The sequence below is a fragment of the Streptomyces sp. NPDC001922 genome, from assembly GCF_042891165.1.
Classification (GTDB): Bacteria; Actinomycetota; Actinomycetes; order Streptomycetales; family Streptomycetaceae; genus Streptomyces.
This window is the reverse complement of the sequence record NZ_JBIASV010000006.1, coordinates 170,812-220,548: the sequence shown is the minus strand read 5'-3', so window position 1 is coordinate 220,548 and position 49,737 is coordinate 170,812. Positions and strand designations below refer to the sequence as shown.

At 71.8% G+C, this 49,737-nt stretch carries 37 protein-coding genes; 26 read left to right on the top strand and 11 right to left on the bottom strand.

The genetic code is table 11. The features are described from left to right. Positions 1 to 370: 370 nt before the first annotated feature. The 9 genes from gatC to ACFYYR_RS12815 all read left to right on the top strand — a co-directional run bounded on the left by gatC (position 371) and on the right by ACFYYR_RS12815 (position 12,159). On the top strand, positions 371 to 667 hold the full coding sequence (gatC, locus tag ACFYYR_RS12855; protein WP_388850830.1) for an Asp-tRNA(Asn)/Glu-tRNA(Gln) amidotransferase subunit GatC: 297 nt from the start codon (positions 371 to 373) through the stop codon (positions 665 to 667). A 1-nt stretch (position 668) separates the two neighbouring features. Beyond that, a complete protein-coding gene (gene gatA / locus ACFYYR_RS12850) occupies positions 669 to 2,162 on the top strand; it encodes an Asp-tRNA(Asn)/Glu-tRNA(Gln) amidotransferase subunit GatA (protein ID WP_388850827.1) in 1,494 nt (497 codons plus the stop codon). Next, on the top strand, positions 2,159 to 2,401 hold the full coding sequence (locus ACFYYR_RS12845; protein WP_388850824.1) for a hypothetical protein: 243 nt from the start codon (positions 2,159 to 2,161) through the stop codon (positions 2,399 to 2,401). The genes gatA and ACFYYR_RS12845 overlap by 4 nt, the downstream gene beginning before the upstream one ends. 14 nt (positions 2,402 to 2,415) lie before the next feature. Continuing rightward, positions 2,416 to 3,921: an Asp-tRNA(Asn)/Glu-tRNA(Gln) amidotransferase subunit GatB gene (gene gatB, locus ACFYYR_RS12840; protein ID WP_388850821.1), complete on the top strand. Its 1,506-nt coding sequence runs from the start codon at positions 2,416 to 2,418 to the stop codon at positions 3,919 to 3,921. Positions 3,922 to 4,306: 385 nt separating this feature from the next. After that, positions 4,307 to 6,511, top strand: coding sequence for an MMPL family transporter (locus ACFYYR_RS12835; protein WP_388850818.1), 2,205 nt, complete (start codon positions 4,307 to 4,309; stop codon positions 6,509 to 6,511). 282 nt (positions 6,512 to 6,793) lie between these two features. Continuing rightward, positions 6,794 to 7,426 (top strand): GNAT family N-acetyltransferase, encoded by a 633-nt coding sequence (locus ACFYYR_RS12830; protein WP_388850816.1) that lies wholly within the window; start codon positions 6,794 to 6,796, stop codon positions 7,424 to 7,426. A 200-nt stretch (positions 7,427 to 7,626) separates the two neighbouring features. Beyond that, positions 7,627 to 8,214, top strand: coding sequence for a hypothetical protein (locus ACFYYR_RS12825; protein ID WP_388850814.1), 588 nt, complete (start codon positions 7,627 to 7,629; stop codon positions 8,212 to 8,214). A 182-nt stretch (positions 8,215 to 8,396) separates the two neighbouring features. Beyond that, entirely contained in the window at positions 8,397 to 8,630 is a 234-nt protein-coding gene (locus tag ACFYYR_RS12820; RefSeq protein WP_388850811.1) for a hypothetical protein, read from the top strand. Positions 8,631 to 8,937: 307 nt separating this feature from the next. Further along, entirely contained in the window at positions 8,938 to 12,159 is a 3,222-nt protein-coding gene (locus ACFYYR_RS12815; RefSeq protein WP_388850808.1) for an AAA family ATPase, read from the top strand. Positions 12,160 to 12,314: 155 nt separating this feature from the next. Here the strand turns inward: ACFYYR_RS12815 and ACFYYR_RS12810 are convergent, their stop codons facing one another. Then, a complete protein-coding gene (locus ACFYYR_RS12810) occupies positions 12,315 to 13,481 on the bottom strand; it encodes a PQQ-dependent sugar dehydrogenase (protein WP_388850805.1) in 1,167 nt (388 codons plus the stop codon). 383 nt (positions 13,482 to 13,864) lie between these two features. Next, positions 13,865 to 14,902: an aldo/keto reductase gene (locus ACFYYR_RS12805; RefSeq protein WP_388850802.1), complete on the bottom strand. Its 1,038-nt coding sequence runs from the start codon at positions 14,900 to 14,902 to the stop codon at positions 13,865 to 13,867. 174 nt (positions 14,903 to 15,076) lie between these two features. On the opposite strand from ACFYYR_RS12805, the gene ACFYYR_RS12800 reads away from it, so the two are divergent. From ACFYYR_RS12800 to serA, 6 genes are all read left to right on the top strand, one after another. Next, complete coding sequence (locus tag ACFYYR_RS12800) at positions 15,077 to 16,015, top strand: 2-hydroxyacid dehydrogenase (protein WP_388850799.1); 939 nt, start codon at positions 15,077 to 15,079, stop codon at positions 16,013 to 16,015. Positions 16,016 to 16,346: 331 nt separating this feature from the next. After that, the gene (locus tag ACFYYR_RS12795) at positions 16,347 to 19,313 is read left to right on the top strand and encodes a putative bifunctional diguanylate cyclase/phosphodiesterase (RefSeq protein WP_388850796.1); all 2,967 of its coding nucleotides are present in this window, start codon (positions 16,347 to 16,349) and stop codon (positions 19,311 to 19,313) included. A gap of 245 nt (positions 19,314 to 19,558) precedes the next feature. After that, positions 19,559 to 21,430: an acetolactate synthase large subunit gene (locus ACFYYR_RS12790; RefSeq protein ID WP_388850793.1), complete on the top strand. Its 1,872-nt coding sequence runs from the start codon at positions 19,559 to 19,561 to the stop codon at positions 21,428 to 21,430. 42 nt (positions 21,431 to 21,472) lie between these two features. Then, positions 21,473 to 21,997 carry an acetolactate synthase small subunit gene (gene ilvN, locus ACFYYR_RS12785; RefSeq protein ID WP_351512557.1) on the top strand — a complete coding sequence of 175 codons (525 nt, stop codon included), beginning with the start codon at positions 21,473 to 21,475 and terminating at the stop codon, positions 21,995 to 21,997. Positions 21,998 to 22,098: 101 nt separating this feature from the next. After that, a complete protein-coding gene (gene ilvC / locus ACFYYR_RS12780) occupies positions 22,099 to 23,097 on the top strand; it encodes a ketol-acid reductoisomerase (protein WP_388851368.1) in 999 nt (332 codons plus the stop codon). A gap of 445 nt (positions 23,098 to 23,542) precedes the next feature. Next, positions 23,543 to 25,135 carry a phosphoglycerate dehydrogenase gene (gene serA, locus ACFYYR_RS12775; RefSeq protein WP_388850789.1) on the top strand — a complete coding sequence of 531 codons (1,593 nt, stop codon included), beginning with the start codon at positions 23,543 to 23,545 and terminating at the stop codon, positions 25,133 to 25,135. A gap of 195 nt (positions 25,136 to 25,330) precedes the next feature. Here the strand turns inward: serA and ACFYYR_RS12770 are convergent, their stop codons facing one another. Continuing rightward, positions 25,331 to 26,563 carry a PucR family transcriptional regulator gene (locus ACFYYR_RS12770; protein WP_388850786.1) on the bottom strand — a complete coding sequence of 411 codons (1,233 nt, stop codon included), beginning with the start codon at positions 26,561 to 26,563 and terminating at the stop codon, positions 25,331 to 25,333. A 209-nt stretch (positions 26,564 to 26,772) separates the two neighbouring features. Between ACFYYR_RS12770 and ACFYYR_RS12765 the strand changes: the two genes are divergently transcribed. Further along, positions 26,773 to 27,699, top strand: a complete 927-nt coding sequence (locus ACFYYR_RS12765; RefSeq protein ID WP_388850783.1) for a proline dehydrogenase family protein — start codon at positions 26,773 to 26,775, stop codon at positions 27,697 to 27,699. Positions 27,700 to 27,750: 51 nt separating this feature from the next. Further along, entirely contained in the window at positions 27,751 to 29,382 is a 1,632-nt protein-coding gene (gene pruA, locus ACFYYR_RS12760; protein WP_388850780.1) for an L-glutamate gamma-semialdehyde dehydrogenase, read from the top strand. Between the two features lie 205 nt (positions 29,383 to 29,587). Here pruA and ACFYYR_RS12755 read toward each other — a convergent pair whose 3' ends face one another. The 3 genes from ACFYYR_RS12755 to tnpA all read right to left on the bottom strand — a co-directional run bounded on the left by ACFYYR_RS12755 (position 29,588) and on the right by tnpA (position 32,289). Continuing rightward, on the bottom strand, positions 29,588 to 30,625 hold the full coding sequence (locus ACFYYR_RS12755; RefSeq protein ID WP_388850777.1) for a hypothetical protein: 1,038 nt from the start codon (positions 30,623 to 30,625) through the stop codon (positions 29,588 to 29,590). Further along, positions 30,613 to 31,263 (bottom strand): hypothetical protein, encoded by a 651-nt coding sequence (locus tag ACFYYR_RS12750; RefSeq protein ID WP_388850775.1) that lies wholly within the window; start codon positions 31,261 to 31,263, stop codon positions 30,613 to 30,615. The genes ACFYYR_RS12755 and ACFYYR_RS12750 overlap by 13 nt, the downstream gene beginning before the upstream one ends. Before the next feature lie 609 nt (positions 31,264 to 31,872). Next, positions 31,873 to 32,289: an IS200/IS605 family transposase gene (gene tnpA, locus ACFYYR_RS12745; RefSeq protein ID WP_388850772.1), complete on the bottom strand. Its 417-nt coding sequence runs from the start codon at positions 32,287 to 32,289 to the stop codon at positions 31,873 to 31,875. Between the two features lie 27 nt (positions 32,290 to 32,316). On the opposite strand from tnpA, the gene ACFYYR_RS12740 reads away from it, so the two are divergent. Next, the gene (locus ACFYYR_RS12740; RefSeq protein WP_388850769.1) at positions 32,317 to 33,561 is read left to right on the top strand and encodes an RNA-guided endonuclease InsQ/TnpB family protein; all 1,245 of its coding nucleotides are present in this window, start codon (positions 32,317 to 32,319) and stop codon (positions 33,559 to 33,561) included. Here the strand turns inward: ACFYYR_RS12740 and ACFYYR_RS12735 are convergent. Beyond that, positions 33,558 to 34,046, bottom strand: a complete 489-nt coding sequence (locus tag ACFYYR_RS12735; RefSeq protein ID WP_388850766.1) for a hypothetical protein — start codon at positions 34,044 to 34,046, stop codon at positions 33,558 to 33,560. The genes ACFYYR_RS12740 and ACFYYR_RS12735 overlap by 4 nt on opposite strands. 363 nt (positions 34,047 to 34,409) lie before the next feature. Between ACFYYR_RS12735 and ACFYYR_RS12730 the strand changes: the two genes are divergently transcribed. Continuing rightward, complete coding sequence (locus ACFYYR_RS12730; RefSeq protein WP_388850763.1) at positions 34,410 to 34,541, top strand: hypothetical protein; 132 nt, start codon at positions 34,410 to 34,412, stop codon at positions 34,539 to 34,541. A gap of 377 nt (positions 34,542 to 34,918) precedes the next feature. Here ACFYYR_RS12730 and ACFYYR_RS12725 read toward each other — a convergent pair whose 3' ends face one another. Beyond that, on the bottom strand, positions 34,919 to 36,550 hold the full coding sequence (locus tag ACFYYR_RS12725; RefSeq protein ID WP_388850761.1) for a purple acid phosphatase family protein: 1,632 nt from the start codon (positions 36,548 to 36,550) through the stop codon (positions 34,919 to 34,921). A 154-nt stretch (positions 36,551 to 36,704) separates the two neighbouring features. Between ACFYYR_RS12725 and ACFYYR_RS12720 the strand changes: the two genes are divergently transcribed. The 4 genes from ACFYYR_RS12720 to cimA all read left to right on the top strand — a co-directional run bounded on the left by ACFYYR_RS12720 (position 36,705) and on the right by cimA (position 42,913). Continuing rightward, complete coding sequence (locus ACFYYR_RS12720) at positions 36,705 to 37,742, top strand: 3-isopropylmalate dehydrogenase (protein WP_388850758.1); 1,038 nt, start codon at positions 36,705 to 36,707, stop codon at positions 37,740 to 37,742. A gap of 347 nt (positions 37,743 to 38,089) precedes the next feature. After that, positions 38,090 to 39,193, top strand: a complete 1,104-nt coding sequence (locus ACFYYR_RS12715) for a branched-chain amino acid aminotransferase (RefSeq protein ID WP_388850755.1) — start codon at positions 38,090 to 38,092, stop codon at positions 39,191 to 39,193. Between the two features lie 285 nt (positions 39,194 to 39,478). Then, positions 39,479 to 40,813, top strand: coding sequence for an MFS transporter (locus ACFYYR_RS12710; RefSeq protein ID WP_388850752.1), 1,335 nt, complete (start codon positions 39,479 to 39,481; stop codon positions 40,811 to 40,813). A 486-nt stretch (positions 40,814 to 41,299) separates the two neighbouring features. After that, on the top strand, positions 41,300 to 42,913 hold the full coding sequence (gene cimA, locus ACFYYR_RS12705) for a citramalate synthase (RefSeq protein ID WP_388850749.1): 1,614 nt from the start codon (positions 41,300 to 41,302) through the stop codon (positions 42,911 to 42,913). 241 nt (positions 42,914 to 43,154) lie between these two features. On the opposite strand, the gene ACFYYR_RS12700 is transcribed toward cimA, so the two are convergent. Further along, positions 43,155 to 43,775: a YceI family protein gene (locus ACFYYR_RS12700; RefSeq protein WP_388850746.1), complete on the bottom strand. Its 621-nt coding sequence runs from the start codon at positions 43,773 to 43,775 to the stop codon at positions 43,155 to 43,157. Positions 43,776 to 44,072: 297 nt separating this feature from the next. Here ACFYYR_RS12700 and ACFYYR_RS12695 point away from each other — a divergent pair, with 297 nt between their 5' ends. The 3 genes from ACFYYR_RS12695 (at position 44,073) to ACFYYR_RS12685 (ending at position 48,451) form a co-directional block, all read left to right on the top strand. Continuing rightward, positions 44,073 to 46,475 (top strand): polysaccharide lyase 8 family protein, encoded by a 2,403-nt coding sequence (locus ACFYYR_RS12695; RefSeq protein WP_388850743.1) that lies wholly within the window; start codon positions 44,073 to 44,075, stop codon positions 46,473 to 46,475. A 174-nt stretch (positions 46,476 to 46,649) separates the two neighbouring features. Next, positions 46,650 to 48,233: an acyl-CoA carboxylase subunit beta gene (locus ACFYYR_RS12690; RefSeq protein ID WP_388850741.1), complete on the top strand. Its 1,584-nt coding sequence runs from the start codon at positions 46,650 to 46,652 to the stop codon at positions 48,231 to 48,233. A gap of 11 nt (positions 48,234 to 48,244) precedes the next feature. Continuing rightward, the gene (locus ACFYYR_RS12685; RefSeq protein WP_388850738.1) at positions 48,245 to 48,451 is read left to right on the top strand and encodes an acyl-CoA carboxylase epsilon subunit; all 207 of its coding nucleotides are present in this window, start codon (positions 48,245 to 48,247) and stop codon (positions 48,449 to 48,451) included. A gap of 100 nt (positions 48,452 to 48,551) precedes the next feature. Here the strand turns inward: ACFYYR_RS12685 and ACFYYR_RS12680 are convergent, their stop codons facing one another. Together ACFYYR_RS12680 and ACFYYR_RS12675 are read right to left on the bottom strand one after the other, a co-directional pair. Continuing rightward, the gene (locus tag ACFYYR_RS12680; protein WP_078650299.1) at positions 48,552 to 49,130 is read right to left on the bottom strand and encodes an ATP/GTP-binding protein; all 579 of its coding nucleotides are present in this window, start codon (positions 49,128 to 49,130) and stop codon (positions 48,552 to 48,554) included. Further along, positions 49,111 to 49,656: a DUF742 domain-containing protein gene (locus ACFYYR_RS12675; RefSeq protein ID WP_388850735.1), complete on the bottom strand. Its 546-nt coding sequence runs from the start codon at positions 49,654 to 49,656 to the stop codon at positions 49,111 to 49,113. The genes ACFYYR_RS12680 and ACFYYR_RS12675 overlap by 20 nt, the downstream gene beginning before the upstream one ends. Positions 49,657 to 49,737: the final 81 nt, after the last annotated feature.

Sequence of the window (49,737 nt, the reverse complement as noted above, 5' to 3'; positions counted from 1 at the left end):
GTGTGTTCCTGGGGGGGGGGGGGGTGGGGGGGGGGGGGTTTTGTTGTTTGTGGTTTTTTTTTGGGCCCCCCGGGGCCTTTTATTTTTCCCCCCCCCCCCCCCCCCCCCGGCCCCCCCCACCCCCGAAACCCACCACCCACCAGCACCCACACAACCAGCGCCCGCACACCCGCACCCGCACCCACACAACCAGCGCCCGCACACCCGCACCCGCACCCGCACAACCGACGCCCGCACAAGCGAGCCCGCAGGAATCCCGAGCGCGCGCCGCACGGCGACCCCGCATGGCGACAAAGCGTTTCGCGGCCACCACCCCCCGCGCCATAGGATTGGCCCCGAAACCTACACACTCACCCTTGAGGATCGCTGCATGCCTGGCATCACGCGCGAGGAGGTCGCCCACCTCGCCCGGCTGGCGCGTCTGGAGCTGACCGGCGAAGAGCTCGAGCACTTCGCCGGTCAGCTCGACGACATCATCGGCGCGGTCGCCCGCGTCTCCGAGGTCGCCGACCAAGACGTTCCGCCGACCTCTCACCCGCTGCCGCTGACCAACGTCATGCGTCCGGACGTCGTCCGTCCGTCGCTGACGCCCGAGCAGGCGCTCTCCGGCGCCCCGGCCCAGGAGCAGCAGCGTTTCAAGGTGCCGCAGATCCTGGGGGAGGACTGACATGACCGACCTCACCAGGCTCACCGCCGCCGAGACCGCGGCGAAGATCGCCGCGGGCGAGGTGACGGCCGTCGCCGTCACCGAGGCCCACCTCGCCCGGATCGAGGCCGTCGACGAGAAGGTGCACGCCTTCCTGCACGTCGACCGCGAGGGCGCGCTCGCCCAGGCGCGCGCCGTCGACGAGAAGCGGGCCCGGGGCGAGCAGCTCGGCCCGCTCGCCGGTGTCCCGCTCGCGCTGAAGGACATCTTCACCACCGAGGGCATCCCGACGACCGTCGGTTCCAAGATCCTCGAGGGCTGGATCCCGCCGTACGACGCGACGCTCACCCGCCGCCTCAAGGACGCGGACGTCGTCATCCTCGGCAAGACCAACATGGACGAGTTCGCCATGGGGTCCTCCACCGAGAACAGCGCCTACGGCCCGACCGGCAACCCCTGGGACCTGACCCGGATCCCCGGCGGCTCCGGCGGCGGCTCCTCCGCGGCCATCGCGTCGTACGAGGCCCCGCTCGCGATCGGCACCGACACCGGTGGTTCGATCCGCCAGCCCGCCGCCGTGACCGGCACGGTCGGCGTCAAGCCGACCTACGGCGCGGTGTCCCGCTACGGCATGGTCGCCTTCTCCTCGTCCCTGGACCAGGGCGGTCCGTGCGCCCGTACGGTCCTGGACGCGGCCCTCCTCCACGAGGTGATCGCCGGACACGACCCGCTGGACTCCACGTCCATCGACGCCCCCGTGCCCCCGGTCGTCGAGGCCGCGCGCAACGGCGACGTCACGGGCATGCGCATCGGCGTCGTCAAGGAGTTCGCCGGCGAGGGCTACCAGGCCGGCGTCATGCAGCGGTTCAACGAGTCCGTGGAGCTGCTGCGTGAGCTGGGCGCCGAGATCGTCGAGATCTCCTGCCCGTCGTTCGACAAGGCGCTCGCCGCGTACTACCTGATCGCGCCGTCCGAGTGCTCCTCGAACCTCGCCCGGTTCGACGCCATGCGCTACGGCCTGCGGGTCGGCGACGACGGCACCCGGTCCGCCGAGGAGGTCACCGCCCTCACCCGCGCCGCCGGCTTCGGCCCCGAGGTCAAGCGCCGCATCATGCTCGGCACCTACGCGCTCAGCTCCGGCTACTACGACGCGTACTACGGCTCGGCGCAGAAGGTCCGCACCCTCATCACGCAGGACTTCGAGACGGCCTTCGAGCAGGTCGACGTGCTGGTCTCGCCGACCACGCCGACGACCGCCTTCCCGATCGGGGAGCGGGCCGACGACCCGATGGCGATGTACCTGGCCGACCTGTGCACCATCCCGTCCAACCTGGCCGGCAACTCCGCCATGTCCCTGCCCTGCGGCCTCGCGCCGGAGGACGGGCTCCCGGTGGGTCTGCAGATCATCGCGCCCGCGCTGGCCGATGATCGGCTCTACCGGGTAGGCGCAGCTGTGGAAGCCGCGTTCACTGCCCGCTGGGGGCACCCGTTGCTGGAGGAGGCACCGTCGCTGTGAGTGGAAAGCTCGCCAAGGCCAAGGGCTTCAAGAAGTCGAAGCCCGGCACGTACCTGTCCATCGGCACCACGCTGTTCGGCGCCGTCAGCATCGTCAAGCAGGCCAAGAAGGCCCGCTTCGAGAACGACAAGCTGATGCTGGTCGACGCGGTCGTATCCGCCGCCGCTGTCGCCACCGGCGTCGCGCTCCTCGTCCGCGAGCTGCGCCGCATGGGCGACGACGACGTCCTCGCGGGCTGAAAGGTTAAGTTTCCGTGACCGTCACTGAACTGGTGTCGTACGAGGACGCTCTGGCGGCCTACGAGCCCGTGATGGGCCTCGAGGTCCACGTCGAACTCGGCACCGCGACCAAGATGTTCTGCGGCTGCTCGACCACCCTGGGTGCCGACGCCAACGCGCAGACCTGTCCCACCTGCCTCGGCCTGCCCGGCTCGCTCCCGGTCGTCAACGCGACCGGCGTCGAGTCGGCGATCCGCATCGGCCTCGCGCTGAACTGCGAGATCGCCGAGTGGTGCCGCTTCGCCCGGAAGAACTACTTCTATCCGGACATGCCGAAGAACTTCCAGACCTCGCAGTACGACGAGCCGATCGCCTTCAACGGCTATCTGGACGTCGACGTCGAGGGGGAGACCTTCCGGGTCGAGATCGAGCGCGCCCACATGGAGGAGGACACCGGCAAGTCGACCCACGTGGGCGGCGCGACGGGCCGTATCCACGGCGCCTCCCACTCGCTGCTCGACTACAACCGGGCCGGCATCCCGCTGATCGAGATCGTCACCAAGCCGATCGTCGGCGCGGGTGACAAGGCCCCCGAGGTCGCCAAGGCGTACGTCGCCGAGCTGCGCGAGCTCATCAAGGCCCTGGGCGTCTCCGAGGCCCGGATGGAGATGGGCCAGATGCGCTGCGACGTGAACCTGTCGCTGCGCCCGCACGGCCGGGAGAAGTTCGGCACCCGCTCCGAGACGAAGAACGTCAACTCGCTGCGCAGCGTCGAGCGGGCCGCCCGCTTCGAGATCATGCGGCATGCCGCGGTGCTGGGCGAGGGCGGGACGATCATCCAGGAGACCCGTCACTTCCACGAGGAGGACGGCTCCACCACCTCCGGCCGCGTGAAGGAGGAGGCCGAGGACTACCGGTACTTCCCGGAGCCGGACCTGGTGCCCGTCGCCCCGTCCCGTGACTGGGTGGAGCAGCTCCGCGCCGAGCTGCCCGAGCTGCCGCGCGTGCAGCGGCAGCGGCTCAAGGCGCAGTGGGGCCTGTCGGACCACGAGATGCAGTCGGTCCTCAACGCCGGAGCCATCCCGTCGATCCTCGCCACGATCGAGGCGGGCGCCCCGGCCGACCAGGCGCGCAAGTGGTGGATGGGCGAGCTGGCGCGGCGTTCCAACGAGGACGGCGTCGAGCTGTCCGCGCTGCCGATCACCCCGGAGCAGGTCGCCCGGGTCACGGCGCTGGTCGCCGAGGGCTCGCTCAACGACAAGCTGGCGCGCCAGGTCATCGAGGGCGTGCTCGCGGGCGAGGGCGACCCGGACACGGTCGTCGAGAAGCGCGGGCTGAAGGTCGTCTCGGACGAGGGGGCGCTGGGCACCGCCGTCGACGAGGCCATCGCCTCCAACGCGGCCATCGCGGACAAGATCCGCGGCGGCAAGGTCCAGGCGGCGGGTGCGCTGGTGGGCGCGGTCATGAAGGCCACCCGTGGCCAGGCGGACGCGGCACGGGTGCGCGAGCTGATCCTGGAGAAGCTGGGCGTCGAGGGCTGACGCGCCGGACCACCCCGGGGGCGGGGTGAGCCCGGGTACGTCCGCGGACCGGGCCCGCATCCGTCCGCGGTGACACAGCGGCCGAGGGGCGGTCCTCCCGACATCGGGAGGGCCGCCCCTCGGCCGTTCCGTGTGCCCGGTGGGTTCCGCTTTCGCCGGACCGGCCGCCGGGTGCGGGCCGTGGAGGCCGGAAACCGGCCGGTGGCGGGGCCGGCCGAGCCGTTCCGCTGCGGAGCGGGACGCGTGCTTCCCCCGGGTCGATGTGACTAAACCCACGAAACGCTCACTTGATCTTGCAGGCCTGTAACAGTGGCCCGGTACGCCTTATGTCCGTTGTGGGTCATTTCCCGGAAAGATCCACACAACGCTCAGGGAGAGTCTGCGCATGGCTGCACTTGCCGGATGGTGTCTCCAGCGTCGCTTCGTCGTCATCCTGCTGTGGCTCGCCGCTCTCGTGGGCGTGGGCGTCGCGGCAGCCCTCACGGGGTCCTCGTACTCCAACGACTACGACGTTCCGGGCACCGAATCGGGCAAGGCGAGCAAGCAGCTCGAAGAGGCCTTCCCGGGCCGGAGCGGCGACAACGACACGATCGTCTGGCACACCGACCAGGGATCCGTCCGGGCCCAGTCCGTCGAGCGCCACATGACTCAGACGCTGGACGAGGTCGAGGACCTGCCCGGCGTCGCCGCCATCACCGGTCCGTACGGCGCCGAGGGCGCCAACCAGATCAGCCGGGACGGCCACACCGCGTACGCCACCGTCGTCTACGAGAAGTCCCCGGACGACCTCGGCCGCGGTCAGGTGCAGAAGATCGTGGACACCGCGCTGGACGCGGAGAACGGCGCGCTCCAGGTCGACGTCGGGGGACCCGGAGTCTCCCTCACCGAGAAGTCGTCCGCGCACCTCAGTGAGATCGTCGGCGTCCTCGCCGCCGCGGCCGTCCTCTTCCTCGCCTTCGGGTCGCTCTCCGCCATGCTGCTGCCCATCGCCACCGCGCTGGTCAGCGTGGGCACGGCCTATCTGGGCATCTCGCTGCTCAGTCATGTCATGACCGTCGCCGACTTCGCGCCCATGCTCGGCATGCTCATCGGACTCGGCGTGGGCATCGACTACGCGCTGTTCATCGTCACCCGGCACCGCAGAGGCCTCCGGCAGGGGCTACCGGTGGCGGAGGCCGCCCGGCGCGCCGTCACCACCTCCGGGCGGGCGGTCGTCTTCGCGGGCGCGACCGTCTGCATAGCCCTGCTCGGCATGCTGGTGCTGCGGCTCACCTTCCTCAACGGCGTCGCGCTCGCCGCCTCGCTCACCGTCGTCCTGGCGGTCGCCGCCTCCGTGACCCTGCTGCCCGCCCTGCTCGGCCTCATGGGCATGAAGGTGCTCAGCCGCCGGGAGCGCCGCCGCCTCGTCGAGCACGGGCCGAAGCCCGAGCTGCCCACCGGCTTCTCCGCCCGCTGGTCCGCCTTCGTCGAACGGCACCCCAAGCTGCTCGGCGGGATCGCCGCCGCAGTCATGATCGTCCTGGCGGTGCCCACCACCTCGCTGCACCTCGGCACCTCCGACCAGGGCAACAACCCGGCGTCCAGCACCACCCGGCAGGCGTACGACCGGCTGGCCGACGGCTTCGGCCCCGGCTCCAACGGCCCGCTGACCCTGGTCTCCGAGATCGACGGAGCCGCCGACAAGCTGGCCTTCGACAAGCTGCCCGAGAAACTGCGGGCGACCGAGGGCGTCGCGCACGTGACCACCGCGACCGTCGACCGCAGCGGCGGCACCGGCGTGATCACCGTGGTCCCGGAGAGCGCTCCCCAGTCGGAGCGGACCTCCCAGCTCGTCGAGCGGCTGCGGCACGACGTGCTGCCCCCGGCGGAGCAGGGCACCTCCCTCAACACCCACGTCGGCGGGCTCACGGCCGCCTACGACGACTTCGCATCCGTGATCATCGGCAAGCTGCCCCTCTTCATCGGCGTGGTGGTGGCCCTCGGCTGCGCCCTGCTGCTGCTCGCCTTCCGCAGCATCGGCATCCCGCTCAAGGCCGCCGCGATGAACATCGCCGCCGTCGCCTCCTCCTTCGGCGTCGTCGTCGCGATCTTCCAGTGGGGCTGGGGCAGCGAACTGCTGGGCCTCGGCAGCGCCGGGCCGATCGAACCGTTCCTGCCCGTGATCATGGTCTCGGTGCTCTTCGGCCTCTCCATGGACTACCAGGTCTTCCTGGTCAGCCGGATGTACGAGGAGTGGCAGCAGACCCGGGACAACCGGCGGGCGGTACGCGTCGGCCTCGCCGAGACCAGCCGGGTGATCAACTCCGCGGCCGTCATCATGATCGCGGTCTTCTCCGCCTTCGTGCTCAGCGGTGACCGGATCATCGCGATGTTCGGCATCGGCCTGGCCGCGGCGGTGGCCCTGGACGCCTTCGTGCTGCGGACGCTCCTGGTCCCGGCGCTGATGCACATGCTGGGCGGCGCCAACTGGTGGCTGCCGAAGTGGCTCGACCGGCTGCTGCCCCGGTTCAGCATCGAGGCGCCGGAGACCGCCCATGCGACACTTCCTGCGCAGCGCACGAGCGAGGACGTCGACGCACTCGTCCGCTGAAACGGGCGGGCCCGGACACGTACCGGCCCGGACACGTACCGGCCCGTGGCGGACCGGCGTCCTGCGGACCGGCCCGTGGGGACCGGCCCGTGGGGACCGGCTCGTGCGGGCCGGCGTCCGTGCGGAGCTGTCGTCCGTACGGGGGCCGGAGCGGGCGGGGCCGGCCCGGGGCGGGAGCGGTGCGGGGGCAGGGGCGGGGGAGTCCGTCCCGTCGGCTCGCGTCGTCCGCCGACCGCGGCCCGGGGAGTTCCCGGGCCGGCGCAGGACGAGCGAAGGAGAGCGATGTTCGCAGTGCCCCTCGGAGACGCGGCCGAGCTGCGTCCGCTGGAGCCCTGGCAGGCCGAGGAGTTCCTGGCCCACATGGACCGGGCGCGGGCCGATGTCGACCCCTGGATTCCGTGGGCCTGCCGGAGCACCGACCTCGACTCCGCGCGGACGGTCCTCCGGGACTACGCGGACCGGCAGGCCGCCGACGCCGGGCGGATCTACGGCATCTGGCTGGACGGAACCCTGGTCGGCGGTGTCACGTTCGTGACGTTCGACGCCCGGACCGGCGTCTGCGAGATCGGCTGCTGGGCCGAGGCCGCGGGGCAGGGCCGCGGCCTGGTGACCCGGGCCGTGCGCCTGCTGATCGACTGGGCCGTACGGGAACGCGGCATCCACCGCGTGGAGTGGCACGCCGCCGCGCCGAACGTGCGCAGCATCGCGGTGGCCCGGCGGCTGGGGATGAGCCGGGACGGCGTGCTCCGGCAGAACTTCCCGTACGCGGGGACCCGGCAGGACACCGAGATCTGGTCCCTGCTGGCCGGGGAGTGGCTGCGGGCCGGGGAAACGGCGGAGCCCGGCGCGCACCGCGCTCCGGCGCCGCGGCGCGACCGAGGAGCCGCGGATGTGACGGAGAGCTCCCAGGTGTGACCGTGGAGTGGCGGACGGCTGAGGTGTCCGGTCCCCGATGGGTCCGGCCGTCGAGGGGCGCCCCCGGGGGGCCGGGCCCCGAGGCGTCACCGGCCCTCCGGCCTCCTGGGCATCAAGCCGGCCTCCTGGGCATCAAGCCGTAACGGATCATGCCGCGAGAATTAAGAGGACTCTCAGAAACGGCGCTTACGGTGCGGACCATGGACACCACCAAGACCACGGACACCGAGACGAAGGACCTGACCGACGAGGCCGCCGAGGCTCCGGAAGCCGGGAAGCCCGCGGCAACGGAGGCGCCGAAGGAGACCGCGGCCACCGACCGGACGGACCGGGACTCCGACGGCCTCGACGAGGACGGCCCGGAAGCCGGCGCCCCGGTGCCGGCGCGCTCGACGCCGGTGGCGGCCGGTGCCGCCGCGGTGGTCGGCGCCGCCCTCGGTCTCGCGTCCCTGACCGGTACCTGGGTCGGCCGCCTCGCGGCCGAACGGCAGCAGCTGATCGGCCAGATCAAGACCTCCTCGGGTGCGGCACAGGCCCAGGCGCAGGAGCAGATCACCGCGCTCTACAGCACGCCCTGGCACACCACCGCCCTGTTCAACGGCGTCTTCGCCCTGGCGGCGCTGATCGTCTCCGGAGCGGTTCTGCTCCGTCCGGCCGGTGCGGGGACCGGGCAGGCACCCTGGATCCGGGCCGTCTCCGTCGCCGGAGTCGTCCTCGGCGTCCTCGGCCTTCTCGTCTCCGGCGGCATCTACTTCGACCTCCTCGGCGGGGTGCCCACAGCCCCGTAACGGGGTGCGTGCGGTGCCGTGATGCCGTACACCCCCTCAGCCCGCCGACCGTGCGGCCTAAGGCCCCCTTTCCGAGGGGGCCTTAGGCGTGTTCGAGGCCCCTCGGGCAGCGGAACTAAGGCACCGGGCCTCCCGAAGATCGGGAAGTCGCCCGATGCGGCGGGGGGCTCCGGAAGACGAAGGTGGAAGCAGAACGGAAGCCACGTCACCGGGAGATCACGATGTTCGCCTACGAACTGCAGCGGGACCGTCAGGAAGAACTGATGCGCGTCGCCGCCCGGCACCGGCTCGCCCGTGAGGCCGTCCGCGCCCGCCGGGACGCGGCCCGGGGCTCCGCCGGCCCCGAAGCGGAAGGGCGGGTGAGCAGAAGCGCCTCGCGGGACGGCGGCGGGACCGTACGGGCTGCCCGCGTCTGAACGCTCGGCCCGTCGGTGCCCGCACGCCGACGTCATCGACGGGCGGCCCCGCCGGGAGGGCTCGTTCCGGACACCGCGTTCCGGGCCCCGTCCCCCGGCACCGGCCGTGTCCTGATCGGCACCCCGGGCGCGCGGCCCGGGCGGCGTGCCGCCCAGCTCACCCGCACTGGGGGTCGCCGTGACAGGAACCGCTCGCTCCGTCTTCGCCGGTACCGACCGAACCCCCTTCGTGAGCAAGGGGTTTGAGGCGATACGGCCGGGAAGTGCCAGTGCCGCGCGGGCCGCCCCGTATGCCATGCTCAGCGATGTGGAGAGCAGATCGATCAGCCCTGTCTTCGTCGGCCGAGCCGACGAGCTGACCGCGCTCACCGACGCGTTCGCCCGCGCCGCCGCGGGGGAGCCGCAGGCGGTCCTCGTCGGTGGTGAGGCCGGAGGCGGCAAGACCCGGTTGCTCGAGGAGTTCCTCTGCGCGGCCCAGCGCTCCGGCGCGGTGACCGCGGTCGGCGGCTGTCTGGAACTGGGCGCGGACGGACTCCCGTTCGCCCCTGTCGCGACAGCACTGCGCGCCCTGCACCGGCAGCTCGGCCCCGAGCTGGAACAGGCGGCCGCGGGGCGCGAGGACGAGCTCGCCCGGCTCCTGCCCGACATCGGGAGCCTCGCCCGGGACACCTACGACCAGGAGGGCCGGGCCCGGCTGTTCGAGCTCACGGCACGTCTGCTGGAACGTCTCGCCACGGACCGTCCGCTCGTGGTCGCCATCGAGGACCTCCACTGGGCCGACCGTTCGACCCGCGAACTGCTCGGCTATCTCTTCCGCTCCCTCCAGCGCTCCCGGCTCGTCGTGCTCGCCACCTATCGCACCGACGACATCCACCGCCGCCACCCGCTGCGGCCGTTCCTCGCCGAGCTCGACCGGCTGCGGACCGTGCAGCGCATCGAACTGCCCCGGCTGAGCCGCGACGAGGTGCACCGGCAGCTCGCGGGCATCCAGGGCAGCGAACCCGAACACGGCCTGGCCGACCAGATCTTCGACCGCTCCGAGGGCAATCCGTTCTTCGTGGAGGAGCTGGCGACCAGCGACTACGGCTCCTGCGGACTCAGCGACTCGCTGCGCGACCTGCTGCTGGTACGGGTCGAGGCGCTGCCCGAGGCGGCGCAGCGCATCGTCCGGATCGCCGCCCGCAACACCACCGTGGAGTACGCCCTCCTCGCCGCCGTCGCCGGGCTCGGGGACGAGGAGCTGATCGAGGGGCTGCGCGCCGCCGTCGGCGGCAACGTCCTGGTTCCCACGGACGACGGCGACGGCTACCGCTTCCGGCACGCACTGCTGCGCGAAGCCGTCGTCGAGGACCTGCTGCCGGGCGAACGCTCCCGGCTCAGCCGCCGCTACGCCGAGGCGCTGGAGGCGGACCCCTCCCTGGTCCGCGCCGAACAGCTGGCCACCCGGCTGGCCGGCTACTGGTACTCCGCCCATGACGCCCGGAAGGCGTTGCCCGCCGTGCTGGCCGCCGCCCGCGAGGCACGGCGCCGTCACGCCTACGCCGAGCAGGTCAAACTGCTCGAACGGGCCATGGAACTGTGGGACGACGTGCCCGCGGAGGAGCGCTCCCGGCTGTCCGGCTCGGGCAGCGTCGAGTCCTACCCGCCCTGCAGCTGTCCCCCGGACGGCGAGGAGAGGCATCTGCACTTCCTGGACCTGCTGGCGGAAGCCGCGGTCGCCGCCCGCTGGGACGATGTGCCCGAACGGGCGTATGCACTGGTCAAGAAGGCGCTGAAGCTGATCGACCAGGACCGTGACCCGGCGCGCGCGGCCTGGTTCTGGATGCAGCGGTCCCGGCTGGTCACCTCGGTGGGACGGGGCGACGGCTGGGCGGAGATATCCAGGGCGCAGGAGCTGGTCACCGGCCTGCCGCCGTCCGCGGTGCACGCCGACGTCCTGGCGCACGCAGCGGCCTGGCACAGCCTGCATGTGTCCGAGGAGGGGTCGGTGCACCTGGCCGAACGGGCCGTGGACCTCGCCCGACTCGTCGGCGCCCGCGACGTCGAACTCAACGCCCGGGTGACCCGCGCCTGTCTGCGGGCCCAGCGCGGCGACGAGGACAGCATCCCCGAGCTCTACGAGGTGCGGGAACTCGTCGAGACCATCTGGGCGCCGCGCGCTCTGGGCCGCGTCCACGCCAACCTCGTGGACGTGCTCCACCGGCTCGGCCGCACGGCGGAGGCGGTCCACGTGGCCGAGGCGGGCATCGAGACGCTGGTCAGGCACCGGCTGCTCGGCAGCGCCGCCTTCGTCGCCGGGAACCTCGCGGAGGTCCTGCTGCTGCTCGGTGAATGGGACCGGGCCGCCCTGGTCCTGGAGGAGTGGCGGGACCGGGCCCGCAGTGCCCGGCCCATGGCCTCCCTGGTGATGTACCGGCTCGAACTCGACCTCAACCGGGGGAGGTACGAACGGGTTCCCGCCCTGATCGCCGAGTGCCGCACCCGCCTCGGCAAGAAAGACATGGAACCGCAGTACGAAATCCCCCTCGCCCAGGCCGAGATGAGGTTCGAGGCGGCGCACGGCCGGTTCGGCGAGGCGGTCTCCGCTCTGGACGGCGCGCTGAACCTCCTCCCGCTGCTCGGCCAGGAGCCCTACGTCTGGCGGCTGCTCGTCGGCGGGGCCCAGGTCGCCGGACAGGCGCGCGGCCTCCCGGGGACCGACAGCGCGGAGCACCGGCGGCTGCTGTCCCGGATCGAGGCGGCCTCCCGTACCGTGGGGTGCCCCTCACCGCTGTGGTCCGCGTGGTCCCGCCGCCTCGACGCGGAACTCGCCCGGGCCGACGGACAGCACCGGCCGCAGCTCTGGGCCGAGGCCGCGGCCGCCTTCGAGCCCTACGGCCATCCCCATGTGCTGGCCGACATCCGCCACCGCTGGGCCGAGGCGCAGCTGGGCGCCGCCGCCGTACTGGGCGCCAGGGCCGGAGGGCCCGACACCGGAGCGGTACGCGACCGGGCGGGTGAACTCCTGGGACAGGCCTACGCCGTCGCCACCCGGCTCCGGGCCGGCCCGCTGCGCGAAGACATCGAACTCCTCGCCCGCCGCGCGCGCCTGTCCCTGGCCGCCGAGTCCGTGACCGGTGCGGGGACAGCGGCGGGGACAGGGTTCGAGACCGACGCCCCCGCTGCCGGCCGCTCCGGTCCCTCCGATTCTCCGGCGGACGCCGGCGGCACGTCGGCATCCGCTGGTCGGACGGGCGTCGGCAGCCATCCGGAGTTCGGCGGCCACGGGGGCGGCGGTCTCCGGGACGCGGGCAGCCCGTCCCATCCGGACGGCGGTTCCGGCCTGACCCGGCGTGAGCGGGATGTGCTCCGGCTGGTCGCCCTGGGCCACAGCAACCGCAGGATCGCCGAAGAACTCTTCATCTCACCGAAGACCGCAAGCGTCCACGTCTCCAACATCCTGGCCAAGCTGGGGGTTTCCAACCGGGGCGAGGCGGCGTCCGTCGCGCACCGCATGCGTCTCTTCGCCGGAACGGAACCCACCGTCTGACCAGGTCCGGGTCCGGCCGGGCCCTGGTCCCGGACGACGACCGGGTCCGGGGCCGGGTCCAGGCCCGGGGCCGGGTCATCACGACGTCCAGGACTGCGTCCAGGACTGCGTTCAGGACTCGGCTGGGGCCGGGGCGGGGAGCAGGAGTGCCCGGCTCAGGACACCTTCACCTGCAGGATGCGGTCGTCCCCCTTCTCCGGTGTTCCCCGGGAGTCGGTCTCGCTCGTCACCAGCCAGAGCCGATCCGCTCCGTCGGACACGACGGTGCGGAGCCGTCCGTACGTGCCGTCCAGGAAGGCCTGTGGCCGCGCCACCGGCTTCGTGCCGTCCAGCGGGATGCGCCACAGCCGTTCGCCGCGCAGTCCCGCCATCCAGATCGAGCCCCGGGCGCAGGCGATGCCGCTGGGTGAGGCATCCTCGGTCGACCACTGCTCGACCGGGTCCACGAACCCGGGCTTGTCGCCCTTCCCCTCCACATCCGGCCAGCCGTAGTTCTTGCCGGGAGCGATGAGGTTCAGCTCGTCCCAGGTGTTCTGCCCGAACTCCGCGGCCCACAGCCGTTTGTCCGCGTCCCAGGCCAGGCCCTGCACATTGCGGTGCCCGTAGCTGTAGACCACGGAGTCCGGGAACGGATTGCCATGGACCGGCTCCCCGTCCGGCGTCATCCGCAGGATCTTGCCGCCCAGCGAGTCCTTCTCCTGTGCGAGGCCCTGGTCGCCGCTCTCGCCCGTCCCCGCGTAGAGCATCCTGTCCGGGCCGAACGCGATCCTGCCGCCGTTGTGGACCTGGCCCTTGGGAATGCCCTTGAGGATGGTGTCCGGTGCGCCGAGACGGCTCCCCGCCGGCTTCTTCTCGTCGTAGACCATGCGGGCGATGCGGTTGTCGGATGCGGTGGTGAAGTAGGCGTACACCAAGGGGTCCGCCCCGAACGTGGGCGCGACGGCGATCCCCAGCAGACCGCCCTCGCCGCCCGCGGAGACGCCCGGAACCGACCCCAGCTCGGTCTTCTTTCCGCTGTCCGCCGCGATCAGAAAGATCTTCCCGGTGTCGCGGGAGGACACCAGCAGGTCACCGTCCGGCAGCGCGGCGAGTCCCCAGGGGGACTTCAGGCCCGTCGCGACCGTGCGCTCCACCTTCACCGAGCCCTTCGCGGGCGCCGGGGAGGACGTGGCGCCGTCGGGTGGTGAGGAGCCGGGAGGCGAGGACGACGTCGCGGACCGCTCCGGCGGCCCGGAGCCGCCGTCCGACGAGCAGCCGGAGACGAACAGGAGGGCCGCAGCGGCCACCACGGCGGTCAGCGCAGTCACAACAGGTCGTCGCATGACGAACGATCCTCTCGGTCCCATCCAGTGCATCACATTGCTTCATACACCGCCGTGCCCCCGCGGGGTTCCCGGTCCACTCATGCGGATCCGACTTGCCGCCACCGGACCCGGACCGCCCCGCGAACTGCCCGGCTCCGCCTCGGAATCGGCCCCGGAGATCCCGTCCCGCCGTCCCCGGAACCGGCCGCCCGTCCCGGAAGCCGGACACCGTCCCGCCCACCTCGGAAGCCCTCGGACGCCCCCGCCCCGCAAGGTCTGCCCCCGCCTCCGGAAGCCGCCCGCCTCACGACCTTTCCGTGGCCGCACCACCGCACCACCGCACCACCGCACCACCCCGCACCACCCGGCCACGTCCCACGCCCGACGGCGGCGGCCGCCGGTCAGTCCCAGGACCTCTGCACCGGCGGCAGGTCCGCGATCTCCGCCAGGTCCTCCCCGCTCAGCCGGAGAGCGGCGGCTCCGGCGTTCTCGAACGCCCACCGCTCCTTCTTCGTACCCGGCACCGGGACCACATGCCGGCCCTGCGCCAGCACCCAGGCCAGCGCCACCTGCGCCGGGGTGGCCCCGTGCCGCTGCGCGACCCGGCGCAGCCCGGCCACGATCGGCTGGTTCGCCGCCATCATGTCGGCCGTGAACCGCGGATGGCGGGCCCGGACGTCATCCGGTTCGAACCCCTGGCCCGGCGTCAGGGTGCCGGTGAGAAAGCCGTTCCCGAGCGGCATGGCTGCGAGAAAGCCGATACCGCGCGACTCGCACCACGGCAGCAGCGACTCCAGCGCCTCGGGCGACCAGACGGACAGCTCGGCCTCCACACTGCTCACCGGGAAGACCTGCTGCACCCGGGTCAGCTGGCCGATCGTGGTGTCGTGCATCCGGGCGCCGGGGCTCCGCTGCGCCTCGTCCCTGCCGTGGGCCGCCGCCCGCCGCCGGACGCGCCGCGCCTCCTTCTGGAACGCGCACCACCCCAGCGCCCGCACCTTGCCGGCCGTGACCAGCTCGGCCATCGCGCCCCAGGTCTCCTCCACCGGCACCTCCGGGTCGGGGCGGTGCAGCTGGTAGAGGTCGATCACATCGGTCTGGAGACGGCGCAGCGAGGCATCGCAGGCCCGTTTCACATAGCCGGGGCGCCCATTGGCGACGATGTGCTGCTCGCCCACCAGCAGGCCGCACTTGGTGGAGACGAACGCGTCCGCGCGCCGCTCCTTGAGCACCCGCCCGACCAGCAGCTCATTGGTGAACGGCCCGTACATGTCGGCGGTGTCGAGGAGCGTCGTACCGCGGTCGAGAGCCGTGTGCACCGCGCGCAGCGAGCTCTCCCCGCTCTGCTGCGAGGTGGTGTAGGCCCAGCTCATCGGCATGCACCCGAGGCCGACCGCGCCCACCGACAGCGCCTCCGCGCCGATTGTCCTGCGCTCCACCTGGTCCTGCACCCCTCCCTTGCGTGATCCCCAAACTAACCTCTGCCACCGGCCCGGACGCGCAGCGGAGCCGCCCGGGCAGCCGCCGTCGCGGAAGATCGGCCGGAGCCGCCGAGGGACCCGCCCGTCCGCGGACGCGGCAGTTCTGCGATGACCGGCCGTAACCTCCTGACCATGACTGCTGATGTATGGCTGCCGGTGCGGCCCGATCTCTTCGACGGCCTCCCCGACGGGTTCGCCTACCACTTCTGGGACGGAGAGCCGGACTTCCCGGCGGACCCCGCCCGCTGTGTGTTCTACGGCGTTCCCTACATGAAAGGCTCAGCCGTCTCCGTCCGGCCGCTGCCGGAGATGACGGCGGTGCGGGTGGTCCAGACCCTCACGGCCGGTATCGACGACGTGCTCCCCGCCCTGTCCGGGCTGCGCCCCGGCGTGCAGCTCTGCAACGCGCGCGGTGTCCACGAGGCGAGCACCGCGGAGCTGGCCCTCACACTCATCCTGGCGTCGCTGCGCGGCATCCCGGACTTCGTCCGTGGACAGGACGCGGAGGAGTGGCGGTCCGGGTTCCGCCCCGCGCTCGCCGACCGCTCCGTCCTGATCGTCGGATACGGCTCCATCGGCAGCGCGGTCGAGGACCGGCTTGTCCCCTTCGAATGTGCGCGGGTGGCGCGCGTCGCGCGCTCTGCCCGTACCTCCCCGCGCGGCCCGGTGCATCCACTCGCCGAACTCCCCGCACTCCTGCCCCAGGCCGATGTCGTCGTCCTCACCACCCCGCTCACCGATGACACCCGTGGCCTGGCGGGTGCCGCATTCCTCTCCCGCATGAAGGACGGCGCACTGCTGGTGAATGTCGCCCGCGGCGGCGTCGTCGACACCGAGGCCCTGCTCGCGGAGGTGCGGACGGGCAGGCTGCGGGCGGCGCTGGACGTCACCGACCCCGAGCCGCTGCCCGCCGGCCACCCGCTCTGGCACGCCCCCGGGGTGCTCATCACGCCGCATGTGGGCGGACCCACCTCGGCCTTCCTGCCCCGTGCGAAGCGGCTGCTGCGCGAGCAGTTGGTCCGATTTGCCGCGGACGAGCCGCTCGCCAACGTGGTCGCCACGGCGGGCTGACCGGGAGCGGAAGCACACCCTCCGGGGCGCGTTCAGTACGCTCCGAGTCCGTTCGACTGCGCTGAGTCGCCGCAATCTCGCTGGTAGTTACGCTGTGTAGAGATGCTATGTCCCTGAGTGACCGGACTGGTGTATCGTCCCGACGGGGACTGCGCCCGGGGGCAGTGCGACGGGCGCAGCGATGGACCGGAACTCGAGGGGGGCGACGGGCGATGCACGGCCAATGGATCAACCACCCAGTCAGTCGGATGAGGCGCGACAGCCGCCGGAGACTCCCGAGCGTCGACGCGCGCAGACCTCAGCGGAGGACCGCGCCGCCAAGGACGGTGCGGTGAGCACCCCGGGGGCGGTGCTCTCCCGGCCGCCGGCTTCCGGCGGCGGGACGGGCCTGCTTCCCCAGCTGCTGCTCGCCCTGGTCTGCGGCGGATACGCCACCGGCGCCGCCCTGGGCTGGGGATCGCCCCGACTCGCGGTCGTCATGGGGGACTTCGGCCTCGCCGCCGCCGCCCTCGCGGGAGCCGTCTCCTGCTTCTGCTACGGCCGGTCCCGCACCAGCTGCCTGCGCCCCGCCTGGCTGCTGTTCGCCCTCTCCTCCGCCATGGCCGGCTTCGGCAACGCGATCTGGGGCTGGTACGAGGTCGTCCTGCGGGAGCCCGTACCGAGCCCGTCCGGGGCCGACTTCTGCTTCCTGCTCTTCGCGCCGCCCGCCATCGTGGGTCTGCTCGTCCTGGCCAAGCGCCCCGCGAGCAGGGCGGGCTGGACCTGCCTGGCTCTCGACGCCTGGCTCATCGGCGGCTCCCTGCTCACCATCTCCTGGAGCCTCGCCCTCGCCCACACGGCGCACCAGGAGGGCGAGAGCGTGGCCCGCGCCGCGCTGTCCCTGGCCTATCCGCTGCTGGACATCGTGCTGGTCAGCATGGTGCTGGCACTGCACTTCCGCAGGTCCTCCGCCAACCGGTCGGCGATCAACACCGCCATCGCGGCGCTCGCCCTGACGGTGCTGTGCGACGCGCTGTTCACCTCGCCGCTGCTGCGGGAGCACTACCGCTCCGGGCAGCTCCTCGACGCCGGCTGGTTCGCCGGCTCCATACTCCTGGCGTACGCCCCCTGGGTCGCCAAGCAGCCGGATGCGGACGCCTGCGCCCGGAGCCGCCGCGAGCCGCACCCGAGCCGTCCGACGGCGGGCTCGCTGGCCGCCCTCACCCCGTATCTCGCCGCGGCCGTCTGCACGCTCGGGATCCTCTACAACGTCATCGACGGCAGCCGCATCGACCGCGTCGTGATCTTCACGGCCTGCACCGTCGTGCTCGCCCTCGTGGTGCGGCAGGGCATCATGCTGCTGGACAACATGAGCCTCACCCAGGAACTGGCCCAGAAGGAGAACCACTTCCGCTCCCTGGTGCAGGGCTCCAGCGACGTCATCATGATCGCCGCGCCGACCGGAGTGCTGCGCTACGTCAGCCCCGCCGCCGCGGGGGTCTACGGCATCGACCCGGAGGAGCTCATCGGCTCCGAGTTCGCCTCGCTCATCCACCCCGAGGACCTCGGCGGTGTGGTGCACGAGGTGCGCCGGTTCCTGGCCGCGCAGCCGGAGGACGAGCCCACCACCCGCATCGAATGCCGCTTCCGTGCCGGTGTCCGCCGGGCGGGGCACGACGGCTGGCTCAACGTGGAGTCCACCGTCAACCGGCACCACGGCGGCCTGATCTTCAACAGCCGCGACGTCACCGAACGGGTCCGGCTCCAGGCCCAGCTGCGGCACAGCGCCGAACACGACCCGCTCACCGACCTGCCGAACCGCGCCCTCTTCACGCAGCGCGTGCGGCGGGCGCTCAGCGGGCGCCGGGCCACCGACCCGGGCACCGCCGTGCTCTTCATCGACCTCGACGGCTTCAAGGCGGTGAACGACACCGTCGGCCACCAGGCCGGTGACGAACTCCTGGTGCACGCCGCCCGCCGGCTCCAGGAGTCCGTCCGGGCCGGGGACACCGCGGCCCGGCTCGGCGGGGACGAGTTCGCGGCCCTCATCCTCGGCGACGGCACCCAGGACACGGCCGCCCGCGAGTACCGCATCCTCGAGGTCGCCGAGCGGCTGCGCACCGGCCTCTCCCGTCCCTACTGCGTCTCCGGCGGCACCGAGGTGCGCGTCGCCGCCAGCATCGGCGTCGCCTTCGCCGACCCCGGGATCAACCCCACGGAACTCATGCGCAACGCCGACCTGGCCATGTACCGCGCCAAGGCCGCGGGCAAGGGCCGGGTCGAGCTGTACGCACCGCAGATGCAGGCCGAGGTGGTCCGGCGCGCCGAAGTCGCCACCCGGCTGCGGAACGCCCTCCACGACGGCGAGTTCGCCCTGCTCCACCAGCCCGTGGTGGAGCTCGGCAGCGGCCGGATCACCACGGTCTCCGCACAGGCCCGCTGGCGCTCCGAGCAGGGCATCCTCTTCACCCCCGACGAGTTCCTCCGGGTCTCCGACCGGGTGCGCGGCGACCGCGCACGAGGCGAGGACGGGGCGCGCGCGGCCGACATCGGCCGGTGGCTCCTGGAGGAGGCGGTGGAGCAGGCGGCGGAGCGGCACCGTGCCGGGTACCCCGCTCCGGTCGCCGTCCGCCTCTCCCCGCACCGCCTCACGGAGCGGGGCCTGGGGCCGGGCAGCGTCGAAGCGCTGCTCACCCGCCACGGGCTGCCGTCCGGCGCCCTCCTGCTGGAGCTGGCCGACACCGACCCGCGCGTCTCCCTCGACGAACTCGAACGCCGGCTGACCGCTCTGCGGCGGCTCGGTGTGCGCATCGCCCTCGACGGCTTCGGCAGCGGGTGCGCCGCCATCAGCGCCCTGCGCCGGCTCCCGGTCGATGTGCTCAAGCTCGACCGCGAGCTGGTGGAAGGCGTGGTCGAGTCCGCCCGGCTGCACAAGATCACGTCCGGGCTGCTGCGCATCGCGGGCGACCTCGGGCTGCAGACCGTCGCGGACGGCGTGGACCTGCCGGAGCAGGTGGCGGCGCTGCGGGCGATGGGCTGCACCCACGGACAGGGCATGGCCTTCTCCGGGCCGCTCGACGAGCACCGGCTGCGGCGCGCCCTGGACCGTGGCGACTACCCCGTACCGGGCCCCGCCGACTGCCTCGAAGCGGGCCGGGAAGCCGTGCTCACCACCAGTGCCCTGCCGGTGAAGGTGGGGGTGCAGGGGCGGGAGGCGCTGCCGAAGCGGATCGCCGTGAGCGACGGCCGGGACGGTCCGGATTCCCTGGTGCATCCGCCATTGCGCTCAAATAGTGAGACCTCCGTCCCACCCACTTGACACCCGTAGTGCGCCGGGGAGAGGGTCAAGCCATGCGCACCCGAATTCTCGTACTTGGAAAGCGCGTCGGCTGAAGCAGGGTCACGATGAAACCCTGCGGACCACACCCGGCGCGCTCCCCTCGCTTGCCTCACGGCACGAGGGGTTTTTTGTTGCACTGGTTACCTCGAACCGCCCCGCCCCGCGCTTTCTTCCGGGGCGGCCACCTCACCCAGCTAGACCTCATCTTCGAGAAGAGATTGCCGATGACCGAGCAGGCCACCGGGGCCCACCATCCGCAGCAGCGGGCCCGTAACGGCGGACAGCAGCCCACCATCACCGAGCACGTCACGGGCGCGCAGTCCCTCATCCGCTCTCTCGAGGAAGTCGGCGCCGACACCGTATTCGGCATTCCGGGCGGCGCGATCCTCCCCGCCTACGACCCGCTGATGGACTCCTCGAAGGTCCGTCACGTCCTGGTCCGCCACGAGCAGGGCGCAGGCCACGCCGCCACCGGCTACGCCCAGGCCACCGGCAGGGTCGGCGTCTGCATGGCGACCTCCGGCCCCGGCGCCACCAACCTGGTCACCCCGATCGCCGACGCCCACATGGACTCGGTCCCCATGGTCGCGATCACCGGCCAGGTGGCGTCCAAGGCCATCGGCACGGACGCCTTCCAGGAGGCGGACATCTGCGGCATCACCATGCCCATCACCAAGCACAACTTCCTGGTGACCGACCCGGCCGAGATCCCGAAGACCATCGCCGAGGCCTTCCACATCGCCTCCAGCGGCCGCCCCGGCCCGGTCCTCGTCGACATCGCCAAGGACGCGCTGCAGGCGCAGACCAGCTTCGTCTGGCCGCCGCAGACCGACCTCCCCGGCTACCGCCCCGTCACCAAGCCGCACGCCAAGCAGATCCGCGAGGCCGCGCGCCTGATCACCGAGGCGCGGCGCCCGGTGCTCTACGTCGGCGGCGGCGTCCTGAAGGCCGGTGCCACCGAGGAGCTGCGGATCCTCGCCGAGCTGACCGGCGCCCCCGTCACCACCACGCTGATGGCCCTCGGGGCCTTCCCGGACAGCCACCCGCTGCACGTCGGCATGCCGGGGATGCACGGCGCCGTCACCGCGGTCACCGCCCTGCAGAAGTCCGACCTCATCGTCGCGCTGGGCGCCCGCTTCGACGACCGGGTCACCGGCAAGCTCGACAGCTTCGCCCCGTTCGCAAAGATCGTCCACGCGGACATCGACCCGGCCGAGATCGGCAAGAACCGCGCCGCCGACGTCCCGATCGTCGGCGACGCCCGCGAGGTCATCGCCGACCTCGTCGTCGCGATCCAGGCGGAGCGCGACGAGGGCCGCTCCGGCGACTACACCGAGTGGTGGCGGAACCTCACCCGCTGGCGCGACACCTACCCGCTCGGCTACGACCTGCCGGACGACGGCAGCCTCTCCCCGCAGCAGGTCATCCAGCGGATCGGCCGGCTCGCCCCGGAGGGCACCATCTACGCGGCCGGCGTCGGCCAGCACCAGATGTGGGCCTCGCACTTCATCGACTACGAGCAGCCCGGCACCTGGCTCAACTCCGGCGGCGCCGGGACCATGGGCTACGCGGTCCCGGCGGCGATGGGCGCGAAGGCCGGCGCCCCCGGCCGCACCGTCTGGGCGATCGACGGCGACGGCTGCTTCCAGATGACCAACCAGGAGCTGGTCACCTGCGCGCTGAACAACATCCCGATCAAGGTCGCGATCATCAACAACGGCGCGCTCGGCATGGTCCGCCAGTGGCAGACCCTCTTCTACAACCAGCGCTACTCCAACACCGTGCTGCACTCCGGGCCCGAGGGCGACGCGGCGGAGCCCGGCACCGTCACGGGACCGAGCGGCGGCACCCGCGTCCCCGACTTCGTGAAGCTCGCCGAGGCCATGGGCTGTGTCGGCATCCGCTGCGAGGACCCGGCGGAGCTGGACGCCGTCATCGCCAAGGCCAACGCGATCAACGACCGGCCCGTCGTCGTGGACTTCATCGTCCACGAGGACGCGATGGTCTGGCCGATGGTCGCCGCCGGCACCTCCAACGACGAGGTCATGGCCGCCCGCGGCGTCCGCCCCGACTTCGGCGACAACGAAGACGACTGAGTCCAGGACCGGAAGCCCCCGAGAAGCAGAGAGAACGAGCCCATGTCCAAGCACACGCTCTCCGTCCTGGTGGAGAACAAGCCCGGTGTCCTCGCCCGGATCACCGCGCTGTTCTCCCGCCGCGGATTCAATATCGACTCCCTCGCGGTCGGCACGACCGAGCACCCCGACATCTCCCGCATCACCATCGTGGTGAATGTCGAGTCGCTCCCGCTGGAGCAGGTCACCAAGCAGCTCAACAAGCTGGTCAACGTGCTCAAGATCGTCGAGCTGGAGCCGGCCGCGGCCATTCAGCGGGAACTCGTCCTGGTGAAGGTGCGGGCCGACAACGAGACGCGCTCCCAGGTCGTGGAGATCGTCCAGCTGTTCCGAGCCAAGACCGTCGACGTCTCCCCGGAGGCCGTCACCATCGAGGCCACCGGCGGCAGCGACAAGCTCGAGGCCATGCTCAAGATGCTGGAGCCCTACGGCATCAAGGAACTGGTCCAGTCCGGCACGATCGCCATAGGGCGAGGCGCCCGCTCCATCACGGACCGGTCGCTCCGCGCGCTCGACCGATCCGCATAACGAGACCCACGATCCCCACCCCGCCGAACCGTCATACGGTGGGAAGCGGGCCCCTGCACCAGCAGATCCCCCGCAACGGCAGAAACAAGGAGATACCCGAAGTGGCCGAGCTCTTCTACGACGACGACGCCGATCTGTCCATCATCCAGAACCGCAAGGTCGCGGTTCTGGGCTACGGCAGCCAGGGCCACGCGCACGCGCTGTCCCTGCGCGACTCGGGCGTCGATGTGCGCGTGGGTCTGCCCGAGGGCTCCAAGTCCCGCGCCAAGGCCGAGGAGCAGGGCCTGCGGGTCACCACGCCGTCCGAGGCCGCGGCCGAGGCCGACGTGATCATGATCCTGGTGCCGGACCCGATCCAGGGGAAGGTCTACGAGGAGTCCGTCAAGGACAACCTCAAGGACGGCGACGCGCTGTTCTTCGGCCACGGCTTCAACATCCGCTTCGGCTTCATCAAGCCCCCGTCCAGCGTGGACGTGGCCATGGTCGCCCCCAAGGGCCCGGGCCACCTGGTCCGCCGCCAGTACGAGGAGGGCCGCGGCGTGCCGTGCATCGCGGCCGTCGAGCAGGACGCGACCGGCAACGCCTTCGCGCTCGCGCTCTCCTACGCCAAGGGCATCGGCGGCACCCGTGCGGGTGTCATCAAGACGACCTTCACCGAGGAGACCGAGACCGACCTGTTCGGTGAGCAGGCCGTCCTCTGCGGTGGCGCGTCCGCCCTGGTCAAGGCGGGCTTCGAGACGCTGGTCGAGGCCGGCTACCAGCCGGAGATCGCGTACTTCGAGTGCCTCCACGAGCTCAAGCTGATCGTGGACCTGATGTACGAGGGCGGCCTGGAGAAGATGCGCTGGTCGGTCTCCGAGACCGCCGAGTGGGGCGACTACGTCACCGGCCCGCGGATCATCACCGACCAGACCAAGGCGGAGATGAAGAAGGTCCTCACCGACATCCAGGACGGCACCTTCGCCCGTAACTGGATGGAGGAGTACCACTCGGGTCTGCCGAAGTACAACGAGTACAAGAAGACCGACGCGAACCACAAGCTGGAGACCACCGGCAAGGAGCTGCGCAAGCTCATGAGCTGGGTGAACGAGGAGGCCTGATCCTCACCGGCGCGAGGGGTGACGGCGGGATCCGGCGGCCGGGCGCCGCGGATCCCGCCGGACGCCCTGCCCGGCCCGGTGCGGCCGTCTGCGCCACGCCGGGCCCGGGCCGCCGGTCCCTCGGCGCCGCCCGGCCGGCCGTGCCGCCCCGCCCGCCGGGCCGGACCCCGCAGCCGCCCCGGCCGTCCGGAGGAGGGCCGGGCCGCACCGCTCGCACCGTTGTCCACCGCGTCGAGCCCCGACCGGGTGATCCTTCCGCAAAGGCGCAAGACTCACCCGCTACCGCCAGTACACTGCATTGCACAAGCGCGTCAGGCTCACAGCGTCGTGCGTCTTCTCGCGGCTGCCCCCTTCACCGCCTTCGGCCGTCGGGACGGCCGTCCTCCCCCGCGGCCTCCGGGTGCGGGAGGGGCCCCCAAAGGACTTAGTGAGGACTGAGGACCACGTGAGCCCGAAACCTGTCGTACTCATCGCTGAAGAGCTGTCGCCCGCCACGGTCGACGCCCTCGGCCCGGACTTCGAGATCCGGCACTGCAACGGCGCCGACCGCGCCGAGCTCCTCCCCGCCATCGCCGACGTGGACGCGATCCTCGTCCGCAGCGCGACCAAGGTCGACGCCGAGGCCATCGCCGCGGCGAAGAAGCTCAAGGTCGTCGCCCGGGCCGGGGTCGGCCTGGACAACGTGGACGTGCCCGCCGCCACCAAGGCCGGCGTGATGGTCGTGAACGCCCCGACCTCCAACATCGTCACCGCCGCCGAGCTCGCCTGCGGCCTCCTCGTCGCCACGGCCCGCAACATCCCGCAGGCCAACACCGCCCTGAAGAACGGCGAGTGGAAGCGCAGCAAGTACACGGGTGTCGAGCTGGCCGAGAAGACCCTCGGTGTCGTCGGCCTGGGCCGGATCGGCGTCCTGGTCGCCCAGCGGATGTCCGCCTTCGGCATGAAGGTCGTCGCCTACGACCCGTACGTCCAGCCGGCCCGGGCCGCGCAGATGGGCGTCAAGCTCCTCACCCTCGACGAGCTGCTCGAGGTCGCGGACTTCATCACCGTCCACCTCCCGAGGACCCCGGAGACCGTCGGCCTGATCGGCGACGAGGCGCTGCACAAGGTGAAGCCCGAGGTCCGGATCGTCAACGCCGCCCGCGGTGGGATCGTCGACGAGGCCGCGCTGGCCTCCGCCCTCAAGGAGGGCCGGGTCGCCGGTGCCGGCCTCGACGTCTTCACCAAGGAGCCCTGCACGGACTCCCCGCTCTTCGAGTTCGACAACGTGGTCGCCACCCCGCACCTCGGGGCCTCGACCGGTGAGGCGCAGGAGAAGGCGGGCATCGCCGTCGCCAAGTCCGTCCGCCTGGCCCTCGCCGGCGAGCTGGTGCCGGACGCCGTCAACGTCCAGGGCGGCGTGATCGCCGAGGACGTCAAGCCCGGCCTTCCGCTCGCCGAGAAGCTCGGCCGGATCTTCACCGCGCTGGCGGGCGAGGTCGCGGTCCGGCTGGACGTCGAGGTGTACGGCGAGATCACCCAGCACGACGTCAAGGTGCTCGAACTCTCCGCGCTCAAGGGCGTGTTCGAGGACGTCGTCGACGAGACCGTCAGCTACGTCAACGCCCCGCTGTTCGCGCAGGAGCGCGGTGTCGAGGTGCGGCTGACCACCAGCTCGGAATCGGCCGAGCACCGCAATGTGGTCACCGTGCGCGGCACCCTCACCGACGGCGAGGAGGTCGCGGTCTCCGGCACCCTGGCCGGCCCCAAGCACCTCCAGAAGATCGTCGCCGTGGGCGAGCACGACGTGGACCTGGCCATGGCCGACCACCTCGTCTTCCTCCGCTACGCCGACCGGCCGGGTGTCGTCGGCACCGTCGGCCGCATCCTGGGCGAGGCCGGTCTGAACATCGCCGGCATGCAGGTCTCCCGCGCCGTGCCGGGCGGCGAGGCGCTGGTCGTCCTGACCGTGGACGACAACGTTCCGGCGGCCGTGCTCACGGAGATCGCCGAGGAGATCGGCGCGACGTCGGCCCGCACGGTCAACCTCGAGGACTGATCCTCCGCGGCCGACCGCGTACGCCTCCGGGCCCGGCCCCGCTCCGGCGGGTGCCGGGCCCCGCGTATGCGCGGACCGTGCCACGTGCTGCCCGTCCGGCCCCGCGGGCCGACCGTGCCACGTGCTGCCCGCCCGGCCCCGCGGGCCGGCCCGTACACCCGGCCCCCGCTCGTACAGCAGCGCAACCGCCCCTTCTCAGAGCCGCTGTCCCTTCAGCGCCATGTGCAGCAGCAGCCGGTCCTCGCCCTCCGCCAGGTCCAGGCCGGTGAGCTGCTCCACCCGGGACAGCCGGTAGTAGAGCGTCTGCCGGTGGATGCCCAGGGCCGCCGCCGCGCGCCCGGCCTGCCCCGCGCAGTCCAGGAAGACCTCGGCCGTCCGCGCCAGCTCCCGCTGCGCGGTCGCCAGCAGCGGCACCACCGCCGGGTCGGGGGCGGCGGGCGCGGGCAGCCCGGTGAGCAGGCGGTACGGGCCGATGGCCGCCCACTGCGCGACGGGTCCCAGCCGCGCGTCGGCGCGGGCGGTACGGGCCGCCGCCACCGCCTCGTGCCACGCGGCGGGCAGGTCGTCCGGGCCCCGGCGGGGATCGCCGATCCCGGCCGCGGCACCCGACCGCGCCGTCCGGTGACCCGCGCGTGGCGAGCGCAGCAGGCGCTTGGCAGCGGTGTGCGCCGGTTCCAGCACGTTCGCCCCGCGCAGCCGCACCAGCGCGGCCAGCCCGTCCACCCCGGCACCGGGAACGGCCGGGGTCACGCACATCGCCGCCACCCCCGGCTGCCCGGCGAGCACCGAGCCCGGCCCCTCGGCCACCGCGCCCCCGCCGTCGTCACCGCTGCGCCAGGGCAGCACCGCGACCACGGCCAGCGGTCCGTCCGCCGACGAACCGAGAGCGGCCCGCAGCCCGGCCGTGGCCGTCTCCCGGCCCGTCGCCGGGCCGGTGAGCAGGTCGTACAGCAGCTCGCCGGTCTCCGCGCCGGCCCGTGCCTCGGCGGCCAGGAGCTCGCCGATGCGGGCCGCGGTGCCCATCGCCTGGGCCAGCCGCGGGTCGGGCGGCGTGCCGGGGCCGCCGGTCTCCAGCACCGAGAGGTGCCCGTCGTCGAGCAGCCAGACATAGCCGAGGACCTGTCCGCGGTGCCGCACGGGCAGGCAGATCCGGCCCATCAGAACACCGGCGGCCGGGTCCGGCGGGATGCGGACCGGGCCGGTGGCCCGGGCGATGCCGAACGCCTCGAACCAGGCCCGTACGGCCGCCGTGGAGCGCCGGTGCAGGATCGACCGGGTGCGGACCGGGTCCATGGCCGGTTCGCCGTCCGCGCCCTCGCTGTCGTGCGCCCCGAAGGCGATCAGCCCGAAGTCGCGGTCCTCCAGCGTCGCGGGGGCGCCGAGCACCGCCGAGATCTCGTCCACCAGCTGCTGATAGTCCCCGCGCACCGCCGATCCGGTCCCTTCCCGCCGCGCCTTCCGAGCCTTCGTTCTGCTGCCGAAGACCATTCTCATACAACTGTCTGAGATCCGGACCACGGATGCGTGACAGCTGTTTATGGCCGCCGATCGGAGCGATCCTTAGGTTTCACGGTGGTTCTCCTTGCCGTTCCGGGCTGTTCCGTCGCGGCTGTCCGTACTTCTCGTGGAGGTGCCCCGTGCTGGGTCCCGTGCTCCTCGCCGCCGCGCGCAGCGACAGCATCCGCCGTATCGTCTCCGCCGCGCCGGTCACCCGCCCCGTGGTGAACCGCTTCGTCGCCGGTGAACGGCTGGATGAATCCATGGCGGCCGTGCGCACGCTCGCCTCCCGCGGCCTGGAGGTCACCCTCGACCACCTCGGCGAGGACATCACCGACCCGGCCGAGGCCCTGCGCAACCGCGACGCGTACCTGGCGCTCGCCGAGGCCCTCGCCGGAGAGGGCCTGGGCGTCCGGGCCGAGATGTCGGTCAAGCTCTCGGCCTTCGGGCAGGCACTGTCGGGCGGCCACGACCTGGCGCTGGCCAATGTCACCCCCGTCGTCGAGGCGGCCGCCGAGGCGGGCACCACGGTCACCCTCGACATGGAGGACCACACCACGGTCGACTCCACCCTCGCCATCCTCTCCGAGCTGCGGAAACGCTTCCCGCAGACCGGCGCCGTCGTGCAGTCCTACCTCTTCCGCACCGAGGACGACTGTCACGCGCTGGCCGGAGAAGGGTCGCGGGTGCGCCTGGTCAAGGGCGCGTACAAGGAGCCGGCGTCGGTCGCCTTCCAGGACAAGCGCGAGGTTGACCGGGCCTACGTCCGCTGCCTCAAGATCCTCATGGCCGGTGACGGCTACCCCATGATCGGGTCGCACGACCCGCGCATGGTGGCCATCGGCCAGGAGCTGGCCCGCCGCGCGGGCCGCAAGCTCAACGAGTACGAGTTCCAGATGCTGTACGGCATCCGCGAGGCCGAGCAGCAGCGGCTCGTTGCGGAAGGGCACCGTATGCGGGTTTACATCCCGTATGGAACAGACTGGTATGGGTACTTCATGAGGCGTCTCGCGGAGCGCCCGGCCAACATGACGTTCTTCCTGCGCTCACTCGCCACCCGCGGCTGAGCCCCACCGATCCCGTCCCCACCCACTCGATCGAAGGAGACAACGGCCACCATGGACGCTGTGACCCAGGTCCCCGCGCCGGTCAACGAGCCGGTGCACAGCTACGCACCCGGCAGCCCCGAGCGTGAGCGGCTCGAAGCCAAGCTCAAGGAGCTGGCCGACAACCCGATCGACCTCCCGATGACCATCGGTGGGGAGAAGCGGATGGGCGGCGGTGAGCGCTTCGACGTGGTCCAGCCGCACAACCACTCCTCCCGGCTCGGAACGTTCGGCAACGCCACGGAGCAGGACGCCCAGGACGCCGTCGACGCCGCCCTGGCCGCCGCCCCCGCCTGGCGCGCGCTGAGCTTCGACGACCGCGCGGCGATCATCCTCAAGGCCGCCGAGCTCCTGTCCGGCCCCTGGCGCGAGACGCTGGCCGCCTCCACCATGCTGGGCCAGTCCAAGACCGCGCAGCAGGCCGAGATCGACACGCCCTGTGAGCTCATCGACTTCTGGCGCTTCAACGTGCACTTCGCCCGCCAGATCATGGCGGAGCAGCCGATGGCCAACGCTCAGGGTGTCTGGAACCGGTCGGACCACCGGCCGCTCGAGGGCTTCGTCTACGCGATCACGCCCTTCAACTTCACCGCGATCGCGGGCAACCTCCCCACCGCCCCGGCCCTGATGGGCAACGTCGTGCTGTGGAAGCCGTCCCCGACGCAGACCCACGCCGCCGTGCTGCTGATGCAGCTCCTGGAGGAGGCCGGTCTGCCGAAGGGTGTCATCAACCTGGTGACCGGTGACGGCAAGGCAGTGTCCGACGTGGCCCTGAACCACCCGGACCTGGCCGGTATCCACTTCACCGGCTCGACCCGCACCTTCCAGTACCTGTGGAAGACGGTCGGCAACAACATCGAGAAGTACAAGACCTACCCGCGCCTGGTCGGCGAGACCGGTGGCAAGGACTTCATCGTCGCCCACCCGTCGGCCGACCCGGCGGTGCTGAAGACCGCGATGACCCGCGGTGCCTTCGAGTTCCAGGGCCAGAAGTGCTCCGCCGCCTCGCGTGCCTACGTGCCGCGCTCCATCTGGGAGAACGGCTTCAAGGAGGAGTTCGCGGCCGAGGTCGACTCGCTGACCATGGGCGACGTCTCCGACCTGTCGAACTTCATCGGCGCGGTGATCGACGACCGTTCCTTCGCCAAGAACAAGGCCGCCATCGACCGGGCCGCGTCCGACCCGACCGTCGAGGTCGTCGCGGGCGGCACCTACGACGACAGCGAGGGGTACTTCGTCCGCCCGACGGTCCTCGTCTCCACCGACCCGGAGAACGAGATCTTCAAGGACGAGTACTTCGGTCCGATCCTCGGCGTGCACGTCTACGACGACGAGAAGTACGACGAGATGCTGGAGCAGATGGAGTCCGCCTCGGCGTACGGTCTGACCGGCTGCGTCATCGCCCAGGACCGCGCCGCCGCGGCGGCCACCGGCGAGGCGCTGCGCTTCGCGGCGGGCAACTTCTACATCAACGACAAGCCGACCGGCGCGGTCGTCGGCCAGCAGCCGTTCGGCGGCGGTCGTGCCTCCGGCACGAACGACAAGGCCGGCGCCAAGCAGAACCTGATGCGCTGGACCTCGACCCGCTCCATCAAGGAGACCCTGGTCCCGCCGACGGACTACCGCTACCCGCACATGGGCTGACCCGGCCGCCGGACCCCCGGCCCGCCGGCCGCCCAGGCCACCGCCCCCGCCCGGATCCCTCCCGGGCGGGGGCGGAGTGCGTTGGGCCCGCTGGCAGGCGCGGGGGAGCCGGCGGGGTGGCGGGGCGCCGGCCGGGCCCGGAACGGCGGGTGGTGTTCGCCGTCCGGGCCCGGGTGCGTCACCCTCCGCGCCGGGCCCGGGTGCGTCAGCGGTTGACGGCCTGAGCCTCCTGGACCGTGACCTCGGTCGTCGTGCCGAACGTGCCGTCGGGGAGGTCACCGCCCTGGCCGTCGGAGCCCTCCCAGGAGATCTTCCAGGTGAGCGTGGCCTTGAACGGGAACGGCCCGTCCTGAGAGGCGCGGAGATAGGTCAGCCCGCACGGCGGTGTGCGGTCGCCCTGGCCCTTGGTGTACGGCGTGCCGATGCGGCCGTCCTCGATCGGGCACTCCCCGGAGGCCGGGTGGAGCTCGGCGTCCTCGGTACCGGGGTCCAGCCGGAGGGAGACGGGGGTGGCGGTGGTGGTCGCGGAGATGCCCAGGGCGTCGATGGAGGCGGTGACCGACACGGGCTTGAACGCGGTCTCGTCCAGCCAGGCCCAGGTCGGCAGATTGACCGTCTGCCGGGCGTCGGGGGAGAGCTTCACCTCGGTGTCCGGGACGCGGATCCTGTCGTACGCGAGCTGGCCGAGTATTTCCGGGGTCACGGCGTTGGGGACGTTCGGCGGGTCGCCCTTGTCCACCCAGAAGGTGGGTTTGTCGCAGGAGAGCGCGGCCGGTTCCGCGATGCGGTCCGGATTGGCCACCGCGTCCCACCAGTAGCCCTCGTCCTGCTTGTCGAGGTTGAAGTCCTTGTAGGGTTCCCCGCCTTCATAGCGCTTGCGCTGCGCCGCGTCCCATTCGTAACCGGTGGAGCCGGCCTCCCAGATCGGTTCGGTGTAGGCCTTGAACTGCTTTGCCGTCCACTTCGGCTGGTACCAGCACGGGGGCGGGGTCCAGTCGCCCGCCGGCGTGACCGGCCCGGCCCCGCCGCCCTTTCCGTTCCGGGACTGGTCGAAGTGGATGGCCATGGCGGAAGCGGAAATGTCGTTGCCGGATTTGTCGCCGGAGGTGTTCTCGCGCGGGTTCTGCGACTCGTTGCCGAAGTCGTCGGCCGCCCGAGCGACCGACGGAACGGTCATCATGATTCCGAGAGCCGAGGCCACGACAGCCGCGACCGCGGAGCGGTCCTTCCTCACGGCTGGCACTGTGCGGCCCCTCTCTGCGAGAGCATCTTCTCGGTGACCCAGACGCCCTGGTCGTTCTTCCTCATCGAGGTGTTGTAGAACACGTAACTGTTCTTGGTCACCGGTGTCTCGTCGACCTTGTCGGTCTCGATGTACCGGTTGAACGCCTTGCTCTGGTCCTCGCAGTACACCAACGACGCCTTCCCGCCCTTCACCGAGACCGCCCCCTTGAAGAAGCGGTAGGTGCCGGTGGTGCGTGCCTTGTGGTCGACAAATCGCTTCACATAGACCTCGGTTCCTGCTGCGGCCTCTCCCTCGGAGTAGAAGCGGTAGGCCTTGTGCAGCGGGTCCTGCTCGGCGAGTGCCATGTCCGTGGCCTTGATGAACTGTTCGCCGTCGTGGAGTACGGCCTTCTCCGTGGCATTACGTGTGGACGGCCAGTTGAAGACGTACTTCAGGTCCTTCGGCAGGGCGATCTTCGGTCTGTCCGTCGATTCCTCCGCCTCGGAGGCGCTCGGGGAGGCCTGTTGCTTGCTGTCCCGGGCTCCGGCGATCTTGTCGCCGTCCTTGGTCTTGTCGTCACCTCCCCCGCAGGCGGTCAGCAGCAGTGCTCCGGCTGCGGCAAGTGCGGCGGCAGCGGGCAGGGAAGGGCGGTTCACGGTCGACTCCCGGTGGGGCGAGGGCTGAATGGGTGACGTGACGCTATCGGTGGGCCCCGGCCACCGCCAGTGTTTCTGCGGTCTCCCGGAGTCGTGTACGGCCCTTTCGTAACCCTTTCGTGTGGTGTTCACCGCCGAGGTCACAGATATCGGGAAGGCCGGCCGGCTCTGTGGTCGGCAACGCGGGGCGGCTGCGACACCACCGCCCGGCGGAATGCGGCATTTTGCGCGGTACGTGGGCCGGAATCCCCGCAACAGCATGGATTCCACCCGGTGTTCATCAGATGCGCCGAGAGTTGCCCGCCACGACCGTGGTCCTCTTCATCGCCGGCACTCCGCCGCCCCTCGCCGGGAAACGATGCGGGTCGTCTGCCACACGCCTGCGTCGTTCTTCGTCAGGACGGTGTTGTAGACGACGTAGCTGTTCTCGCTGACCGGAGTGATCTTCGCCTTCCCGGTCCTCAGGTCTTTGCTGTAGCCCTTGCTCTCGTCCGCGCAGTAGCTGAGCGAAGCGGTATCGGCGTCCTTGATCGTTACCGGGGCTCTTGCAGAAAGCCCCCGCGTTCACGCCGGGGATGAATGCATCTCAAGGCTGCTCTGACGTGCACGTCAGAGCGGGCGTTGTTGCTGCTCGATGTACTGGCGGATGATCGCCAACGGTGCTCCGCCGCACGATGCGGCGAAGTATGAGGGCGACCACAGGTGCCCGTGCGTGATGGCGGGGTTGATCCGGTCGGTGAACTCTTGGCGGATCCGGCGGGCGGAGACGCCTTTGAGGCTGTTGACCAGTTTGGAGACGGCGACCTTGGGCGGGTAGTTGATCAGGAGGTGGACGTGATCGCGTTCGCCGTTGAACTCCTTCAGCTCCGCCTCGAAGTCCTCACACACCTTCCGCATGACCTCTTCGCAGCGCGTCAGCATCTCATCGTCGAACACTCCACGCCGGGACTTGGTCACAAAGACCAAGTGAACGTGCATCGCCGAAACCACATGCCTGCCACGCCTGTAGTCATTCTCCTGATTCACGAGACCAATCGTAGTAGCGTCGTAGTCATGCAGCTCCGCTACAACTTCCGGGCCTACCCGGACGCCTCCCAGTCCCGTGCGCTGGCGAAGGCGTTCGGGTGCGCCCGTGTGGTGTGGAACGACTGCCTGCGCGACCGGAAGGAAGCGCACGCGGCAGGGCTGCCGTATGTGACGTCGGGCGAGCTGTCCCGGCGTCGCATCACCCAGGCCAAACGCACCGCCGAGCGCGCCTGGCTCGCCGAGGTGTCGGCGGTCGTCCTGCAACAGTCCCTGCGCGACCTCGACACCGCGTACCGGAGCTTCTTCGATTCGATCAAGGGCAAGCGGCGGGGCCGGAGGGTCGGGCCGCCGCGGTACAAGTCGAAGAAGGACACCCGGCAGTCGATCCGCCTCAACACCAACGCCTTCTCCCTCCAGGAAGACGGCACCGTGTACGTGGCCAAGGTCGGCAACCTCAAGGTCAGGTGGTCGCGGCGGCTTCCGGCCGAACCCACATCCCTGACCGTCACCCTGGACAGCTCCGGGCGGTACTTCCTCAGCTTCGTCGTCGACACCGAGCCCGACATCCTCCCCGAGGCGGAGACCGACACCGGCATCGACCTCGGCCTGTCCGCGTTCGCTGTCCTGTCCGACGGGACGAAGATCGGCAGTCCGCGTTTCCTGCGTCGGGCGGAGAAGAAGCTCAGGCGTCTTCAGCGGGAGCTGTCCCGTAAGGCCAGGGGGTCGAGGAACCGGGCCAAGGCGCGGATCAGGGTCGCACGCCAGCATGCGCGGGTTGCGGACCGGCGCCGGGACTTCCATCACAAGGCGTCCACACAGATCATTCGCGACAACCAAGCGGTGTATGTGGAAGACCTCGCGGTGTCCGGCCTCGGGCGCAGCCGGCTGGCCAAGTCCGTGCACGATGCGGGATGGGCTGCCTTCGTCGGCATGCTGGAATACAAGGCCGCCAAGCACGGCCGCATCTTCGCCAGAGTGGACCGTGCTTTCCCGTCCTCCCAGCTCTGCTCAGCGTGCGGATTCCGGGACGGCCCCAAGCCCCTGCACGTCCGGGAGTGGACGTGCGGCCGGTGTGGGGCCGTGCATGAGCGTGATCACAACGCAGCTTGCAACGTCCTGGCCGAAGGACGTCGTATCGTCGCCGCCGGGCGGGTGGAGACGTCAAACGCCTGTGGAGCGCGGGTAAGACGGGTACCTGTTCCCGCACAGCGCGGTGAAGCAGGAAGCCCCCGGAAGGGTCAACCGACCCAGGCCGGAATCCCTGGATGTTAGGCCAGGGAGCACGTCAACTTGCGGTCGAAATGGTGAACGGTGCCGGTCATGCCGAGCCGCGCGTCCTTGAATTGCCGGACCCAGTCCTTGCCCGCCCGGAGTGCTCGCCCCGCGGAGTAGAAGTCGAGCGCCCGGTGCTGCGGGTCCGTGCCCGTGATGGCCGCGTCGACGGCTCGGATGCGTTCGGCGTTGTCGGCGAGTACGGCGTCCCGGGTGGCGTCACCGGTTTTCTCCGGGGAGAACGTCAGCCGCACATCCCGTGGCAGCTCGATCCCGGGCCGTCCCGCCGCTCGCGTCGAGGTGCCGGGGCGGGGCGCCGTGGGCGTCGCGTCCTTCTGCCGGGAGCCGGCCCCGGATCGGCCGTCGTTCCTGGACCGATCATCGCTGCCGGATCGGTCCCCACCTCCGCAGGCGGTCAGCAGCAGGGCCGCTGCTACGGCTGCCGGGAGTGCTGCGGTGACGGTGGGCAGAGAGCGGCGGGGCACGGTCAACTCCCGTGTGGGTGGGGTCGTCTCGGATAGCGGAACGCTACCGGCAGGCCGCTCGCACCCCATGGGTATCCGCTCTCTCCTCGCACTTGGAGGCCGGCCTTCCGTAGCCCGTTCGTGTGATGTTCGCCGTCGGCGTCTCAGATAGTAGGAAGTCCGAGTAACTGTGCAGACAGCGCGAGCCGGCTGTCTTACTTTTGTAGAAGCCGAACGTCTTCGCTCCATCCAGCGACAGGCGGGTGAGCGGTGGTGCCCCCACGCAGGTGACCCCTGCCGCACCGCAGCCCCGCCCTCCGGCGATCCGAACAGATCCGCATGTTCTCGGGGATCTTCTCTTCGCTCTGGTATTGGAGACGCGTCATGACTGAGCCCACCCGTCGGGTCCGCCACGCCGCCCACCGCACCGCCGACAGCACCGCCCGGAAGAACGCCGCCGCCGCTCTGCAGCGCGCGCTGGACCGCCGGGACAACGGCGGTTCCACCGGGCACTGACCCGTCCGCTCGCCGCGGGCTGCCTGCGGCGGGTTCGCCGGCCGGGCCCGCAACCAGCGCCCCGGCTGCCTCGACATCGACACCCGGCGACCCGGTGCCCCGCCTCACGCGATCCCGCATGCGTGAGGTGCGGGGCCCGGGCCTCCGGTGTTTCTTCTGCGCGCTGAGGGGCCCCGAGGCCTCCACGCGCCGATGGCCTGCCGCCCTGCCGCCCTGCCGCCTGTGCGCCCTGTCGCGACGACGCCGAGCGGCTCCCGCGACAGCCGGGCGGCCCTCCCCATCGGAGGACCGCCCGGCCGTCCGCCGGTCACCGGCCGCCCGCCGCCCACCGGCCGCCCGGGCGGAGGTCACCGCCGTCCGGCCGGTGACCTCGTCGCTCAGCTCTGCCCGCGTGTCTGCCCGCGTGCGATCTCGAACGCGTCGATGCGCTCGCCGCTCTCCGCCAGCGCCGTCACCTTCAGCTTCGGCCGCGCCCCCGGCACCGCCTCCACCGCCAGGAACGAGAAGCCGGTGTAGCGGACGCGTGACCACTCCACGGTGTCCGGGTCCGGGATGCGCGACTTGGTCCAGTGGAAGGTGACGATGTGGTCGCGGTCCTCCACGTGCCCCTCGTAGCTGTCCGGAACGCCCGGCCCGAAGCTGTAGAGCTCCTTGCCCGCGCCGCCCGCCGTGACGTACACGATGCCGTCGCGGGTCGGGTCGGTGGTCGCGCCGACCGGGACCGGCTTGCCGACCTCCCCGTCCTTGATCGCGTCGGTCCGCTCGTAGACGTGGTTGTGCCCGTTGATCACCAGGTCGACCTGGTGCTTCGCGAGCAGGTCGCCCCAGGCGTCCCGCACACCGCCGTCCGAGGCGTGGGTGGCCGTGGAGTACATGCAGTGGTGGAAGAAGACCACGACGAAGTCGATCCCGGGCTGTGCGCGCAGCTGCTTCAGGCGCTTGTCCAGCCAGGCGGTCTGCTTGCCGCCGGTGCAGTCCTGGTTCGCCGGGATCTCGTAGCTGACGTCGTTGGCGTCCAGGGCCACCACGCCGACGTTCCCATAGGTGAACGCGTAGATGCCCGGCGCCTTCGACGGGTCGGGGCCGTTCTCCGGGAGCGACCAGCGGGCGGCCTGGCCGCCGTAGCCGTCGGGGGAGTACCAGGCCTCCATGTCGTGGTTGCCGGTCGTCACCATCCACGGCACGCTCGCCGCCACCGACTCGGTCTGGGCGAGGAACTGGTCCCAGACCCGGGCGTCGTAGGTGTCCGACTCCTTGCCGTGGCCGGAGGAGTCGGCGTAGCAGATGTCGCCCGCGTGCAGGTGGAACGACGGGTTCTGGCCGAGGATCAGCTGGTCGTTGGCGAGGGCGTCGTAGCTCACGCCCTGGTCGCCGAAGGCGGTGAAGACGAACTTCTCCGGCTCGGCCGGGGCGGTGCGGAAGGTGCCGATGGTGGACAGCCGGCTCGCCTCGGTGGGGTCGAAGCCGTCGTGTCCCACGCCGTAGTAGTAGGTGGTGCCGGGGCGCAGGCCGTCCAGCGCCGCGTGCAGGTAGTACTGGTCGACGGCGGGGAGGTCCTTCGACAGCGAGGGGGTGTGCAGGTCGCGCACCTCGGCCTCGATCTTCCGGCTCAGCTCCCAGGGCTTCAGCCCCACGCGGACGTACGGCTGCTTGACGGCGAACGGGACCTGCCAGGAGATCCGCATCTGGGTCTTCGGGTCGGCGCCGAAGGCCAGGTGGCGGCCGAACGGGGCGACCAGGGAGCCGTCGACCTTCGCGGTCGCGGCGGCGGTGATCAGGGTGGGGGTCGCGGCGCCGGCCGCGGTCGTACCGGAACCCGCGAGCAGGCCGACGCCCCCGGCGGCGGCCGCGGTGGCGGCGCTGCCGCGCAGAATGCGGCGGCGCGACAGCTTGCTGCGCAGGTACTCGTGCTGTTCGGGCATGCTCATCCGGTCCTGGAGCTGGTCCGGTATGCCGACCCGGGGGGTGTGGGGGGACGCGGGACGGGCCCCGCGGTGCGATGGGGTCATGCGGAACAACTTGCCAGTAACTTCCAACTCCCCGCCATACAAAGGGTGAACGAATTGCGTCGGTCAAGCGGGAAACGGAATCCGGCCGGAGACCGCATGTCCGTATGGCGGACAGCGCGTGTCGGTCCATGGGACGCGGGAGTAGGGTGCGGACATGTCTCGCAGCATCGATCTCGCAGTGATCCCCGGTGACGGCATCGGCCAGGAAGTCGTGGCCCAGGGCCTCAAGGTCCTGTCCGCGGTGCTTCCGCAGGACACGAAGCTGGAGACCCGGAGTTACGACCTCGGCGCCCGCCGCTGGCACGCCACGGGGGAGACCCTCTCCGACGCCGATCTGGAGTCGCTGAAGCAGCACGACGCGATCCTGCTCGGCGCGATCGGCGACCCGTCCGTGCCGTCCGGCGTGCTGGAGCGCGGGCTCCTGCTGAAGCTGCGCTTCGCCTTCGACCACTTCATCAACCTGCGGCCGTCGAAGCTGTTCCCGAACACCGCGACGCCGCTGGAGGGCCGCCCCGACATCGACTTCGTGGTGGTCCGCGAGGGCACCGAGGGCCCGTACGTGGGCAACGGCGGCTCCCTGCGCACCGGCACCCCCGCCGAGGTGGCCACCGAGGTCAGCCTGAACACGGCCTACGGGGTGGAGCGGGTCGTACGGGACGCGTACGAGCGTGCCCAGGCCCGGCCGCGCAAGAAGCTGACGCTGGTCCACAAGAACAACGTGCTGGTGCACGCCGGTCACCTCTGGAAGCGGATCTTCGACGCGGTCGGCGCGGAGTACCCCGAGGTCACCACCGACTACCTGCACGTGGACGCGGCGACGATCTTCTTCGTCACCCAGCCCGAGCGGTTCGACGTGATCGTCACCGACAACCTCTTCGGCGACATCCTCACCGACCTCGCCGCCGCCGTCACCGGCGGTATCGGCCTCGCCGCCTCCGGCAACATCAACCCGACCGGGGCCTTCCCGTCGATGTTCGAGCCGGTGCACGGCTCCGCGCCCGACATCGCGGGCCAGGGCAAGGCGGACCCGACCGCCACGGTGCTCTCCGTCGCCCTGCTCCTCCGGCACCTCGGCTACACCGCCGAGGCCGCCCGGATCGAGGAGGCCGTGGCCGCCGACCTCGCCGAGCGGGACGGCGCCCGGACCACCGACGAGATCGGCGACGCACTCGCCGCCCGGGTGTCCGGCTGACCGACGCCCGTACCGCCGGGCCGACGTCCCGGTGGGACCCGAACCGCGCACCGGCCCCCGCCCCCGACGGCGGGGGCCGACGCATGGGCGCGGCGCCGCGGGCGAGCGTGGCATGCCGGTGACATATCTTGCGCCGGAGCGCCCGGCCGCTGGGCAAGGGCGGTGCCGGGTGCGACCATGTTGCGGGCCGCGCCGTCGACCCCGCGCGGGCGCCGGTTTCCGCTCCGCGACGCGTGCCCTGATAATCGGACACGTGGCCGCACCCGGGAAGCAGCTCGGACGTCACTCACAGCGCCGGAGGCGAAGCGTGCGGTCCGACACGACCTCTTGGTGAAGGACACGCAGACATGACGACGCCCTCGATCGAGCTCAAGCCCTCCTCGCACCCGCTGTCGGCAGCGGAGCGGGAGGCCGTGCTGGCCAACCCCGGCTTCGGCCGCCACTTCACCGACCACATGGTCACGATCAAGTGGACGGAGGGCCGCGGCTGGCACGACGCGCAGCTCGTGCCGTACGCGCCGCTGTCGGTCGACCCGGCCAACATGACCCTGCACTACGCCCAGACGATCTTCGAGGGACTGAAGGCGTACCGGCAGCCCGACGGCACCGTCGCCACCTTCCGGCCGGAGCAGAACGCCCAGCGCTTCCAGGCCTCCGCCCGCCGGATGGCCATGCCCGAGCTGCCCGCCGACCTCTTCATCGCGGCCTGCGACGCCCTGGTGACCCAGGACGCTGCCTGGGTGCCGGGGGAGGGCGAGCAGTCGCTCTACCTGCGGCCCTTCATGTTCGCCACCGAGGTGGGCCTCGGGGTCCGGCCCGCCAACGAGTACCTCTTCATGGTCATCGCCTCGCCCGCCGGCGCGTACTTCCCGCGCGGCGTGCAGCCGGTCTCGGTGTGGCTCTCCGAGGAGTACGTGCGGGCCGCCCCCGGCGGCACCGGCGCCGCGAAGGCGGGCGGCAACTACGCCGCGTCCCTCGTCGCCCAGGCGCAGGCCGCCGAGCAGGGCTGCGACCAGGTGGTCTGGCTGGACGCCATCGAGCGCCGCTGGATCGAGGAGATGGGCGGCATGAACCTGTACTTCGTGTACCGCGGGGCGGACGGCGCGCGGCGCATCGTCACCCCCGAGCTGTCCGGCTCGCTGCTCCCCGGCATCACCCGCGCCTCGCTGCTGCAGATCGCCGAGGACCTCGGCTACGAGGTCGCGGAGAGCCGGATCTCGGTGGAGGACTGGCGCAACGGCAACGCCGACGGGTCGCTGACCGAGGTGTTCGCCTGCGGCACCGCGGCCGTGATCACCCCGGTCGGCTCGGTGAAGTCGGCCCGGGGCGACTGGACCGTCGGCGACGGCGAGCCCGGTGAGGTCACCATGCGGCTGCGCAGGGCGCTGCTGGACATCCAGACCGGCGCGGCCCCCGACACCCACGGCTGGATGCACCCGCTCGGCGGCTGAGGCACCGTCCGGAACGGCGGCTGACCAACGGCCGGAACGGCAGGGGACGGCGGCACCGGAGGGGTCCGGGGCCGCCGTCCGTCGTCGATGCCGCCGACCACCGGTCCACGCGGCGCCGGCCCGCCGTTCCGCCGGGCGCACCCGGTCCGGCGGCCCGCCGTTCCGCCGGGTACAGCCGGTCCGCCCGCCCGCCGCACCACGGTGAACGCAACGTACGCAAGTACGCGTGATCGTTGCGGCGGGCACCCTTGCCGCGCACTGCCGGCTCCGGCAGCGTGACCCGCCATGGGACGACAGCACTGGAAGAAGATCTGGGTCGGCTCGGCCGGCAACATGGTCGAGTGGTTCGACTGGTTCGTGTACGCGAGCTTCGCCACCTATTTCGCCGGCTCGTTCTTCCCCAGCGGCAACCCCACCGCGCAACTGATGAACACCGCGGGCATCTTCGCCGTCGGCTTCTTCATGCGCCCGGTCGGCGGCTGGCTGCTGGGCCGGGTCGGTGACCGCAAGGGCCGCAAGGCCGCCCTGACGCTCACCGTCACCCTGATGTCGGCCTCGGCGGTGCTCATCGCCGTCGCGCCGACCTACACGGTCGCGGGCTACGGCGGCGCGGCCGTCCTGCTCGTCGCCCGCCTCCTCCAGGGGCTCTCGGTCGGCGGCGAGTACGCGGCCAGCGCGACCTACCTCACCGAGGCGTCCGCCCCCGACCGCCGGGGCTTCGCCTCCAGCTTCCAGTACGTCTCGATGACGGCCGGTCAGCTCGTGGGCCTCGGGCTGCAGATCGTGCTCCAGCGCACCCTGTCCGAGGAGGCGCTGCACAGCTGGGGCTGGCGCATTCCGTTCATCATCGGCGCGCTCGGCGCCGCCGTGGTCTTCTACCTCCGGCGGAACATGCTGGAGACCGAGGTGTACGAGGCGGCCGACGGCTCGGGCGGCCCGGCGGAGGAGCAGCGCGGCACGCTCACCGCGCTGTGGCGGCACCGGCGGGAGGCGTTCCTGGTCATCGCCCTGACCATGGGCGGCACGGTGGCGTACTACACCTACACCACCTATCTGACGAAGTACCTCTCCAACTCGGCCGGTCTCCCCAAGCAGACCGCGACCCTGGTCAGCTTCTGCGCGCTGCTGGTCTTCATGTGCCTGCAGCCGCTCGCCGGGCTGCTGTCCGACCGGATAGGCCGCCGCCCGCTGCTGATCACCTTCGCGGTCGGCTCCACGTTCCTCACCGTGCCGATCATGACGATGCTGCGGGACGCGGGCAGCTTCTGGCCGGCGTTCGGCCTGGCCCTGCTCGCCCTGGTGGTCGTCACCGGCTACACCTCGATCAACGCCTGTGTGAAGGCCGAGCTGTTCCCCACCGGCGTCCGCGCCCTCGGCGTCGCGCTGCCGTACGCCATCGCCAACGCCCTGTTCGGCGGCACCGCGGAGTACGTCGCCCTGTGGTTCAAGAAGGGCGGCGCCGAGTCCGGCTACTACTGGTACGTCGCGGGCTGCGCGGCGGTCTCCCTCGTCGTCTACCTGACCATGCGCGAGACCCGGGACATCGACCTGCACCGCGTCGGCTCGGGCCCGGCCGCCGCGGCGGACCCGGACGAGCAGGCCACCGTCGGCGCCCGCTGAGCCGGGCGCTGCTGCCGCGCGCGGTGGACGCCCCGCTCACGGCCACCGCCCGGCGCCACCGCCCGCTTTGCCGGCCCGGCTCCGGGGAGGGGCGCGCCACCGGTCCGTTCCGGCGGCGCGCCCACATGGTGAGACCCTGTCCCGTATCGGGCGCATTCCGTGCCAGACTGCCCCCGTGCTCTCGTTCGTCATGATTATTGGCAGCAGGCGCGCCGGTCCGCAGTGACCGCACCGTGGTGACGACCACCCGGAGCGGACACCGTGTCCTCAGACCCGCGCGCAGACCTCTCGCTACCCGCGAGGGGTTTTTTCGTTTCCCGGCCACCTTCACCGGGGGCGGAGCGCAAGGGAGCATGGAGAGGGACTCCTCCAGCCACCGCTGGCGGACCCCACCCAGCGGCTGGGGGAGGTGGAGCCGGTCTTTCCCTGGCCTACGGCACGGGGACCCCAGGTAGACCGAGATCCCGACACAGGAGTCAGATCAGCATGAAGGACGCAACCGGCCCCGACCGTCCCGGGGACGACTTCCACGTCTTCGACACCACCCTGCGCGACGGCGCGCAGCGGGAGGGCATCAACCTCACCGTCGCGGACAAGCTGACCATCGCCCGGCACCTGGACGACTTCGGCGTGGGCTTCATCGAGGGCGGCTGGCCCGGCGCCAACCCCCGGGACACGGAGTTCTTCGCCCGCGCGCAGGCCGAGATCGACTTCCGGCACGCCCAGCTCGTCGCCTTCGGCTCGACCCGCCGGGCCGGTGTCGCCGCCGCGGACGACCCGCAGGTCAAGGCACTGCTCGACTCCGGCGCCCCGGTGATCACCCTGGTCGCCAAGTCCCACGACCGGCATGTGGAGCTGGCGCTGCGGACCACGCTGGACGAGAACCTGGCGATGATCCGGGACACCGTGGAGTACCTCCGCTCCCAGGGCCGGCGGGTCTTCCTCGACTGCGAGCACTTCTTCGACGGCTACCGGGCCAACCCCGGGTACGCCAAGCAGGTCGTGCGGACGGCGTCCGAGGCCGGCGCGGACGTGGTCGTGCTCTGCGACACCAACGGCGGCATGCTGCCCGCCCAGATCCAGGCGGTCGTCGCCACCGTCCTGGCCGACACCGGCGCCCGGCTGGGCGTCCACGCCCAGGACGACACCGGCTGCGCCGTCGCCAACACCCTGGCCGCCGTGGACGCGGGCGCCACCCATGTGCAGTGCACCGCCAACGGCTACGGCGAGCGGGTGGGCAACGCCAACCTGTTCCCCGTGGTGGCGGCGCTCCAGCTGAAGTACGGGCGGCAGGTGCTGCCGGAGGGCGCGCTGGCGGAGATGACCCGGATCTCGCACGCCATCGCCGAGGTCGTCAACCTCACCCCCGCCACCCACCAGCCCTACGTCGGCGTCTCCGCCTTCGCCCACAAGGGCGGCCTCCACGCCTCGGCGATCAAGGTCGACCCGGACCTGTACCAGCACATCGACCCCGAACTGGTCGGCAACACCATGCGGATGCTGGTCTCCGACATGGCCGGCCGCGCCTCCATCGAGCTCAAGGGCAAGGAGCTGGGCGTCGACCTCGGCGGCGACCGCGACCTGGTCGGCCGGGTCGTGGCGCGGGTCAAGGAGCGGGAGCTGGCGGGCTACACCTACGAGGCCGCCGACGCCTCGTTCGAACTGCTGCTGCGCGGGGAGCTGGAGGGCCGCGACCGGCGCTACTTCCGCGTCGAGTCCTGGCGGTCCATCGCCGAGACCCGCCCGGACGGCACACACGCCAACGAGGCCACGGTGAAGCTGTGGGCCAAGGGGGAGCGGATCGTCGCGACCGCGGAGGGCAACGGTCCGGTCAACGCCCTCGACCGGGCGCTGCGCATCGGCCTGGAGCGGATCTACCCCCAGCTGGCGCAGCTGGAGCTGGTCGACTACAAGGTCCGCATCCTGGAGGGCAAGCACGGGTCGGAGTCCACCACCCGGGTGCTGGTCTCGACGAGCGACGGCAAGGGGGAGTGGTCGACCGTCGGCGTCGCGGAGAACGTCATCGCCGCGTCCTGGCAGGCGCTGGAGGACGCGTGCACCTACGGGCTGCTGCGGGCGGGCGTGGAGCCGCAGGAGTAGCAGGAGCAACGGGCCCGGCACAGCGGCGTGCCCCGGCGGGACCGTGCGGTCACCGCCGGGGCACGGCTGTGCGCGGAGGCTCCGGCGCGCGGGCCGGAGCCGCGGGGCCCGGCCCCCGGGCCGGATCCCGGAACCGGCACCGCGGTTCAGGCCTGCGGTTCAGGCCTGCGCTTCAGGCCTGCGGCTCAGGCCTGTGGCGCCGAGCGGGTCGCGGTTCAGGCCTGCGGCTCAGCCGCGCTGCTCAGGCCTGCGGCGCCGACCGGATCGCGGAGATGTCGAACGTCAGCTTCACCTTGTCGCTGACCATGACACCGCCGGTCTCCAGCGCGGCGTTCCAGGTCAGGCCCCAGTCCGAGCGGAGGATCTCGGCGCTGCCCTCGAAGCCCACCCGCTCGTTGCCGTACACGTCGGTGGCGGAGCCGTGGAACTCCAGGTCGATGGCGAGCGGCCGGGTGACGTCCTTGATCGTCAGGTCCCCGGTGATCCGGTAGGAGTCGCCGCCGGTCCGCTCCGCGGCGGTGCTGCGGAAGGTCATCAGCGGGAACTGCTCGGCGTCGAAGAAGTCGCCGCTCCGCAGATGTCCGTCGCGGTCCGCGATCCCGGTGTCCACGCTCGCGATCCGGACGTCCAGGGACGCGCCGGAGCGGGCGGGGTCCGCACCGTCCAGGCTCAGGGTGCCCTCGTACTCGCCGAACGAGCCGCGGACGTTGGTGACCATGGCGTGCCGGACCGTGAAGCCGATGGTGCTGTGCGCGGGGTCGATGGTGTAGTCGCCGGTCAGCGCCGCCAGGGCGGGGTCCGCCTCGAGCACGGCGGCTGCGGTGGCGGTACGGGTGTTCTGCTTGCGGTTGAACAGAGCCATGGCTCCTCCTCGAAGCGAGTTTGTTTAACCTTCAACGAGATGCACTGTAGACCCATGTTGTTCAAAGTTCAACCTTCATGGTGGGTCCTTCCGTGCGCCCCCGGCCGTGCGCCGCTCCGGAGTGTCATGCGCATTGCCGCCGCATGCCCCGAGTGCTAGGCCTGGTGCGACACATGGCGCCATCGGCCCGGACGCCGCCGCCCGGGCGGGAGGCGCCGGACGAGGCCCGGACCGGCGAGCGGTGGCCGCACCGCCGCGGCCGCCCCCGCGCCGGGCGCCCCGACGGAAGGACTCGCCGTGCCCCTGCCGCCCGACCGGTCCCGCCGCAACCTCCTCACCGCCCTCGGCGCCACCGCGCTCACCTGGGCGGTCGCCGAGCCCGGCCGGGCCGCCGCGGCCCCGCCCTCCGACGACCCGCCCTCCGACGACCCGTTCGCCGCGCTCCGGCAGCGCTGGCTCACCCTGCTGCTGGGCACCGGCTACGACCCGGCCGCCGAGCCGTACGCCTCCCGGCTGCGGGAGACCGGCGGGCTCGCCCGCACCTTCCGGTCGGGCATGCGGCCGGACGAGCGGTCCCTGTGGCCCGACTGCCCCTTCGACCCGCCCGCCGGCATCACCCGCAGCTACCAGCGGCTCGCCACCATGGCGCGGGCCTGGGCCCAGCCCGGCACCGGCCTCACCGGGGACGCCGGCCTCGCCGCCGATGCCGTGCGCGGCCTGGACCACCTCGACGCCCGGATCTACCACCCCGCCACCACGCCCTACGGCAACTGGTGGGAGTGGCGGATCGGGAGCCCCCGGCTGCTGCTCGACACCCTGGCGGTGCTGGACGACCGGCTCGACCCGGCCCGGCGCTCGGCGTACCTGGCCGCCGTCGACCACTTCGTCCCGGACTCCGCGCTCGGCGACTACACCGGCACCAGCACCGGGGCCAACCGGGTCGACCTGTGCCGGGTCGTCGCGCTCCGCGGCCTCCTCGGCCGGGCCCCCGCCAAGCTGGCGCTGGCCCGGGACGCCCTCTCGCCCGTCCTCCCGTACGTCACCAGCGGCGACGGCCTCTACGCCGACGGCTCCTTCATCCAGCACAGCTGGGTCGCCTACACCGGCACCTACGGCCATGTCCTGCTGGACGGGCTCGGCCGGCTCCTCACCCTGCTCGCCGGGTCGGACTGGGAGGTCACCGACCCCCGGCGGCAGATCGTCCTCGACAGCGTGGAGCGGGCCTTCGCCCCGTTCCTGCTGGACGGCCTGGTGATGGACAGCGTCAGCGGGCGCGCCATCAGCCGGGGCGTGCTGCTCGCGGACGAGCGCCGCGTCATGCGCAGCGACCACTACCACGGCCACCAGCTCGTCGCCGCGATCACGCTGCTCGCCGGGGCCGCCTCCGCCGCCGAACGGGACCGCTGGCACGCCATGGTCCGCGGCTGGATCGCCCGGGACACCACCAGCCCCGTCCTCACCGACCCGCAGTTCGACGTGGCGGACCTGGCCCGGCTGGCCGCGGTCGCCGAGGCCCCCGGGCCCCTCGCCCCCGAGCCCGTCGGCCACCGGCTCTTCCCCGCGATGGACCGGGCCGTCCACCGGCGCCCCGGCTGGGCCGCCAACCTGTCGATGGCGTCGGCGCGCATCGCCCACTACGAGAACGGCAACGGCGAGAACCCCCGCGGCTGGCACACCGGCTCCGGGATGCTCCTCTGGTGGGCGGCCGGCGGCGGAGGCCAGTACACCGACTGCTTCTGGCCGACCGTCGACTGGTACCGGCTGCCCGGCACCACCGTGTCCGCCCGGCGCCTCGCCGACAACGAGGGCGGCGGCTGGGGCGAGCCCAGGCCCGACGCCCGGTGGGTCGGCGGCGTGAGCGACGGCGAGTTCGCGGCCGTCGGCCAGCATCTGAAGGGCCTGGCGAGCACCCTCGACGCCCGGAAGTCCTGGTTCTGCGCCGACGACGCCGTCATCTGCCTCGGGGCCGGGATCACCGCCCGGGACGGTACCCGGGTGGAGACCGTGGTGGACAACCGCAACCTGGGGGAGCGGGGCACTCCGGCGCTCACCGTCGACGGCGGGATCCAGCCGTCGGCCCCCGGGTGGCGGCGGACGTTCCGCCGCGCCCGCTGGGCCCATCTCGCCGGCCACGGCGGCTATGTCTTCCCCGGCGGCGCCCGGCTCGACGCCCTGCGCGAGGAGCGCACCGGCTCCTGGCGCGACATCAACACCGGCAGCTCGCCCGCCCCGCTCACCCGCCGCTGGCTCACCCTCTGGCAGGACCACGGCACCGACCCCGAGGGTGCCTGCTACGCGTATCTGCTGATGCCCGGCGCGAGCCCGCGGGCCGTCGCCGCCCGCGCCGCCGACCGGCACTGGCTGACCGTCCTCGCCAACACCCCCCGGTGCCAGGGCGTCGCCGTCCCCTCCCTCGGCCTGACCGCGGTCAACTTCTGGACGGCCGGCTCGGCCGGACCGCTCACCGTCTCCGGACCGGCCGCGGTCCTGGTGCGCCGCCGCGGTCCGAACGCCGAGGTCCGGATCGCCGACCCCGCGCGGTCCGGGGTTCCGCTGGAGCTGTGCTGGGCGCGGCCGGTCCGCCGGGTCACCGCCCGTGACCCCGGCGTCGAGGTGCTGGCCACCGGGCGGTCCCTGCGGTTGCGGGTCGCGGCCGGTACCGCGGGTCACACGTATGGCTGTACGGTCGCCCTCGGGTGAACGCCGGGGGCACGCGGGCGCACAGTTGTGGGATCCTCACAGCCCGGACCGCCCCCAGTCGTGAATACCGGGGCGTTCAGGTGGTGGTTCTGTCCAAGGGTTCCAGGAAAACCGGCGGGACACTGTACGAAGTCGACGGCCCGTTTTCGGGGGACCTGTTCGTAGGGTCGATGCATGACCCTTCTCGACGAGACGCCCAGTGAGGCGAGCGATACCCGTGGGCGGGTGGCCGAGCTCCGCGCGATCCGTGAGCAGGCCCACCGCGGGCCCAGTGACCGGGCGACCGAGGCCCAGAAGGCCAAGGGCAAGCTGACCGCGCGCGAGCGTATCGACCTCCTCCTCGACGAGGGGTCGTTCCGCGAGGTGGAGCCCCTGAGGCGGCACCGCGCGACCGGCTTCGGGCTGGAGGCGAAGAAGCCCTACACCGACGGTGTCGTCACCGGGTGGGGCACGGTCGAGGGGCGGACGGTCTTCGTCTACGCCCACGACTTCCGGATCTTCGGCGGCGCGCTGGGCGAGGCCCACGCCACCAAGATCCACAAGATCATGGACATGGCCATCTCCGCGGGTGCGCCGCTGGTGTCGCTCAACGACGGCGCCGGCGCCCGCATCCAGGAGGGCGTCTCCGCGCTCGCCGGCTACGGCGGCATCTTCCAGCGCAACACCAAGGCCTCCGGCGTCATCCCGCAGATCTCGGTGATGCTCGGCCCCTGCGCCGGCGGCGCGGCCTACTCCCCGGCCCTCACCGACTTCGTGTTCATGGTCCGGGACACCTCCCAGATGTTCATCACCGGCCCGGACGTCGTCCGTGCGGTGACCGGTGAGGAGATCACCCAGAACGGCCTCGGCGGCGCGGACGTGCACGCCGAGACCTCCGGGGTCTGCCACTTCGCGTACGACGACGAGGAGACCTGCCTCGCCGAGGTCCGCTACCTCCTCTCGCTGCTCCCGCAGAACAACCGGGAGAACCCCCCGGCGCACACCGCCGAGGACCCGGCCGACCGGCGCGGCGAGGCACTGCTGGACCTGGTCCCGGCGGACGGCAACCGGCCGTACGACATGCGCAAGGTCATCGAGGAGATCGTCGACGACGGCGACCTCCTGGAGGTCCACGAGCGCTGGGCCACCAACATCATCTGTGCGCTGGCCCGGCTCGACGGACAGGTGGTCGGCATCGTCGCCAACCAGCCGCAGTCGCTGGCCGGCGTGCTGGACATCGAGGCGTCCGAGAAGGCCGCCCGCTTCGTCCAGATGTGCGACGCCTTCAACATCCCGATCGTCACCCTGCTCGACGTCCCCGGCTTCCTGCCCGGCGTCGGCCAGGAGCACGGCGGCATCATCCGGCACGGCGCGAAGCTGCTCTACGCCTACTGCAACGCCACCGTGCCCCGGATCTCCGTCGTCCTGCGCAAGGCCTACGGCGGCGCCTACATCGTCATGGACTCCCAGTCCATCGGCGCCGACCTCACCTACGCCTGGCCGACCAACGAGATCGCCGTGATGGGCGCCGAGGGCGCCGCCAACGTCATCTTCCGCAAGCAGATCGCCGAGGCCGACGACCCCGAGGCCATGCGCGTGCGCATGGTCAAGGAGTACAAGGCCGAGCTGATGCACCCGTACTACGCGGCCGAGCGCGGGCTCGTCGACGACGTCATCGACCCCGCCGACACCCGCCACGTGCTCATCGGCTCGCTGGCCATGCTGCGCACCAAGCACGCCGACCTGCCGTCCCGCAAGCACGGCAACCCCCCGCAGTGACGGAGACCGACATGAGCATCGATCACCACCTCGTCCGCGTCGAGAAGGGGCACGCCGAGCCCGAGGAGCTCGCCGCGCTGACCGCGGTGCTGCTCGCCCGCGCCGCCGCGGGCACCGGCCACCACCCCGCCGGGGCCCGTCCCCGCCGCAGCACCGCCGGCTGGCGCCGGCTGGAGCGCACCCCGGGCTTCCGGGCGCCGCACAGCTGGCAGGGCTGACCCGCCGCGGGCCTCCGCCCGGCGCGGCGGCCCGCACGCACCACGAAGAAGTCCCCGTCCTCCGAGGAGGGCGGGGACTTCTTCGTGTCGTCGTCCGTGCTTACCGGAGCCGGGCCATGAGGGCGTGCTCGACGAGGGTGATGAGCGCGCTCTTGGCGTCCGCGCGGTGGCGGGCGTCGGTGGTGATGATGGGGGCGTCGGGGCCGATCTGGAGGGCTTCCCGGACTTCTTCGGGGGTGTAGGGCTGGTGTCCGTCGAAGCCGTTGAGGGCGATGACGAAGGGGAGGCCCGAGTTCTCGAAGTAGTCGACGGCGGGGAAGCAGTCGGCCAGTCGGCGGGTGTCGACGAGGACGACGGCGCCGATGGCGCCGCGGACGAGGTCGTCCCACATGAACCAGAAGCGGTCCTGACCGGGAGTACCGAAGAGGTACAGGATCAGGTCCTGGTCCAGGGTGATACGACCGAAGTCCATCGCCACGGTTGTCGTCGTCTTGTCCGGTGCGTGCGTGAGATCGTCGATCCCCGCCGACGCGGAGGTCATCACGGCTTCGGTACGCAGCGGGTTGATCTCCGAGACCGCGCCGACGAACGTGGTCTTGCCCACGCCGAAGCCGCCCGCCACCACGATCTTTGCGGAGGTGGTGGAGCGGGCTGCACCGCTAGAGCTTCCGAAGTCCACTGAGCACCCTTTCGAGCAGTGTCACATCTGGCTGGCCGCCGGCGGACTCGTCGCCGCCGGGCTGGTGGATGGCGACGAGTCCGGCCTCGGCCAAGTCGGCGACGAGGATTCGGGCGACGCCGAGGGGAATGGTGAGCAGGGCGGAGATCTCAGCGACCGACTTGATCTCCCGGCAGAGGTGGCAGATGCGCTGGTGCTCGGGCAACTGCCCCTGCAGCTGGGCCGGTCCCGCCGTGGTGTGCACCAGTGCCTCGATGGCGAGCTGGTAGCGCGGGCGGGTCCGGCCCCCGGTCATGGCGTACGGCCGCACCAGCGGGTTGGAACTGCCGCCGGCGGGGGACGCCTGCGGCCGCTGGCGCTGCGGCTGCACCGGCTGGATGCGCGGTGCCTGCGGCTGGTCGTACGGCTGCTGCGGGTGCGGGGAGTGGCGGCTGGGCGTGGAGGGGAAGTTGAAGCGGTTGTGGTCCTCACCGTGCGGTGGCTGCTGCCCACCGCCATACGGGTAACCGCTCGGGGGTGTTGCCACGTGTCCTCCTCCAACTGCCGGTCTGCCGATCCCCGCTGAGGGGCCGCGCCACCGCACCCTATGGCGCGGTGGCGCGAAACG

Bases quoted from the DNA above. Each gene is read 5' to 3' on its own strand.
- gatC (WP_388850830.1), top strand. From the start codon at position 371: ATGCCTGGCATCACGCGCGAGGAGGTCGCCCACCTCGCCCGGCTGGCG.
- gatA (WP_388850827.1), top strand. From the start codon at position 669: ATGACCGACCTCACCAGGCTCACCGCCGCCGAGACCGCGGCGAAGATC.
- ACFYYR_RS12835 (WP_388850818.1), top strand. From the start codon at position 4,307: ATGGCTGCACTTGCCGGATGGTGTCTCCAGCGTCGCTTCGTCGTCATC.
- ACFYYR_RS12830 (WP_388850816.1), top strand. From the start codon at position 6,794: ATGTTCGCAGTGCCCCTCGGAGACGCGGCCGAGCTGCGTCCGCTGGAG.
- ACFYYR_RS12825 (WP_388850814.1), top strand. From the start codon at position 7,627: ATGGACACCACCAAGACCACGGACACCGAGACGAAGGACCTGACCGAC.
- ACFYYR_RS12810 (WP_388850805.1), bottom strand. From the start codon at position 13,481: ATGCGACGACCTGTTGTGACTGCGCTGACCGCCGTGGTGGCCGCTGCG.
- ACFYYR_RS12800 (WP_388850799.1), top strand. From the start codon at position 15,077: ATGACTGCTGATGTATGGCTGCCGGTGCGGCCCGATCTCTTCGACGGC.
- ACFYYR_RS12790 (WP_388850793.1), top strand. From the start codon at position 19,559: ATGACCGAGCAGGCCACCGGGGCCCACCATCCGCAGCAGCGGGCCCGT.
- ilvN (WP_351512557.1), top strand. From the start codon at position 21,473: ATGTCCAAGCACACGCTCTCCGTCCTGGTGGAGAACAAGCCCGGTGTC.
- pruA (WP_388850780.1), top strand. From the start codon at position 27,751: ATGGACGCTGTGACCCAGGTCCCCGCGCCGGTCAACGAGCCGGTGCAC.
- ACFYYR_RS12740 (WP_388850769.1), top strand. From the start codon at position 32,317: ATGCAGCTCCGCTACAACTTCCGGGCCTACCCGGACGCCTCCCAGTCC.
- ACFYYR_RS12730 (WP_388850763.1), top strand. From the start codon at position 34,410: ATGACTGAGCCCACCCGTCGGGTCCGCCACGCCGCCCACCGCACCGCC.
- ACFYYR_RS12725 (WP_388850761.1), bottom strand. From the start codon at position 36,550: ATGACCCCATCGCACCGCGGGGCCCGTCCCGCGTCCCCCCACACCCCC.
- ACFYYR_RS12720 (WP_388850758.1), top strand. From the start codon at position 36,705: ATGTCTCGCAGCATCGATCTCGCAGTGATCCCCGGTGACGGCATCGGC.
- ACFYYR_RS12715 (WP_388850755.1), top strand. From the start codon at position 38,090: ATGACGACGCCCTCGATCGAGCTCAAGCCCTCCTCGCACCCGCTGTCG.
- ACFYYR_RS12710 (WP_388850752.1), top strand. From the start codon at position 39,479: ATGGGACGACAGCACTGGAAGAAGATCTGGGTCGGCTCGGCCGGCAAC.
- cimA (WP_388850749.1), top strand. From the start codon at position 41,300: ATGAAGGACGCAACCGGCCCCGACCGTCCCGGGGACGACTTCCACGTC.
- ACFYYR_RS12700 (WP_388850746.1), bottom strand. From the start codon at position 43,775: ATGGCTCTGTTCAACCGCAAGCAGAACACCCGTACCGCCACCGCAGCC.
- ACFYYR_RS12690 (WP_388850741.1), top strand. From the start codon at position 46,650: ATGACCCTTCTCGACGAGACGCCCAGTGAGGCGAGCGATACCCGTGGG.
- ACFYYR_RS12685 (WP_388850738.1), top strand. From the start codon at position 48,245: ATGAGCATCGATCACCACCTCGTCCGCGTCGAGAAGGGGCACGCCGAG.